This window comes from Affinundibacterium macrobrachii, assembly GCF_014652415.1.
Lineage (GTDB): Bacteria > Pseudomonadota > Gammaproteobacteria > Burkholderiales > Burkholderiaceae_D > Undibacterium > Undibacterium macrobrachii.
On sequence record NZ_BMYT01000008.1, the window covers coordinates 1 to 57,671 of the forward strand.

Annotated in this window: 50 protein-coding genes, 2 tRNA genes and 1 rRNA gene (1 of these 53 running past the window's edge); 42 read left to right on the forward strand and 11 right to left on the reverse strand. The window is 44.9% G+C overall.

Annotated features, from left to right (window positions below; genetic code table 11):
• From IE103_RS17150 to IE103_RS17170, 5 genes are all read left to right on the forward strand, one after another.
• Positions 1-84: ribosomal RNA gene (locus IE103_RS17150) — 23S ribosomal RNA — on the forward strand; the annotation flags it as partial.
• Between the two features lie 561 nt (positions 85-645).
• Complete coding sequence (locus IE103_RS17155; RefSeq protein ID WP_189347518.1) at positions 646-1,920, forward strand: TIGR03862 family flavoprotein; 1,275 nt, start codon at positions 646-648, stop codon at positions 1,918-1,920.
• Positions 1,917-2,114, forward strand: a complete 198-nt coding sequence (locus IE103_RS17160) for a DUF1289 domain-containing protein (protein WP_189347520.1) — start codon at positions 1,917-1,919, stop codon at positions 2,112-2,114. Before IE103_RS17155 ends, IE103_RS17160 begins: the two co-directional genes overlap by 4 nt.
• Before the next feature lie 76 nt (positions 2,115-2,190).
• A complete protein-coding gene (locus IE103_RS17165; protein ID WP_189347522.1) occupies positions 2,191-3,222 on the forward strand; it encodes a carbonic anhydrase in 1,032 nt (343 codons plus the stop codon).
• Positions 3,223-3,264: 42 nt separating this feature from the next.
• A complete protein-coding gene (locus IE103_RS17170) occupies positions 3,265-4,107 on the forward strand; it encodes a Rossmann-like and DUF2520 domain-containing protein (RefSeq protein WP_189347524.1) in 843 nt (280 codons plus the stop codon).
• 20 nt (positions 4,108-4,127) lie between these two features.
• Here the strand turns inward: IE103_RS17170 and IE103_RS17175 are convergent, their stop codons facing one another.
• Positions 4,128-5,597 carry a sensor domain-containing diguanylate cyclase gene (locus tag IE103_RS17175; RefSeq protein WP_189347526.1) on the reverse strand — a complete coding sequence of 490 codons (1,470 nt, stop codon included), beginning with the start codon at positions 5,595-5,597 and terminating at the stop codon, positions 4,128-4,130.
• Positions 5,598-5,905: 308 nt separating this feature from the next.
• Between IE103_RS17175 and IE103_RS17180 the strand changes: the two genes are divergently transcribed.
• The 11 genes from IE103_RS17180 to IE103_RS17230 all read left to right on the forward strand — a co-directional run bounded on the left by IE103_RS17180 (position 5,906) and on the right by IE103_RS17230 (position 16,135).
• Positions 5,906-6,919 carry an AI-2E family transporter gene (locus IE103_RS17180; RefSeq protein ID WP_189347528.1) on the forward strand — a complete coding sequence of 338 codons (1,014 nt, stop codon included), beginning with the start codon at positions 5,906-5,908 and terminating at the stop codon, positions 6,917-6,919.
• A 34-nt stretch (positions 6,920-6,953) separates the two neighbouring features.
• Positions 6,954-7,256 (forward strand): antibiotic biosynthesis monooxygenase family protein, encoded by a 303-nt coding sequence (locus IE103_RS17185; protein ID WP_189347530.1) that lies wholly within the window; start codon positions 6,954-6,956, stop codon positions 7,254-7,256.
• Positions 7,257-7,413: 157 nt separating this feature from the next.
• On the forward strand, positions 7,414-8,712 hold the full coding sequence (gshA, locus tag IE103_RS17190) for a glutamate--cysteine ligase (protein WP_189347532.1): 1,299 nt from the start codon (positions 7,414-7,416) through the stop codon (positions 8,710-8,712).
• A 9-nt stretch (positions 8,713-8,721) separates the two neighbouring features.
• Positions 8,722-9,681 carry a glutathione synthase gene (gene gshB / locus IE103_RS17195; RefSeq protein WP_189347534.1) on the forward strand — a complete coding sequence of 320 codons (960 nt, stop codon included), beginning with the start codon at positions 8,722-8,724 and terminating at the stop codon, positions 9,679-9,681.
• A gap of 35 nt (positions 9,682-9,716) precedes the next feature.
• Positions 9,717-10,124, forward strand: coding sequence for a PTS sugar transporter subunit IIA (locus IE103_RS17200; RefSeq protein WP_189347535.1), 408 nt, complete (start codon positions 9,717-9,719; stop codon positions 10,122-10,124).
• A gap of 54 nt (positions 10,125-10,178) precedes the next feature.
• Complete coding sequence (locus IE103_RS17205; RefSeq protein ID WP_186892557.1) at positions 10,179-10,448, forward strand: HPr family phosphocarrier protein; 270 nt, start codon at positions 10,179-10,181, stop codon at positions 10,446-10,448.
• Positions 10,449-10,512: 64 nt separating this feature from the next.
• Positions 10,513-12,276, forward strand: coding sequence for a phosphoenolpyruvate--protein phosphotransferase (ptsP, locus tag IE103_RS17210; protein WP_189347537.1), 1,764 nt, complete (start codon positions 10,513-10,515; stop codon positions 12,274-12,276).
• A 332-nt stretch (positions 12,277-12,608) separates the two neighbouring features.
• Positions 12,609-14,348 (forward strand): methyl-accepting chemotaxis protein, encoded by a 1,740-nt coding sequence (locus IE103_RS17215; protein ID WP_229827335.1) that lies wholly within the window; start codon positions 12,609-12,611, stop codon positions 14,346-14,348.
• A 100-nt stretch (positions 14,349-14,448) separates the two neighbouring features.
• A complete protein-coding gene (locus IE103_RS17220; RefSeq protein WP_189347539.1) occupies positions 14,449-14,790 on the forward strand; it encodes an energy transducer TonB in 342 nt (113 codons plus the stop codon).
• Positions 14,791-14,838: 48 nt separating this feature from the next.
• Positions 14,839-15,183, forward strand: a complete 345-nt coding sequence (locus IE103_RS17225; RefSeq protein ID WP_189347541.1) for an energy transducer TonB — start codon at positions 14,839-14,841, stop codon at positions 15,181-15,183.
• A gap of 121 nt (positions 15,184-15,304) precedes the next feature.
• Entirely contained in the window at positions 15,305-16,135 is an 831-nt protein-coding gene (locus tag IE103_RS17230) for a branched-chain amino acid aminotransferase (RefSeq protein ID WP_189347542.1), read from the forward strand.
• A gap of 81 nt (positions 16,136-16,216) precedes the next feature.
• Here IE103_RS17230 and IE103_RS17235 read toward each other — a convergent pair whose 3' ends face one another.
• On the reverse strand, positions 16,217-16,759 hold the full coding sequence (locus tag IE103_RS17235; RefSeq protein WP_189347544.1) for a hypothetical protein: 543 nt from the start codon (positions 16,757-16,759) through the stop codon (positions 16,217-16,219).
• 241 nt (positions 16,760-17,000) lie between these two features.
• On the reverse strand, positions 17,001-18,656 hold the full coding sequence (locus tag IE103_RS17240) for an MFS transporter (protein WP_229827336.1): 1,656 nt from the start codon (positions 18,654-18,656) through the stop codon (positions 17,001-17,003).
• Positions 18,657-18,964: 308 nt separating this feature from the next.
• Between IE103_RS17240 and glpD the strand changes: the two genes are divergently transcribed.
• From glpD to IE103_RS17265, 5 genes are all read left to right on the forward strand, one after another.
• Entirely contained in the window at positions 18,965-20,509 is a 1,545-nt protein-coding gene (glpD, locus tag IE103_RS17245; protein WP_189347546.1) for a glycerol-3-phosphate dehydrogenase, read from the forward strand.
• A 182-nt stretch (positions 20,510-20,691) separates the two neighbouring features.
• Positions 20,692-21,477: a DUF1700 domain-containing protein gene (locus tag IE103_RS17250; protein WP_189347547.1), complete on the forward strand. Its 786-nt coding sequence runs from the start codon at positions 20,692-20,694 to the stop codon at positions 21,475-21,477.
• A gap of 117 nt (positions 21,478-21,594) precedes the next feature.
• Complete coding sequence (locus IE103_RS17255) at positions 21,595-21,759, forward strand: hypothetical protein (protein WP_189347549.1); 165 nt, start codon at positions 21,595-21,597, stop codon at positions 21,757-21,759.
• A 321-nt stretch (positions 21,760-22,080) separates the two neighbouring features.
• Entirely contained in the window at positions 22,081-23,187 is a 1,107-nt protein-coding gene (locus IE103_RS17260) for a substrate-binding domain-containing protein (protein WP_189347551.1), read from the forward strand.
• 64 nt (positions 23,188-23,251) lie between these two features.
• Entirely contained in the window at positions 23,252-23,617 is a 366-nt protein-coding gene (locus tag IE103_RS17265; protein WP_189347553.1) for a hypothetical protein, read from the forward strand.
• 84 nt (positions 23,618-23,701) lie between these two features.
• On the opposite strand, the gene IE103_RS17270 is transcribed toward IE103_RS17265, so the two are convergent.
• On the reverse strand, positions 23,702-24,613 hold the full coding sequence (locus IE103_RS17270) for a 1-aminocyclopropane-1-carboxylate deaminase/D-cysteine desulfhydrase (RefSeq protein ID WP_189347555.1): 912 nt from the start codon (positions 24,611-24,613) through the stop codon (positions 23,702-23,704).
• Positions 24,614-24,709: 96 nt separating this feature from the next.
• Between IE103_RS17270 and IE103_RS17275 the strand changes: the two genes are divergently transcribed.
• The 8 genes from IE103_RS17275 to IE103_RS17310 all read left to right on the forward strand — a co-directional run bounded on the left by IE103_RS17275 (position 24,710) and on the right by IE103_RS17310 (position 33,523).
• Complete coding sequence (locus IE103_RS17275) at positions 24,710-25,378, forward strand: GGDEF domain-containing protein (protein WP_189347557.1); 669 nt, start codon at positions 24,710-24,712, stop codon at positions 25,376-25,378.
• A 133-nt stretch (positions 25,379-25,511) separates the two neighbouring features.
• Positions 25,512-27,488 (forward strand): CocE/NonD family hydrolase, encoded by a 1,977-nt coding sequence (locus tag IE103_RS17280; protein ID WP_189347559.1) that lies wholly within the window; start codon positions 25,512-25,514, stop codon positions 27,486-27,488.
• Positions 27,489-27,654: 166 nt separating this feature from the next.
• Positions 27,655-29,346 carry an HD-GYP domain-containing protein gene (locus tag IE103_RS17285; protein ID WP_189347560.1) on the forward strand — a complete coding sequence of 564 codons (1,692 nt, stop codon included), beginning with the start codon at positions 27,655-27,657 and terminating at the stop codon, positions 29,344-29,346.
• Positions 29,347-29,363: 17 nt separating this feature from the next.
• The gene (locus IE103_RS17290; RefSeq protein WP_189347562.1) at positions 29,364-30,659 is read left to right on the forward strand and encodes a bifunctional diguanylate cyclase/phosphodiesterase; all 1,296 of its coding nucleotides are present in this window, start codon (positions 29,364-29,366) and stop codon (positions 30,657-30,659) included.
• A gap of 94 nt (positions 30,660-30,753) precedes the next feature.
• Entirely contained in the window at positions 30,754-31,662 is a 909-nt protein-coding gene (locus tag IE103_RS17295) for a methylglyoxal synthase (RefSeq protein ID WP_189347564.1), read from the forward strand.
• A gap of 118 nt (positions 31,663-31,780) precedes the next feature.
• Positions 31,781-32,266, forward strand: a complete 486-nt coding sequence (locus tag IE103_RS17300) for a phage regulatory CII family protein (RefSeq protein ID WP_189347566.1) — start codon at positions 31,781-31,783, stop codon at positions 32,264-32,266.
• A gap of 91 nt (positions 32,267-32,357) precedes the next feature.
• Positions 32,358-32,957 (forward strand): chromate transporter, encoded by a 600-nt coding sequence (locus IE103_RS17305; protein WP_189347568.1) that lies wholly within the window; start codon positions 32,358-32,360, stop codon positions 32,955-32,957.
• The gene (locus tag IE103_RS17310) at positions 32,954-33,523 is read left to right on the forward strand and encodes a chromate transporter (protein ID WP_189347570.1); all 570 of its coding nucleotides are present in this window, start codon (positions 32,954-32,956) and stop codon (positions 33,521-33,523) included. Before IE103_RS17305 ends, IE103_RS17310 begins: the two co-directional genes overlap by 4 nt.
• Here the strand turns inward: IE103_RS17310 and IE103_RS17315 are convergent, their stop codons facing one another.
• Positions 33,524-34,873, reverse strand: coding sequence for an ATP-binding protein (locus IE103_RS17315; RefSeq protein WP_189347571.1), 1,350 nt, complete (start codon positions 34,871-34,873; stop codon positions 33,524-33,526). It lies immediately after the preceding gene.
• An 8-nt stretch (positions 34,874-34,881) separates the two neighbouring features.
• Positions 34,882-35,604: a response regulator gene (locus tag IE103_RS17320; protein WP_189347573.1), complete on the reverse strand. Its 723-nt coding sequence runs from the start codon at positions 35,602-35,604 to the stop codon at positions 34,882-34,884.
• Between the two features lie 301 nt (positions 35,605-35,905).
• Between IE103_RS17320 and IE103_RS17325 the strand changes: the two genes are divergently transcribed.
• A complete protein-coding gene (locus tag IE103_RS17325; protein ID WP_189347575.1) occupies positions 35,906-36,505 on the forward strand; it encodes a Spy/CpxP family protein refolding chaperone in 600 nt (199 codons plus the stop codon).
• A 131-nt stretch (positions 36,506-36,636) separates the two neighbouring features.
• Positions 36,637-37,698 carry a M29 family metallopeptidase gene (locus tag IE103_RS17330; protein WP_189347577.1) on the forward strand — a complete coding sequence of 354 codons (1,062 nt, stop codon included), beginning with the start codon at positions 36,637-36,639 and terminating at the stop codon, positions 37,696-37,698.
• A 25-nt stretch (positions 37,699-37,723) separates the two neighbouring features.
• Here IE103_RS17330 and IE103_RS17335 read toward each other — a convergent pair whose 3' ends face one another.
• The gene (locus IE103_RS17335) at positions 37,724-37,936 is read right to left on the reverse strand and encodes a SlyX family protein (protein ID WP_189347579.1); all 213 of its coding nucleotides are present in this window, start codon (positions 37,934-37,936) and stop codon (positions 37,724-37,726) included.
• Between the two features lie 153 nt (positions 37,937-38,089).
• Here IE103_RS17335 and IE103_RS17340 point away from each other — a divergent pair, with 153 nt between their 5' ends.
• The 5 genes from IE103_RS17340 (at position 38,090) to IE103_RS17360 (ending at position 41,934) form a co-directional block, all read left to right on the forward strand.
• Positions 38,090-38,503 (forward strand): GtrA family protein, encoded by a 414-nt coding sequence (locus IE103_RS17340; protein ID WP_189347581.1) that lies wholly within the window; start codon positions 38,090-38,092, stop codon positions 38,501-38,503.
• A gap of 137 nt (positions 38,504-38,640) precedes the next feature.
• A complete protein-coding gene (locus tag IE103_RS17345) occupies positions 38,641-39,432 on the forward strand; it encodes a hypothetical protein (RefSeq protein ID WP_189347583.1) in 792 nt (263 codons plus the stop codon).
• Positions 39,433-39,576: 144 nt separating this feature from the next.
• Positions 39,577-41,634, forward strand: coding sequence for a tetratricopeptide repeat-containing diguanylate cyclase (locus tag IE103_RS17350; protein WP_189347585.1), 2,058 nt, complete (start codon positions 39,577-39,579; stop codon positions 41,632-41,634).
• Positions 41,635-41,747: 113 nt separating this feature from the next.
• Positions 41,748-41,823: transfer RNA gene (locus IE103_RS17355), tRNA-Val, on the forward strand.
• A gap of 34 nt (positions 41,824-41,857) precedes the next feature.
• Positions 41,858-41,934: transfer RNA gene (locus tag IE103_RS17360), tRNA-Asp, on the forward strand.
• Positions 41,935-42,120: 186 nt separating this feature from the next.
• Here IE103_RS17360 and IE103_RS17365 read toward each other — a convergent pair.
• Positions 42,121-43,029 carry a recombination-associated protein RdgC gene (locus tag IE103_RS17365; protein WP_189347587.1) on the reverse strand — a complete coding sequence of 303 codons (909 nt, stop codon included), beginning with the start codon at positions 43,027-43,029 and terminating at the stop codon, positions 42,121-42,123.
• Between the two features lie 279 nt (positions 43,030-43,308).
• Here IE103_RS17365 and argS point away from each other — a divergent pair, with 279 nt between their 5' ends.
• The 5 genes from argS (at position 43,309) to IE103_RS17390 (ending at position 48,250) form a co-directional block, all read left to right on the forward strand.
• Positions 43,309-45,021 (forward strand): arginine--tRNA ligase, encoded by a 1,713-nt coding sequence (gene argS / locus IE103_RS17370; RefSeq protein ID WP_189347589.1) that lies wholly within the window; start codon positions 43,309-43,311, stop codon positions 45,019-45,021.
• Between the two features lie 74 nt (positions 45,022-45,095).
• The gene (locus IE103_RS17375) at positions 45,096-45,719 is read left to right on the forward strand and encodes an SPOR domain-containing protein (RefSeq protein WP_189347591.1); all 624 of its coding nucleotides are present in this window, start codon (positions 45,096-45,098) and stop codon (positions 45,717-45,719) included.
• Between the two features lie 40 nt (positions 45,720-45,759).
• Complete coding sequence (locus IE103_RS17380) at positions 45,760-46,449, forward strand: thiol:disulfide interchange protein DsbA/DsbL (RefSeq protein ID WP_189347593.1); 690 nt, start codon at positions 45,760-45,762, stop codon at positions 46,447-46,449.
• A 173-nt stretch (positions 46,450-46,622) separates the two neighbouring features.
• On the forward strand, positions 46,623-47,411 hold the full coding sequence (locus tag IE103_RS17385) for an SDR family oxidoreductase (protein WP_189347594.1): 789 nt from the start codon (positions 46,623-46,625) through the stop codon (positions 47,409-47,411).
• Positions 47,408-48,250 carry a helical backbone metal receptor gene (locus IE103_RS17390; protein WP_373295250.1) on the forward strand — a complete coding sequence of 281 codons (843 nt, stop codon included), beginning with the start codon at positions 47,408-47,410 and terminating at the stop codon, positions 48,248-48,250. Before IE103_RS17385 ends, IE103_RS17390 begins: the two co-directional genes overlap by 4 nt.
• Positions 48,251-48,403: 153 nt before the next feature.
• Here the strand turns inward: IE103_RS17390 and IE103_RS17395 are convergent, their stop codons facing one another.
• On the reverse strand, positions 48,404-51,043 hold the full coding sequence (locus IE103_RS17395; RefSeq protein WP_229827337.1) for a TonB-dependent receptor plug domain-containing protein: 2,640 nt from the start codon (positions 51,041-51,043) through the stop codon (positions 48,404-48,406).
• A 352-nt stretch (positions 51,044-51,395) separates the two neighbouring features.
• On the opposite strand from IE103_RS17395, the gene IE103_RS17400 reads away from it, so the two are divergent.
• Complete coding sequence (locus IE103_RS17400) at positions 51,396-56,513, forward strand: alpha-2-macroglobulin family protein (protein ID WP_189347596.1); 5,118 nt, start codon at positions 51,396-51,398, stop codon at positions 56,511-56,513.
• Between the two features lie 473 nt (positions 56,514-56,986).
• Here the strand turns inward: IE103_RS17400 and IE103_RS17405 are convergent, their stop codons facing one another.
• Together IE103_RS17405 and IE103_RS17410 are read right to left on the reverse strand one after the other, a co-directional pair.
• On the reverse strand, positions 56,987-57,205 hold the full coding sequence (locus IE103_RS17405) for a helix-turn-helix transcriptional regulator (RefSeq protein ID WP_189347598.1): 219 nt from the start codon (positions 57,203-57,205) through the stop codon (positions 56,987-56,989).
• Positions 57,198-57,671, reverse strand: the 3' portion of a protein-coding gene (locus IE103_RS17410; RefSeq protein ID WP_189347600.1) for a hypothetical protein. Its footprint extends 18 nt past the window's final position; only the last 474 of its 492 coding nucleotides appear in the window; the start codon falls outside the window, past its right edge; the stop codon is at positions 57,198-57,200. The genes IE103_RS17405 and IE103_RS17410 overlap by 8 nt, the downstream gene beginning before the upstream one ends.

Sequence of the window (57,671 nt, forward strand, 5' to 3'; positions counted from 1 at the left end):
AGACCAGGACGTTGATAGGCTGGGTGTGGAAGTGCAGTAATGCATTAAGCTAACCAGTACTAATTGCCCGTACGGCTTGTCCCTATAACTTTGGTCAGTTATAGATAACTAGACAAGTATTACACAGTGTGTGCTAAACGTAAGTTTGAGCAATCACAACCGATTATTTGCGACCGTCTTGATCGACGGTAACGCGTGGGCTTAGCCCACCCTACAAGCTTCTTCTTAATTGGATTTGTTGTTCATGAGAACAGCAAATCAACAAGTTATGCCTGATGACTATAGCAAGTTGGTACCACACCTTCCCATCCCGAACAGGACCGTNCTTTACTCACCTCCTTCCGTCTTTACTCTTATCTTTCCTCATTGCTGCGTTTCCTTTTACCCCTACAGCTCAACTGATTCTTCATGACCGTACTCGTATTATCTAGATATTTAATCTTCGCATTCTGATCGCGTTAAAAAAGCCGACTCTAAATAAGAAAGGAAAATACTTTGGTGCTCAGAAATCTTTTACGGTATTTGGGTTCTGTAAATTCTAATTGGCGATACTGATGTACTGAGCTTTTAAGTGTAGGAGTGCGCTTGTAGTTATAATCTCGTTGATTTCCGGAACATCTTTATGATGCGAACAATTGATTGCTTATGCAAATACAAAAAGAACAAATAGTTGCTGTTATTGGAGCAGGTCCTGCGGGTTTGATGGCGGCTGAACAAATTGCAGAGTGTGGATTTGAGGTGCATGTTTATGATGCGATGCCCTCTGCTGGAAGGAAGTTTTTACTGGCAGGTAAAAGCGGAATGAATTTGTCGCACGCTGAGGATTTCGCTCAATTTAAACAGCGCTACCGAGAAAGATCTGAAGTACTGGAAGAATGCTTGCAGAAGTTCGACGCCAATCAAATTCGCGCATGGGTGAAAAATTTGGGTATTGAAACTTTTGTGGGGACGTCTGGACGTATCTTTCCTATCGATATGAAGGCCGCGCCCTTATTGCGAGCGTGGTTACATCGACTAAAAGCAAACGGTGTGCGATTTCATATGCGGCATCGATGGCTAGGTGTCGACATGGAAACGCATCAATTTGAAACACCAAGTGGACTGGTATCTATTGAATTTGATGCGGTTGTTTTCGCACTTGGTGGCGCCAGTTGGAAGCGGTTAGGCTCTGATGGCACATGGATCAAGGAATTTGCGGCACAGAAAATTCGTGTTCAGGATTTTCAGCCAAGTAATTGCGGCTTTGTTGCTAATTGGTCTTCATTCTTTCAAGCGAGGTTTGCCGGAACACCGCTCACCAATGTAAGTTTGAGTTTGGATCTAGGTAATAATCGTAGTCCGTCTAAACTGGGGCAATTTGTAATCACCGAGCGCGGTGTCGAAGGTAGCTTAATCTATGCATATTCTGCAGATATCCGCGAAAAGATACGAAAAGACAATTATGCTGACATTGTGGTTGATCTCTTGCCTGCCAAATCACATGCTAGGGTATTCGAAGAATTAGCCATGCCACGCGGTTCCAGATCGTTCTCAAGTCATTTACGTAGCAAGCTAGGACTGCATCCGGTTCATTGCGCTCTCCTATACGAAATTTTGGATCCAGAGACATTAAAAGATGAGATAAAACTAGCGGCCTGCATTAAAACATTACCAATTCGCCTGCTTGCACCTTTCCCTATCGATGAGGCAATTAGTAGCGCGGGCGGTATCGATTTTTCTGAATTGGATTCGAATTACATGATAACTGCCAAGCCAGGCTGGTTTTGTGCTGGAGAGATGTTGGATTGGGAAGCGCCTACTGGAGGTTATCTATTGAGTGCTTGTTTTGCTACGGGAGTTGCGGCTGGACGTGGGCTTGTCAATTGGTTGCAGCGACAGTCAGCAGACGTTTCGCAACCACGTAATGAAGGAATAAAATGAATAGTAACGAAGCAGAAGTGATGTCTCCTTGTGTAAAACAGTGCAAGATCAGTAGTGATTCAGGTTTGTGCGTTGGATGTTTGCGTACAATTGATGAAATTACGGTGTGGAGCAAAGCCGATCGTGGTCTCAAGTTAGCGATTTTGGAAAAGATTGAAACACGTAAGTTGAATAAATTCACATTGACGTCGTGACTTGCGTGCTCGTAGGTGTCAAGTTTCAAGGAGAAATTGCCGTAAAGCATATAAAACCAAACGGAAATTGACGATTATGCGACTACCTAGCTTGCTTCTCGCGCTACTCATTGTGGCTCAACCAGTGTTTTCGGACACGGTTACGAAACCAATCAAACAAGCTTCTTCAGCTAAAGAGGAAGCCTCCGTACCTCCAAAAGAAGAGCCTAAGTCAATAAAGGATGCACCAGTAAAAGAAAGCAAAGCCGAGGCAGCAGCACGTAAAAAAGAAGCCCAAGCGGCAGATGAACTAGCTTTAAAAATAGCGGAAAGGCTAGCGGCAATTCGTAAAGATAAGGAAGAAGTCGCAAAGCCCGTCGTTCGACCACCGATTCGCCCCTATATTGCTCCGTCAAGAAAAGCTACTAGTGTTGACGACAAGTCGAAGAAAAATGTCAAACATTGGAGTTATGAAGGGGAAGAAGGTCCTTTGGCATGGGGCAAATTAAATCCCGCCAACATTAAATGTGACCTTGGTGAACGACAATCGCCAATCGATATTCGTGATGGCATTAAAGTGGAATTAGACACTTTGAATTTCGATTACAAGCCTAGTCAATTTCAGGTGATCGATACTGGACATACGATTCAAGTGAATCTGAGCGCTGGCAATTATCTGAATGTATCTGGTAAGAACTTTGAACTGAATCAATTGCACTTTCACCGTCCTTCTGAAGAACGTATCAATGGCAAAGGATTCGAAATGGTGGCGCATCTTGTCCATAAAGATAGGGATGCGAAATTGGCAGTGGTTGCCGTGTTATTGGAGTTGGGTGAAGCTCATCCGGTCATTCAAAGCATTTGGAATAACTTACCTCTAGAAAAAAATGAGCTTGTAAAAGCGTTGAAAAATATCGATCTCACGCAGTTACTGCCGAAACGACATGATTACTATACCTATATGGGGTCATTGACTACACCACCTTGTAGCGAGGGAGTTTTGTGGATGGTAATGAAAGAGCCGGTACAAATTTCAGCGGATCAAGCAGCGATTTTTGCGCGTCTTTATCCACATAATGCAAGACCAATTCAGAAAACCAGCGGCCGCATCATTAAAGAGTCGTTATAAAGTGAGACTACTTAGCCTCGCTTTTCTTGATACATTTAGCCCATGCGAAGTTTGAATATCATTGGTGCTGGTCGCGTCGGCATGACGCTTGGGCATTTGTTCGTGCGTTATGAAGTATTTAATATTCTACAAATATTAAACACGCAGAAGGACAGAAGTCTGATGGCATCTGCATTTATTACGCAAGGTGAGGCGATCACAGATCTTCATTTTCTGAAGCCTGCCGATGTCACAATGCTGTGTGTACCCGACGATGCGTTCGGCTCGGTAGTGGATAGCTTGATTGAAGTGAATGCACTGAAGCGAGACAGTATCTTATTTCATTGTAGTGGCGCAAAATCTTCTCAAGATTTAATAACGCAAAATCCTGCTTTACTCGCCTTAAACCTAGAAGTCGCTAGTGTGCACCCGGTACGTAGTTTTGCCGAGCCGCGCATTGCTGCCGAGGTGTTTAAAGATACTATTTGTAGTGTCGAAGGCAGTGATTTGGCGCAGACAGTGCTGACTGCGGCATTTGAGAAAATCGGTGCAAAAATTATTCGAATTACAGCCGAGCACAAATTGCTTTATCACGCAGGATCGGTATTTGCGAGTAACTATCTGGTGACCTTGATGGATACAGCGATCGCTGCATATCGTGCTGCTGGCATCGATGCTGATACTGCATCGCAGATGGCGCATTCTTTAGCACTTGGTTCGCTCAACAACGTCTTCAAAATAGGAACAAGCGCAGCGCTTACTGGGCCGATTAAACGTGGTGACATGCAAACAGTCGTAAAACAGGCTGCTCAAGTGAGTGCTTGGGATCAAAACCAGGGGCAACTGTACCAAGCCTTTATTCAACCAACCTTGAATCTCGCAAAACGCTCTACGCCAAGCGAGTAACAAAGTAACAAACGAAGGCTTTACTCAGAAAAGTAAACGCTGTTGCGACCACTCTCTTTAGCCTGATACAAGGCAACGTCAGCACGTTCGAATACACTATCTTCACTTTCTTGCGGCTTGCATTCAGCAACACCCATGCTAACTGTTAATGAGAGACGTCCTTTGGTTAAATCTGTCGTGCGAGAGAAATCGTTTGCGGCGATGGTACTACGTAAGGTTTCTGCGATAGCCGTGGCTTTCTCTAATGAACAGTTCTTGAGTAACAAAAGAAACTCTTCACCACCCCAACGACAGATCACATCACTTTCACGCAATGAACGTCGCGAAATCGCTGCGATTTCTTTTAATACATGGTCGCCCACCAAATGACCATGTTTATCATTGATCTTTTTAAAATGATCAATGTCCATGATGGCAACGCAAAGTGTTTGGCGAGAACGCTCGCTATCCAAAATCGCTTGTTGAAAGACAAAATCAAATGCCTGACGATTGAGTAATTTGGTTAATGGATCGGTTGCGGCTGATTTTTCAATGCGCATTTGATAGCGACGAACTGAGAACAAAACGATCAATAAGACCGCGATCGTGATCGCAAATCCTATACCAGCATTTACAAGTAACAGTTTCTGTAAGGGTTTTAGTTCAGACTCAAGATTTTGTTCAACTAAAAGATGCCAGCCGAGTTCTGGAATAAATCGCGAGTTGAGATAAATTGATTCATCGTTGAGCGTATATTCAAGATGTAAAGACTCGTTCTTCGTATTTGCTAAGATCTGTTTGGCGATTTGATCTAGACCCGCCATGTTAGAAATATTGACCTTCTTTTGTTTGAAGGTATTCCCTGATAGAACCAAATTGCCTTTTTTATCGACGAAGTAAATCTTACGTTGGAAGCGCGATTGATAAGTGTCGATCAAATGCTTCATCGTATTCAACGTCAAGCCAATGCCAACTGCGCCAATAAATTTTCCTTGATAATCTAAGACGCGATAATTGGTAAAAATCGTCATGCTGTCTTGATTTGCCATGTCAATGACGACATTGGTCTCATAAGGCGTTTTGAGATTTTTAACGCGAAAGAACCATTGATCTCGTACTTCCGTTTCGCTGATGCTTTTGAGTAGGCCTTCGGGATAATAGTAGTTTTTAGTAAGGTCGCTGACAAAAAAACTTGATATTGCGTTGTTCTTTAATTTAACTTCTTTCAAGTATTTAGAAATCTGCGCACTATCTTGTTCGCCATCGATCACCCAATCGCGTACAAAGGTATCGTTCGCCATTTGCGAGGAGACAAATACAGGCCGCAAAATGTCTTTTTGAATTTCTGAATAAATATTGTCACCTGTGATTGGCAACATATTCTCTGACAAACCACGACGCAAAGCATCTTTTGACACCATGTAACTGGTCGCTAACACAGCAACAAAACCAAGTATGAGAATTAATGAAATCCAAATCAGTAGATTGTATTGTTTTAGTGATTTACTCATAAGCCGGTTGCTGCGCGAATGTAGGTTGGTTTGAATTGTTATGCGATGGAAGTGGTATCGAACACCGAGGAATTCAGTGTCAAGATCATACTATAAACCACCCATTTTTTTAGCTGAATTGACGATAGTAGCCGTAATTTGTGGATGTAGGGAAATATTTTTGCGTAAAAAGAAACACGATTTCTTTGGCGCATATGAGGTTTTTAGAAGCGTTTTGCCGTTAGGATGTGAAGACTTAACTTATTGACGATGCTATGAGGTTAATACCTCAGGGTGTTGTGATTGAAGTTAGATAAGAATGGAGAATTATGTATTCAGATAATAAGTTGTCACCGTCAATCATCGCATCCTATTGTTTTGCTGCGTTGGCGCTTTTCTTGGTCTTAAAAGTCGGATTGTTGGTGGCTTTATTTTCTGGGTTATTACTTTACTCATTGGTTCGCTTATTGGTGCCAAGAATAGAACGAAGGTTTAGTAATCAACAGTCGCGCATGATCGCGGTGGTGTTTTTATCCGTTTTGATTATTTTGACGATTAGCTTGGGTATTTGGGGCATCGTCGTATTTTTGCGTAGCGATTCGGGTAACTTACAGTCTTTGCTGCAAAGGCTGGCAGAACTCCTTGAATCATCTAGGCAACAGTTACCGCTGTGGGCTAGCACTTACTTGCCCGAGGATATTGAAGCACTAAAGCGTATCTTGACGACGACATTGCGCGATCATGCTAGCGAAGCAAAACTACTTGGGCAAGAAGCTGGGCATTTGATCGTTCATCTCCTGCTGGGAATGGTGATCGGCAGTATGGTCGCATTACAAGATGTCAGTAGTGTTCATCAATACAAGCCACTTGCTGCTGCCTTACATCAGCGAATTGCTTATCTTGCCGATATGTTTCATCGGGTGGTGTTTGCTCAAGTACGAATTTCGCTAATTAATACGCTATTTACCGGGATATTTTTGGCACTGATCTTGCCTGTAGCGGGAGTTCATTTGCCACTCGTTAAAAGTATGATTGCGATTACTTTTATTGCTGGGCTGATTCCCGTTGTTGGGAATATTATTTCAAATACCGTTATAGTGATTGTTAGTTTGTCACACTCTTTATATGTGGCAGCGATTTCCTTAACTTATATGGTTGTAATTCATAAGTTAGAGTATTTTTTGAATGCACGAATCATTGGTTCTCAAGTGAATGCAAAAGCTTGGGAATTATTGACGGCAATACTGGTGATGGAAGCCTTATTTGGTTTGCCGGGCGTTGTTGCCGCGCCGGTGTTTTATTCTTATGTGAAAAAAGAATTAAGAGAGTGTGGTTTGGTATAAACAGCTTTGCCATGTAAAAAGTGAGAAGAAAGAAATGATTTTAGAATTAGCAGATATTCGTATCCTACCTGGTCAACAAACAGCTTTCGATGCCGCAATTCAGCGGGGTTTGACGCAAGTCATCGCGCATGCGAAAGGATTTCGCGGCTATAAAGTGAATAAAGGCATTGAATCTCCTGAACGATATGTCTTGATGATTTTTTGGGATACTTTAGAAAATCACACGATTGATTTTCGTCAATCCGCCGCGTTTGCTGAATGGCGTAGTATTGTCGGGCCATTTTTTGCTAGTGCGCCAGTCGTTGAGCATTTCGACTTGTTGGCAAAGTCAGCATAAAAGTCAAAATAGGTGAATAATTCGCTTAGTTGTGGCGAGGACTTGAGGTCTTGAGAATTATTGATCCGCCCCAAGCTGCTTAAATCGATTCATCTGCTAATAGATTGTCCGAGGCTCGTACTTCGGCAGTCGTGTTTTTTTGTTTGTAAAGGTCATTATGGTTCCCCATCTCGCCACCGCACTCAACGGTCCCTTACTCGATTTCGAAAAGAAAATTTTAGAAGCGACGCCCTCGATTGAGCGCTGGTTTCGTTTAGAGTGGCAAGAGCATACGCCACCGTTTTATTGTTCGGTTGATATGCGAAATGCCGGTTTTAAGTTGGCGCCTGTTGATACAAATTTATTTCCTGGCGGCTTTAATCATTTAGGTTCTGAAATGTTGCCATTGGCGGTACAGGCATCGATGGCGGCCATTGAAAAGTATTGCCCAGATGCGCGTAATTTATTGTTGATCCCAGAAGATCGTCCATGCAATGTCTCATATTGGCAGAATATTGCGCGTCAAATGCAAATTTATCGTCAAACGGGATTGAATGTCCGTTTGGGCAACTTAGATGAGACTAGTACGCAAACCAAGAATATCGTATTGCCAGACGGCGGTGAGCTGCTACTCGAACCGCTACAGCGTTCTGCGAACGGACGTCGCTTAGGATTAAAAAATTTCGATCCATGCACGATACTTTTGAATAATGATCTGTCGACTCGGATACCAACGATTTTAGAAAATATTCATGAGCAAACTTTGCTACCGCCGTTGCATGCTGGCTGGGCTAAGCGACGCAAGACGAATCATTTTTCCAGTTACGATGAGGTAGTCAAAAAGTTCGCAAAAATGGTCGAGATTGATCCTTGGCTGATCAATCCATTTTTTGCGAAATGTGGCGATGTCGATTTCGAGGCGGGCACGGGTCTAGATGGACTGATGTCAACCGTCGACACTATATTGGCAAAAATTCGTAAGAAGTATAAAGAGTACGGTATCAAAGACAAACCATTTGTGATTGTGAAGGCGGATGCTGGTACCTGCGGTATGGGTATCATGACCGTGCGTGACTCACGAGAAGTTAGAGATCTGAATTCAAAACAGCGCAATAAAATGACGGTTGTGAAGGATGGACGTGAAGTTCATGATTACATCGTCCAAGAGGGCGTGTACACCTTTGAACAAATCGAAGAAAGCGTCGCCGAGCCAGTGGTTTACATGATTGATCGCTACGTGGTTGGTGGTTTTTATCGTGTGCATCAGGATCGTGGCGTTGATGAGAATCTCAATGCACCGGGAATGGAGTTTGTTCCGCTCGCATTTGCACAACAACATGCAGTACCCGATATGCGCGCGAAACCTGGAACAGCGGCACCAAATCGATTCTATATGTATGGCGTGGTTGCGCGCTTAGCCTTGTTAGCAGCTTCGCTAGAATTAGAAAAAACCGATCCGAATCCAGAAATCTATTAAGTGAAGATTATGAAAATTGCTTTTCTCACCGACCCATTATCGCAGTTTAAAATTTACAAAGATTCAACCTACGCAATGATGGTTGAGGCTGCAGGTCGAGGTCATCAAATTTATGCGTTTGGACCAGATGACTTGGCCTTGATATCTGGTTCGGTCGTCGCGTCAGTACAAGAAATTCATTTAACTGGCGATCAGCAAGATTGGTATCAATTAGGTGACGTGATCGATTGCCATTTGGCTGATTTTGATGCGGTGCTACAGCGTAAAGATCCGCCATTTGATATGGAGTACATTTATGCCACTTATCTATTAGATTTGGCTGAGAAACAAGGTGCTTTGGTCTTTAACAAGCCATCTGCCATCCGTGATCATAATGAAAAACTGAGCATCGCACAGTTTTCACAATTCACTGCGCCAACCCTAGTCACGCGCAACGAGCAAAAAATACGTCGGTTTTTCGCGGAACATCAAGACATTATTTTGAAACCACTCGACGGCATGGGGGGCGCGGGTATTTTTAGAATTCGCGCAGATGGTATGAATCTCGGTGCCGTCATAGAAACACTGACGAATAATCAAACCAGAACCATCATGGTGCAACGGTATATTCCAGAAATCGTACATGGTGATAAGCGGATTTTATTAATCGGTGGCACGGTGGTGCCTTATGCTTTGGCAAGAATTCCACAAAATGGTGAGGTGCGAGGTAATTTAGCTGCGGGTGGTGTTGGCCTTGCACAAAAATTGACGGCTCGAGATACAGAAATTGCACAAACCCTCGCGCCTATTCTTTTAAATCGTGGGCTGTTGCTGGTAGGATTAGATGTAATTGGTGATTATTTGACGGAAGTGAATGTAACTAGCCCAACATGTTTCCAAGAAATTACTGAACAAACTGGACTAAAAGTCGCAGCGATTTTTATCGATGCACTCGAAGCGCAGATTGTCGCAAAAAATAAACAACGATAGAAATTCGCGAGTGACGGTATGAGCAGGAATATGGCATGGTAGGTTTACTTTTATTGACGCATGCACCTTTGGGCAGCGCATTTATCGACGCTGCTTCGCATGTATTTCGGAGTAGGCCGGAGCGTCTTGAGGCGGTTGATGTATTAGCAGATCAAAATGTGGACGAAGTTCGTCGCATTGTGCGCGAAGCAATTGTGCGACTCGATGATGGTAGCGGCGTATTGATTATGACCGACATTATTGGCGGGACGCCTTCTAACTGCTGCCCACAGACGGGTGATGCAAATCAAGTGGCCGTGATTGCGGGTATTAGTCTGCCGATGTTGTTGCGAGCAATTACTTATCGCCAGGATCAATTAGATGTGGTGGTTGAAATGGCGCTCGCTGGTGGGCAAAACGGCGCGACCAGAATTGAAAATAGAATTCGTATTGGACAGAGCTGATAGCACTCTGAGTCAAATTTTTTATAGCCTCCCTCGATGTAAAGTGGATAAAAGATGATTCAACAAGAGATTGAAATTATTAATAAACTTGGTTTGCATGCGCGTGCGTCAGCGAAGTTGACACAGCTCGGTGGAAAATTTAAATGCGAGGTTTGGCTCACGCGCAACAATCGTCGCGTCAACGGCAAGTCGATTATGGGCGTCATGATGCTCGCTGCGGGCAAAGGCACTAAAGTATTGTTGGAAACGAATGGCGAAGATGAACAAGCATGTTTCGATGCAATAGCGGCTTTAATCAATGATCGTTTTGGTGAAAACGAATAGTCGCCAAGCTTATCGTTCTTTTTTCGATTTCTAATAGCGCATAAACAGCGCATAGCGAGGCGACGTGGCATCTTTTACTTTGCAAGGTATTCCAGTTTCACGCGGTATCACAATTGGCCGCGCGCATCTTTTGCGTCCCGCCGCAATGGATGTCAAGCACTACCTAGTCGCCCAAGAACAAGTCGAGGCAGAGGTCGAACGTTTGCAGCGGGCGATCGACACGGTGCAATTAGATTTGCAATCGATTTGGTCTGAGTTGCCAACAGATGCACCTACTGAGCTTGGTGCTTTCCTTGATGTGCATGCGCTTATTTTGTCTGACCCTATGGTGTCGGAAGCGCCGCTCGACATTATTCGAACGCGGCATTACAACGCAGAGTGGGCATTGGTCACGCAAGTCGATGTTCTGTCTGCACAGTTTGATGAAATCGAAGACGAATATTTGCGCGAACGAAAAGCGGATATTCAACAAGTCGCTGAACGCGTACTGAAGGTATTGACTGGTAGTGCGGATCAACTTCCTCGAGCAGTTGGGGTGGACGAACAAAATGCCAATATGATCGTGGTGGCAAAAGACATTTCTCCTGCCGACATGATGCAATTTCGCGATGTTGCATTTACTGGTTTTGTCACCGATGAAGGGGGGACCAACTCGCATACAGCAATTGTCTCGCGTAGTTTGGGGATTCCCGCTGTTGTGGGTTTGGGAAATGCTTCACATCTGATTCGACAAGATGATTGGCTGATTATTGATAGTGATGCGGGCGTGGTGATTGTCGCGCCATCTCCATTATTGATCGAGCAGTATCGACAACAGCAAGCAGTGCTTTTGAAAGCACGTAAAAAGCTTGGCAAATTAAAAAAGACCCCTGCGATTAGTTTGGATGGGATAGAAGTTACCTTGTTGGCCAATATCGAGTTGCCTGAAGATGCGCATGCGGCATTAGAAGCTGGCGCCAGTGGCGTTGGACTGTTTCGTTCGGAATTCTTGTTTATGGGACGCACTGGTGTTGAGCAACATTTGCCAAGCGAGGAGGAACAATTCCTCGCTTACAAACAGGCGGTGCAAACGATGAAGGGCAGGCCTGTCACGATTCGTACTTTAGACGTCGGCGCGGATAAACCTTTGGAGCACGGCGAACACAACATCTTAAATCCTGCCTTAGGTTTGCGTGCGATTCGCTATTGTTTAAAAGAGCCACAAATTTTCTTGACGCAATTGCGTGCGATTCTACGGGCCTCGGCATTCGGCACTGTGCATATTTTAATTCCTATGATTGCGCACGCGTTTGAAATCGATCAATCGCTCGCGATGATTGAGCAGGCTAAGGAATCGCTGCGTATCGAACGCATCGCGTTTGATGAAAATGTCCAAGTGGGCGCGATGATAGAGATTCCGGCTGCGGCATTGAGTTTGCCGATGTTTGTGAAGAAACTTGATTTTTTATCGGTAGGAACGAACGATCTCATTCAATATACCTTGGCAATAGATCGTGCCGATCATGAAGTGGCTCACCTTTATAACGATACCCATCCAGCAATTTTGCAATTGTTGTCGATGACGGTTAGCGCTGCGGAGAAAGCGGCAATTCCAGTTGCCATTTGCGGTGGAATGGCGGGCGATATCAAATTAACCCGATTGCTGATTGGTATGGGGTTTCGTGAGCTTTCTATGCCAGCAGCACTACTTCCGGAGATCAAGCAGGAAATTTTGAATACAAATATCGCAGCGCTGGAGCCTGCCGTGAAAAAGATTCTGCGCACTTATGATCCGCAAGTCATTCAAGAGTTATTGACTGAGGTGAGAGAGCTACGATTGTTGCATTGAGTGATGCGAGATGAGATAACTTTCTGGGCTGTGGCAAAACCAGATTGAGCAGGGGAGAGCTTCGGTGTAGAATTGCTTAGCGGAAATTTCAATGCAGCAGAAATTTTTTCTGAATGGTCTAAATCCAGTGGTTTTTTGCCACTAGATGACTTGCCAACAGGCAAAAATGGAGTATATTCTAACCAAGAAGTCGACTTCCTATCGATGGTAGTTTCGAACTTCTCAGTAAGAATGATTCTTACTCGCTTATAAATATAAGACTCAAATGTGCGTTTGTTGATACGTGACGCAAATATTGAAATTTTTAAACTTCCTTACTTGGTTGAATAGACATGAACTTAACTACAATGAAAGTAGGTAAACGCCTCGGGCTCGGCTTTGCGCTAGTTTTGATCCTGCTGATCGCGGTGACGAGCTTGGGTATTTCCAGAATGGCGTTGATTCAAGACCGACTTGAAGACATTGTAAATGTGAGCAATGTGAAAAGCCGTTTGATTATTGACATGCGCGCGATTGTTTATGATCGTCAAGTGTCTTTGCGTAATTTGACTTTGCTGACTGACATTGACGACATGTCAAAGGATCTCAAGCGGATCGATGAGCAGACTAAGTCGTATAACGACAAAGAGTCAAAGTTAGCGGAGATGCTAAAAAATGATAATACGTCTTCTCCAGAAGAGCGTACTTTATTAGCAAAACTCAAAGAGAAAGAAAAGGCGGCTGCACCCTTACCCAATCTGGCACGCGATTTAGGTCTGGCAAATGACCCAGAGAGTGCGACGATTGGTTTGATTAAGAAAATTCGTCCAATTCAAGATGATTGGTTTAAAACTTTAGATGAATTTGTTGACTTAGAAGACAAGAAAAATGCAGCGGTTGCTGAAGAAGCGAAATCTGCATTTAGTAATGCACGTAATGTTTTGCTGATGTTAGGTGGATTGGCTTTGATTTTGGGCATTATTGCAGCCGTATTTATCACTCGAAGCTTGTTGAAACAATTAGGTGGCGAGCCAGATTACGCTGCTGATATCGCGAGTCAAATTGCCGCTGGTGATTTATCTGGCGTGATCGATACTGAAAAAGGCGACTCTGAAAGTTTGATTGCTGAAATGAAAACCATGCGTGATAGCTTGGTGAACATCGTAGGGCAAGTGCGTGTTGGTACCGACACGATCGCAACCGCTTCTCGTGAAATCGCAACTGGTAACTTGGACTTGTCTTCACGCACAGAACAACAAGCTAGCTCATTGGAAAAAACCACAGCGTCAATGAAAGAATTGACAACAACGGTGAAGCAAAACGCGGACAATGCGCGTGAGGCGAATAAATTGGCAGCTTCCGCATCGGATGTCGCGCGTCAAGGTGGTGTCGTGGTGGCAGAAGTGGTCGACACTATGAGTTCTATTAACGAATCTGCGAAAAAGATTGTTGATATTATTAGTGTGATTGATGGTATCGCTTTCCAAACCAATATCTTGGCGTTGAATGCGGCAGTTGAGGCGGCGAGAGCAGGTGAACAGGGGCGGGGTTTTGCGGTGGTCGCTTCAGAAGTTCGTAGCTTGGCGCAACGTAGTGCGGCGGCTGCGAAAGAAATTAAGACCTTGATTGGTGACTCTGTTGAGAAAGTCGAGATCGGTAGCAAATTGGTTGGTCAAGCAGGTGCAACAATTGATGAAGTTGTTTCTAGTGTTCGACATGTAACGGATATCATTGCTGAAATTAGTGCCGCTAGCCAAGAGCAAAGTTCTGGAATTGAAGCAGTCAATTTAGCGATCATCGAGATGGATGGCATGACCCAACAAAATGCCGCTTTGGTTGAAGAGGCAGCAGCGGCAGCGCAAAGTTTGCAAGATCAGGCAAGTGAATTGGCAAAAGTTGTCAGTATTTTCAAGTTGAACGCTGGTGAGCAAAATGCTTTTGCTAATCGTCCGGTCGCGCCTCCGGTAAAACGTGCGGAACCAACCCCAGTCAGTAAGCCAAAAGCAGCAGTGAAGTCTTTGCCTGCGGCAAAGCCTGCACCAAGAAAAGAAGCTGCGCCAAAAGCGAATGACGATGATTGGGAAGAGTTTTAAGTAATCCGTACTTGCGAACTGTGAGAGTGATCGGATAGCGGTTGGTAACAAATCGGGTAATTGAAGATTGATGCGTGTTTTGTTCAGCAAAGGCGGATATATGCGAGTCGTATTTTTAATCTTGAGTTTTTGTTTCACTGGTTTCTTGAGTTTGCAGGCAAACGCGGCAGTTGTACCTCCCGCGATAGATTCTAAATCATGTGATTTGCCAAAGTATCCAAAGGCATCTCTGATCAATGAAGAAACTGGCACTGTAACGATGGCGTTTCTGATCGGTGCGGATGGTAAGATAGTTGAGTCGAAAATTGATACATCGAGCGGCTCAAAAAGTTTAGATAAGGCAGCGTTAAGTGCGTTTACCTTATGTAAATTTAAAGCTGGCTCAAAAGATGGTAAGCTAGAGCAAATGTGGGTCAAAGTAGATTATGTTTGGAAGTTTTGACATGACTCAACGCTGACTTTTAATTAATTAATTTGAATGAGTTTGTCTATGAATGCTAAATTATCCCTGATTGCAATTGGTTTGTTGGCGGCGATTTCTGGCTATAGCCATGCTGCCGATGTCGCACCTGTGATGGATAGTAAGTCATGTGAATCACCGAAATATCCAAAAGCTGCATTGATGAACGAAGAAACTGGTACTGTGACGATGGGTTTTTTGGTTGCGCCAGATGGTAAAGTTGTGGAGTCAAAAGTTGAAAAGTCGAGCGGATCGAAAAGTCTGGATAAAGCAGCTTTGTCTGCCTTGAGCTTATGCAAGTTCAAAGCTGGCACCAAAGATGGTAAAGCGGAACAAATGTGGGCGAAAGTTGATTTTGTTTGGAAACTTGAATAAGTTCGCTTCACCGCCTTAAAAACCCGTCACTTGTTGGCGGGTTTTATTTTATCTAAGCTATGCTTGTTTGGATCAGATGAATGAAGCAAGTGAATTTCAACATTTCGTATGAAGGTCGTTTATGTACTTAACATTTATAAATGGTGCATGGGTAGAAGGTAATGTTGCCGTTATGGGGGCGATGGATCACAGCGTTTGGCTTGGTTCTTCGGTATTCGATGGGGCTCGAGCGGTGCGTGGGCATTTGCCGGATCTCTGTTTGCATCTTGCGAGAGCGATCCGATCTGCAGAGCATTTGGGCTTGAGCTGTCCTTATTCATTGGAGCAACTAGAGGCATTATGCCGCGAAGGGGTTGCCAAATTTCCTGCTGATGCTGAACTATATATTCGACCTTTGATTTTTGGCACAGATGGTTTGTTGATCCCAAGTCAGTCAGGATTTGCGCTAACGCTTTTTGATGCGCCCTTACCAAGTTTTGCAGGATTTTCAGCATGTTTAGCCACGCAGCAGCGCCCTAGTCCTGCGATGGCGCCGACCGATGCGAAGGCCTCGTGCTTGTATCCAAATACAACGCGTGCCCTACGTGATGCAAAATTACGTGGATTTGAGAATGCTGTTGTGTGTGATATCACAGGCAATGTCGCCGAGTTTGCAACTGCGAATTTGTTTTTTGTTAGTGCCGAGGGACGTGTTGTGACACCAGTCGCAAATGGCACTTTTTTATCAGGCATTACCCGTGCGCGCGTGATCGATTTGCTCTCGTCTAACGGAATAGTTGTTGATCAGCGTAGTGTTCGCCCCGAAGAACTGCTAACTGCCAAAGAAATATTTAATACGGGCAATTACGGCAAAGTGATGCCTTGTACTCGCTATGAAGAGCATGAAATGCCAATCGGTGAAGTTGCTACATTAGCGCGTCAATTGTATTTAGATTTTATGGCGACGACTTGAGGTGGTGGGTTTGTTTGGGATAGTAGTCGTTCTGCTATCCCGAATTCTGCTGTATTGTTTCTAAATTTAGTGATACTTACTCTACAGAAGAATCTGATCGAGGCGATTTCCTAACTCCTTGGCAAGCGCTTCTCCTTTTGCCTTTTCAACTGCCTCTAAAAAAGGCTCACGTAACTGCAGAAAATCATCGCGTGTTTCCGCGCGTTCGACTTTTAGCTGCATTCCAAATCCTCTCAGTCCCAAATTACTTTTCACATTTTCATTAAAGAAGTTTCTAATCATTAGTAATTGAGCAGCGCTTTGTTCTGGTGTAAGTGGGATAGCTTGTTTCGGTGGTGCTAAATTGATTGGATTTGCGTTGGTCGGTATTTGATCGCTCGTTGCTGCAGTTGCTGGAGCAGCCGTTGCGTTAGCTGGTCGAGCCGCAATAAAACCCTCAGCCAATAAATTGTCGAGATGGACTTGTGATAAGCCCAGTCCTTGTACGCTCTTTAGTAGTTCTTCAACAGTATGTTTGCCATCAATAATGACGAGTAAAGGCCGAAGTTTTGCACTCAGGTGATAAGTCCTGCTGACGATTTCTTCTCGGCCTTTTTCCGTTTTGTCAAAATAGATTTTGTTCATGATCAGTCCTCTTTTTTAGACAAACTATTGTGTGGAGTCTCTACTGGATTTAGTACATTCTACGCCAATATTGAAAAAGTGAATTTTGATAATTGAGTTTGTTTTTATCTCGATACAATGCAATACAGTTCTGCATTTTTTTATATAAATATTGATACTGCATAAACTTCAAAAAAAGCCCGATCATTTCTGATCGAGCTTTGATTTTCGGCAGATGCTTTATCTGCGCACAAACAATGGGTTAATCGTTTGCGTAGATATCGACATCTTTAGTTTCTTTAACAAACAACATGCCGATAACGAATGTGACAGCCGCAACAATGATTGGGTACCACAGACCGTTATACATATTACCGGTTTGCGCCACGATCGCCACACCAGTTGCTGGCAACAATCCACCGAACCAACCATTACCGATGTGGTATGGCAAGGACATCGAAGTGTAGCGAATGCGTGTTGGGAACATTTCCACCAACATCGCTGCAATTGGACCGTACACCATCGTTACGTAAATCACTAAGATCGACAAGATCAAGATGATCTTGGGCTTGTTGACTCCAGCTGGATCTGCTTTAGCTGGATAGCCTGCAGCACGCAACGCATCTGTTACAGATTTCTTAAATGCAGCGTCTTTTGCTTTCGCATCTGCAGCTTCTAGGCCGTTTGAAGTGTAGGATTGAATTACAGTCGTACCAATTGCGATTGTCGCTGGTCCTTGGCCTTCTACTGTTTCATAGCTTGCTGAGTTTGCTGCCAATACTTGCTTCGCAATGTCGCATGAGCTAGTGAATTTTTTCGTCCCAGTAGGATTAAACTGGAATGAACATTCAGACGGATCTGCAGTCACCACAATTTTGTTAGCTGCTTGCGCTGCTGCCAATGCTGGGTTTGCCGCTTCAGTCAGTGCTTTGAACAGTGGGAAGTAAGTCAAAGCAGCGATTAAGCAACCAGCCATAATGATGGGTTTGCGACCAATTTTATCTGACAAGGCACCAAACACCACGAAGAATGGCGTACCAATAATCAGTGAAGCAGCAATCATCAGATTTGCCGTTGCATTGTCAACTTTGAGCGTATTGGTTAAGAAGAACAAGGCATAGAATTGACCTGTGTACCAGACCACCGCTTGACCAGCTGTCAAACCAACCAACGCCAAGATAACGATTTTCAGGTTGCTCCATTTACCGAATGATTCAGTTAATGGTGCTTTTGAAACCTTACCTTCGGATTTCATTTTTGCAAATGCTGGTGACTCATTCATGGACATACGAATCCAAACCGAGATAATCAGCAATAACGCTGAAACCCAGAATGGAATACGCCAGCCCCAATCAGCAAATTGTTCTTCGCCAACCGCAGTACGAGCACCCAAGATAACCAACAGTGACAAGAACAAACCTAATGTTGCCGTTGTTTGAATCCACGAGGTGAAGAATCCGCGTTTATTCGCTGGGGAGTGTTCCGCAACATAAGTTGCTGCACCACCGTATTCACCACCCAATGCCAAACCTTGCATCATACGTAAAGCAATCAACAAGATCGGAGCGGCGATACCGATCATTTCGTAACCTGGTAAGCAACCGACAATAAACGTGGAGCCACCCATTAACACGATCGTTACCAAGAACGTGTATTTACGACCAATCATGTCACCGAGGCGACCGAACACTAATGCACCAAACGGACGAACGATGAAGCCCGCTGCAAATGCCAGCAAGGAGAAGATCATTTGTGAGTTTGGATCGAGTGCGGTGAAGAATTTCTTACCGATAACGGCAGCTAGCGTGCCATATAGATAAAAGTCATACCATTCAAAAACTGTTCCCAATGATGAAGCGAAAATGACTTTCCGCTCCTCTTTGGTCATACCTTCTGCTGCGACGTTTGGGTTACCCATATTGTGTCTCCTCCTGCGGTAGTTGTAATGTTACTAAGTTGTCGTGCTGTAAATCCTCATATATTTATGTATTCGCCTAATAAACTATCAATTTTGCTGAGAATTGACAATCAATATTTTCCCTTAATTGTGAAAAAACATTACATAATTTGTTGACGTTGTAACTCAACAAATTATGCTTGCTTTTCAACATATAATATATTTGAAATAAACATGTAGGCACTAGTAGAAAATATACCTATGAAATTTGGGGAAAATCCCTCGAACCGACAAGAATTGATGTAAATCAATAAAATAGTGAGCCTGTGATGTTTAAAGAAACCAGCACGCAACAGTGTGACTTACTCGTCATTGGTGGCGGCATCAATGGTGCAGGAATTGCACGCGATGCTGCTGGACGAGGTCTATCCGTCATCTTGTGTGAAAAAGACGATTTGGCAGCGCACACATCATCGGCATCGTCGAAATTGATTCATGGTGGCTTACGTTATTTAGAATTCTATGAATTTTCACTAGTTCGAAAAGCTTTGCAAGAACGTGAAGATTTGATGCGAATTGCTCCGCATCTTATTTCTCCTCTGCAATTTGTCATGCCCTATGTGAATGGATTGCGTCCGTATTGGTTTTTGCGAGCAGGATTGTTTGTTTATGATCATTTGGCACGACGAGATCTATTGCCGAGTACGCGTGGTATCGAATTTTCTCAACACGAGAGTGGTGCCAGTTTAAAGTCACATTTGCAACGCGGTTTTGAATACGCTGATGCGTGGGTCGACGATGCGCGTTTGGTGGTGTTAAATGCAATAGATGCGCAACAGCGCGGAGCAAAAATATTGACGCGTACTGCGTGTGAAAATCTTACCGTGCAAAATGGAAGATGGTTGGCAGAACTTTGCCACACCGATAATTTTTCGCAGCAGTATCGATTCAAAGTAGATGCTGCGTGTATTGTCAACGCGACCGGCGCGTGGGCTTCGCAATTTCAGGTGCGATGTAATGCCAGCAACTCGCCGCCAAAACTAAGATTGATAAAAGGTAGTCACATCGTGGTCAAGCGCTTGTTTAATCACTCGCGCGCTTATATTTTTCAACATCCTGATGGGCGCATCGTTTTTGCTATTCCTTATGAAAACAACTTTACGCTCATTGGTACGACCGATTTTGAATACCACGGTGATTTGGATAATTTGAAAATTTCGGAACAAGAAATTGATTATCTTTGCGATCTAAGTAACCACTATTTCCGCTCGCAAATTTCTGCTGCCGATGTCGTTCATAGTTTTTCTGGCGTTCGTCCTTTGGTTGATGATGGGCATGCAGATGCCAAGTCGATTACCCGCGATTACCGCTTAGAATTTGTCCAATTGCCAGCACCAGCTTTACACGTGTTAGGCGGCAAAATAACCACTTACCGCCGCCTAGCCGAAGAAGCAGTGAATCAGATTCAGCTGGCTTTGCCGCATGCTCCAGTTCAGCAAGCGTGGACCAAGAAAGCCTGCCTGCCAGGTGGGACTATTTTTTCTGAGGAACCCAGCAATCAAAATGTCCAAGAGTTCTCTCGATTTCTGACGCTTTGCTGTGAGCGGTATCCATGGTTACCGACGAAATTGGTTCAGCGTTTAGCACGTGCTTACGGAACCCAGATACATCAGGTTTTAGAGAACTCTCATGATGAAAAGTCGATGGGAGAGCAAGTTCTAGAAGGCTTGTATGCTTGTGAAATTGATTATTTGATTCAGCGTGAGTTTGCGATGACGGCACAAGATATTTTATGGCGCCGAACCAAATTGGGTTTGCACCTAGCTGCCGATGCAGAACAAGTTCTTACCGATTGGATCCAAACCCATCATTGAAGTTTTGCTCGTCTAATCCTTTTGCGGTGTTGGTTTGGATTTGCGTTTATCCCTCAAAATTACCTTTTATCCCTTTTGATTTGCAATGCGTCGCTATTCGATATCGCGCGATTCCGCTTCGATTTACAGTGGCATCATCGTAGAAGCGCAATCGTATAGATTAGTAATAAAGGGAGAACAGGATGAACAAAACGGAATATATGAACACCTTGCGTCAAGAATTGCAGGGTTTGCCAAGTACGGTTGTTACTGAAACCGTGGCGCATTATGAAAAGCAATTTGCAGATGGTCTTGCTAGCGGTAAAACCGAAGCAGAGGTGATTGCGCAGTTGCCAAATCCACGTTTGCTGGCAGCACAGAAACGTGCCAACATGCGATTCCAAAATCTGAAAAATGATTTTAGTTTAGGCAATGTGTTTAGCCTGTTCATCGCCGCGATCGGCTTAGTGATCTTCAATTTCTTTATGCTGATCCCGGCTTTTGTTTATGGCAGTTTTTTGTTTGTTGCTTATCTCAGTTCCTTAGTGATTTATGGCGCAGGTATTGTCACTTTTGCCGCGAGCGTTTCTGGGGTTCCGCAAATGGAATTTAAGCTGCCCACGCACCATCATCGCTTTTATACCAGTGAAAGCCATCGACAATATCAGCACCGCGAAGGAGCAGTGACGATCAATATTAGTGAAACGGGTTTAACCGTAGATAAAGGAATGAATCGCAGCGGTGTGAGCAGGGAATTTGATACGAGTGATTTTTCTCGTCTAGATAAACACGCTAATACCATTACGATTAAAAATAAGATGCAGGTGCAACATACATTTTTGGGAATCGGCTTGCTGTTGCTGGGTACTTTCTTGTTATTGGCTTGTGTATGGATGACGCGGTGGTCGGTGATTGGTTTTGGTCGGTATTTAATGTGGAACGTAAATTTATTACGCTCGACAGTACGATCTGAGCCAGCGCACGCATGAACATTGTGAATCTTGCGCGTTTGCATAGCTGACAAATTGACGCAGAGTGCGTGAGATTAACTCAAATAGGTACAGATTCTTGAGAATCGCGAGTTTAATTTTAATGAGGAGCTGAATATGAAAATATTTTGGAAAGCCGCTAGTGTTTTGCTTATTTTTGGTTTTGCCTTAAGTGCGCTGACGATGCTTGTGATGCGTTCGCATGCAGTATCAGAAGTGGATGCGGCAAAAGCCAAGGTCAATGTGGTGATTGAGCCTGCAAAGCCTACGCCACAAAAATAATCACTACGGTATATCGCCGAAAAATCCCTGATTTGCAGTTCACTGCATCAGGGATTTTTTTTGCGCTGCAATATGAGGGCGCTCTTTTAATCTCAGTTGAAATAGGGATTCGAACACGTCTTTTTCTGCACCAAAAAGATGAATGCTTGGTCATTTAGGAAGAATTGTGCAGAGTTGCCACACACAAACATCGACTTTTCATCGTCTCAATTGCACTTGTGTGCGTTCTAGGCTAATCTCTGAGCGCTTGCGCTTTTTTCATCTATTCAATTTGCCATGAAATTAGCGCTATTGATTGTTTACCCTGATTGATCTGGATTTATGACTACTCTTCACAGTAAAAGCTTAATCGTAATGCTGTTTGTGTCTTGCTTCATGACTGGGGCACAAGCGCAACAAAATTCTATGCAGTTTTTGAGCGCCGCCAATGCCAAAGTCGCGAAGGCATCTGCACTAAAATCAAAATGGGATGGTCCAACTTCTGGACCGCAATTGCAGAAAGATAAGAAAATCGTTTTTATCGCCCATGATATGAGCGATGCTGGAACCTACGGTGTGTTCACCGGGATGCGTGAAGCTGCAAACGGTACAGGGTGGCAAATTTTGCCACTTGATTGTCGTGGACAATGCAATCAAGGAGCTGGCGTCGTCAAGCAAGCATTAGAGATGAAGCCGCATGGAATCGTGTTGGCTGGAGTTGATGCTGCAAGTCAAACGAAGGGCTTAACCGCGGCGGCCGAGGCCAAAGTGCCAGTTGTCGGTTGGCACGCGAGTTTTAAATCTGGTGCGGTACCTGGATTATTCACCAACGTCACGACGGATCCTAAAGATGCAGCACAGATCGCCGCCTTGTTTGGCGCAGCGGAAGCTAGCAATAAGACGGGTATTGTCGTGTTTACCGACACCTCATCACCTTACATGGCAACCAAGTCAGGAGCGATTGTCGAGGCGCTGCGTCAATGTGAGGCTTGCCGTATTTTGAGCACAGAAGATTTGCCATTGGCAGAGTCACGTAAAAAATTCCCTAGTGTGATTGAGGGCTTGGTGAAGCGCCATGGTTCTAAATGGACGCACGTGATCGCAGTTAATGATGTCTACTTTGATATGATGGATAAACCTGAAATTGAGAAGTTGATCGCGGCGAATAATTTGCGTGGCATTTCTGCGGGTGATGGCTCCGCAACTGCGTATAAGCGTATCCGCAAAGGCGATTTGCAAATTGGCAGTGTGCCAGAACCTTTGAATTTACATGGTTGGCAATTAATGGACGAGTTAAATCGTGCGATGTCAAAAGTGGCTCCTAGCGGTTACAATGCTCCCTTGCATTTAGTTACCTTGCAAAATATTACCTACGATGGCGGTAGCAAGGATGTGTTTGATCCTTCTAATGATTTCCGTGCAAAGTATCTCTCTTACTGGGGTAAATGAGCTGAGTCAGCTGTCATACTAAAAGGGCGAATTATTCGCCCTTTTTTATTTGAGAAATTGAATCATGAATAAAGCAGAAGCGATCCAAATTGCCAATGAATCCTTACGGGCAAATGCATTGAATGAGGGAAACACGCAATTTTCTCAGTTGGTTCGTTATGTCAGTGACGAGGGATGGTGGTTGAATATTCCGCTGGCGAATTTTCGTAAAGAAAATCATTTTTTACTGTGTAGTGAAAAAGCCAGAATGATTCGTCATCTGATGTTAAAGCCAAATTGCATTTTGAGTCCCGCAACCAAATTTCGCGTGAAAGATGGCGTCGCGGATGTTTTTATCTCCGCAGCGAATCCTCGCAAGTTGGTTGATGTACTACAAGGCGGTAGCAAATATAGCTTTAATAAACATTTGATCGACGAGCATCGTTTTTAGAATCAATTCGTTGTTTGGTGGAAGGCGATTAAACAAACGTATTCGTATTTTTGATTCGACGTATGCAAGTTGATGTTGATCTCGTTAAGTCGAAGTCAAGTCGAAGCCTCGATTTCCTTGCAAGCCGCCAGTGTGAATCGCAATTACTTTCTCTCCTTCTTTAAAGTGCTTGCTCAGACTCAATTGATGTAAGGCGTAAAACATTTTTCCGGTGTAGACAGGCTCCAAAGGAATATCGGTTTCAGCAGTAAATTGCTTGCAAAAATGAACTAATGTTGGCGACACTTTGGCGAATCCACCGTGGGTGAACTGGTGCAAAATCTCAAAGTTATCGAAGTGAATGTTGTCTGCCGCCAGTAATAATTGTTGAACGTCAGATTTTAAATAGCTGGCATTTTGTACTGCTGCAATTCCAATCACCCGACCGCGGTTGCGCATACCCTTGACGATGCCTGCTAGCGTGGCACCAGTCCCGCACGCAAGTATGATTGTGTCTGGTATCCAATCGAGCTCATCAATTAGTTCAGCGACCCCACGTACTGCTTCGGCGTTACTGCCACCTTCAGGCAGCCAAGAATACTCTGCTGGATCAGCCTCTATCCACTTTTGCCAGTAGTTCGGGTTGTGACGCAATTCGCGATAATCCAACCTGGACAGAAAATGTAGTCGCATCCCTAAGTTCTGACAATCTTGTAAGGTCGCGCTCAAGCCAGTTTGATTATTGGGGACTAGGCCTCGAACTAAACCAGTGGTTTTTAATCCGAGCAGATGTCCGGCATGGGCGAGTGCATGTAAATGATTTGACCATGCGCCGCCCATCGAAATTAAGTTTGCGCGCTGAAGTAAGGCCGCCGATAAAGGATATTTGAGTTTTCGGAATTTGTTACCGGATACTTGCGGGTGCAGCAAATCGTCACGCTTCACCCATAGTTCGATACCTGGAAAAAGTTGACTCTCGATTATCTGTAGCGGTGATGAATACGACAGAAAATGCATAGTGCTTGCTGAACGTCTTTAAAGTGGCTATTGTAAGCCCAATTATTGAGCGCACTTGGCTCAATAGCGCGAATTTGATATTTGATTAATCAATCCATGAGTGCGAATCGCATGCCAAGAAATACCAAACAAACTATTCCTTTTGCTCAGCAACAATTGCTTGAAGCGATAGCACAAATCAAAGAAGGAAGTAGCAGGGAAGATGTGCTGCCAAAGTTAGAAGCGGTAATGACGCAATTGCAAACTTTGGTCACACATGATCATTTGACTGGCGCGCTAAACCGCAACACGCTAATCGAACGGCTCGATGCAGAGTTGCAGCGTTCACAGAGGACCGGACACACTTTTACAGTGGCGATCATTGGTGTGGATCGTTTACCTGAAATTATGGAAAAGCATGGCCAAGATGTGACTAAGCGTATTTTGCAAGTGCTAACACACGAGGCCTTGCAGGTTTTACGCAGCCTCGATTCTTTTGGGCGTATTGGTGCGACCGAGTTTGCGATCGTGATGCCGACTACTTGGCTGGATCAAAGCGTGAAAGCGATGGCGCGCTTAAAACAGAAAATGGGTGAATTTGATTGGGCCGAACTGGCGCCTGAATTAGAGATCAGTTTTTGTACAGGGCTGACCGCCAACTCTCCTGGCGATAGCGCAGAAAAAGTTCTCGCGCGTGCTGATCAAGCTTTGCGTCAAGCTCGACTGCAAGGTGTCAACTCGGTATTCCAGGTCGAAGCCGACTTACCGGATTATAAACCCGACTAAACGCGCGTTTGATCTAGATCATGTCGTCACACTGGTGTGTGCAATGAACTTATTTCGATAAGCGACGGTCAGATAAGACGACATTATTTGTTCTCAGTCTCGACTCACTTTTTCGTTCTTGAAAGGTTGCTTGATGAAACTCCGCACCCCTAGCTTATTGTTCCTTGCTTTGTTTTGTGGCGCTTTAGGCGCGCAAGTGTCGACTACCGCACATGCCACGACTACAAATTCGACTACAAATCTTACCAATCTTGCGGCGCAAGATGAAAAAGAGAGTCCTGCACAGAGGGCAGAATACATTCGTAAAAATTATACAAAATACGAATACCGTATTCCGGCTCGCGATGGCAAATTATTGTTTACTTCAATTTATGTTCCTAACGATGCCAGTGCGAGTAAGCCTTATCCTATCTTGCTAGTCCGCACACCTTACACCGTCGCACCTTACGGCACGGACAAATACAAAACACGCTTAGGCCCAACTTTTGAGTACGAAAAAGAAGGCTTCATTTTTGCCTTCCAAGATGTGCGTGGGAAAAATATGTCGGAAGGTGAATTTGTGAATATGCGTCCGCATATCAGCAAAAAAACAAGTAAAAATGATGTCGATGAAAGTAGTGACACCTACGATACGATTGATTGGTTGGTAAAGAACCTACCTGCGAATAACGGCAAAGTCGGGCAGTGGGGGATTTCTTATCCTGGGTTTTATACATCGGCAGGTGCAATTGATTCACACCCTGCATTGAAGGCGGCATCGCCTCAAGCCCCGATTGCTGATTGGTTCCGTGGCGACGATATGCATAGAAATGGTGCGTTTAATGTGCAACTCGCTTTTAGTTTCTTCAGTGGATTTGGTAAACCTAGGCCAGTGCCAACCGATGTTAATAATGATCGCGGCTTTGATTGGGGCGTGCCCGATGCGTATCAATTCTTTTTGGAATTAGGCTCCCTCGCCAATGCCAATACGAAGTATTTTAAAGGTGGCATTCCGTTTTGGAATGAATTGATGGAGCACCCGAATTACGATAGCTACTGGCAAGCCAAAAATTTATTGCCGCACTTGAAGAATATCAAAGCCGCGGTGATGACAGTGGGTGGTTGGTATGACACCGAAGATTTGTATGGCCCTCTTCAGACTTACAAAGCGATCGAAAAAAATAATCCAGGAATCAACAACACCTTAGTCATTGGACCGTGGGTGCATGGTGGTTGGACGAGCACTACAGGTGAAAAAATTGGCGATGCCAATTTTGGCTTTAAGACTGCATACAGCTATCAACCGATCGAATTCGCTTTCTTCAAACATCATTTGAAAGGCGGTAGCAAGCCAGCCTTGCCAGAAGCATGGATTTTTGAAACGGGAGCGAATCGTTGGCGTAGTTTTGATAGTTGGCCGCCAGCAAATACGCAAACCAAGTCTTTGTACTTCCAAGCGGATGGTAAGCTTAGTTTTAATATGCCGCAGGATACTTCCTTAAGTTTTGATGAGTACATCAGCGACCCAGCGAAACCAGTGCCTTATACGACCGAGATTGGTAATCGTTGGAGTAATCAATACGTCGCTATGGATCAGCGTTTCGCTAGCAGTCGCCCCGATGTCTTGACTTATCAAACCGAGGTGTTGGAGCGTGATGTAACTTTTGCAGGGCCGTTAGAAGCATCTCTGTTTGTCAGCACGACAGGTAGTGATGCGGATTTTGTTGTGAAGTTGATTGATGTTAATCCGAACAAAATGGATAGCGCAGTGGGTGAGCCGAATCGTGGTGCGCAACAGACCTTGGTGCGTGGTGAACCGTTTAGAGCACGTTTCCGTGATAGTTTCGAGCACCCAAAAGCGATGCAGCCAAATGAAGTACATGCGGTTAAATTTGCCATCAATGACGTGATGCACACCTTTAAACGTGGTCACCGCATCATGATTCAAGTGCAATCGTCTTGGTTCCCTTTCATTGATCGCAATCCACAAAAGTATGTGGATAATATTTATCAAGCAAAGGATAGCGATTTCATTAAGGCCAATCACCGTTTGTACCGTGGTGCGGGTAAGTTAAGTCGTTTGCAAGTTCAAGTCTTGCCTGCATTGGATGAAGGTATTCAAGCAAAATAATTCGCTTCTTTCTGTAGGAAAAAACCCGCAATTATCGAGAAATTGCGGGTTTTTTTTCGCCCATCTCACGCCTAGTGAAATAAACTCGTTATGATTAGGTCTATATGCAAAATTATGCAGAATAATTTTGTGTCGAACTTCAATTATTTAAAAAAGTGATGGGCTTGTGAGTACTCAGACGTATCAATTATGTGAAGCATTACGCATACGCATTGATGATCTACGTTTGGGAATGTTTGTTACTGAATTGGATAGGCCATGGGCACAAACCCCGTTCATGCTACAGGGCTTTCTGCTGAGCGATGCTTTGGATCTTCAAACGCTACAAGGTCTAGTTAAAGAGCTGGTCATTGATCCGCGCCGTAGTAATGAGCACGCGCTTGTTCATCTACCTTATGAGCGTTTGTATGAGTTGCGCACTTATGATGAAGTGCAAGCTAATCCGCGTAATGCACTTGGGCATCGGGTAGAGATCGATCAGCAGCAAGGGCAATTGGATCGTGTGGTCGCTTGGCTACATAAAAAATTTATCAAATCCGATTATGTGGCGACGCGTCGGCTACGTCATCACCATAAAAAAACTTTGCATCATCGAAGAGTGCATAGTCATCCTGCGCCCGAGTTAGCGCAAATCGAAGCGGAAACCCATCTGCATGAGACGGCAGCGGATGCATTAATGCGAACCCATACTGGAGCAAGCAAACAATTTGCATCAATGATGCAGGGGATGGAACCACGTGAAGCAAGCCAAGCAGATCTAAACTGGTGGGAACGTTGGTTGCGTTGGAGTCAGTATGGTCGGCATTTGCATCGTTCCTTGTGGACGCGCCCTAAGCATCAAAGAAAAAAAGCGCATCGTCCCGACTATATTCCCGAAGATATTCATCTGGTGCACTACCGCGATCAACGCAGTATGGCAGAGGAGCTAGCGCGCGCGCGCGAAGTGATTGAGAAGGCTGATAGTTTGATTAGCAATCTCCATCAAGATTTAAGAAGCATGCAATCTTTGGAATTAAAAGAAGTTTTACCGACGGTACAAATTTTGACTGACAGCGTGATTTCTAACCCTTCTGCCATGATGTGGTTATTGAAAATGCGTTCTGAAAACGTGAATGTTGTCTCGCACGCGTTGAAAGTCTCTGTCTATATGCTGACCTTGGGAAGGCATATTGGGTTTTCTAAATCGCAGTTGGTGGAGCTCGGATTTATTGGTTTGTTATTGGATATCGGTAAGTTGGAGATACCAGAAGCTTTGCTCAAAAAGCCAAGTAAGTTGTCGCCCGCTGAGGCGTCGATAATACAAACGCATGTCGATGCCAGCATCTCTTTGCTAGAGGCGCAAGAGCCTTTAAGTCCGAATGTCAAAATGGGCATTAACCAGCATCATGAACGTATGGATGGTAGCGGTTATCCACGTGGCTTAGCTGGTGCAGAAATTAGTATTTTTGGCAGAATGGCCGCGATTGCAGATAGCTTTGCGGCGATGACTTCAGCCCGACCCTATGGTGAAATTCGCTCATCATTTGATGCGATGAAAGAATTGTTCAGAATGGCGCAAGGCCAGTTGCATGCGCCCTTGGTGGAAGAATTCGTGCAAGCGATAGGCATATTTCCGGTTGGCAGTTTGATTCAGCTAAGCACTGGCGAAGTGGCGATTGTGTTGGAACATAACAAAATACGTCGACTAGACCCCAAAGTGTTGATCTTGACGCGTGCTGACAAGAGTCTGTTAGAAAAACCATTGATGTTTGATTTGATGCGGCAAGATTTGGTCGGTGACGCTGAGCGCATCAGTATTTTGCGCGGTTTGCCCGATGGCGCTTACGGCATCGTTTGTCATGACTTCTACCGCGCTTGAAGAAAGAATCGCTTGCTATGTTAATCGGCCAAAAACACGCATTGATTGAAAGTCTTGATGAATTTATGTCGACCTTGGAGACAGAAATTCAACAGCTTGATGATTCTCATATGGTTGCGGTATTGGTCTTGTCTTTACAACGTAGCGATCGTTTGCAAGCTTTGCTAAATGCACATTATGCGCAAATTGTGAAAGCACATTTTTGTGAGGCCATATTGCCTAGTTTGCGTGCGAAAGATCGGTTTGTGTTTGCAACCGAAAACGAGTGTTGGTTCATTTTGCCGCATTTGAGTTCCGAGGCCTTGGCAGTGTTAGCCGGACATCGCCTTTTAAATGCCTTGAGCTCACCAATCAATATCGAATCACACACCATTTTTTTTCATCCCAGTCTTGGGATTGCATGTGCGCCGCTTCATGCTAAATCCGCAGTAGAGTTGGTACGCAATGCGGAGTTGGCATTGCGCAATGCGCAGTCCAATAATTTACGCTTCGATTTAGCTCGCGTGACGCACGATCAACGGCATGGCCCCGATGATTTACCGCGCGCGATAAAACAAGTATTAGACGACAACGCTTTAGAAATCCGTTATCAACCCAAAGTTGATTTGCGCTCTAAGAGCATCAAGTCGGTCGAGGCTTTGGTGCGATGGCCATCCGACCATGCGCAACGTGTCGCCACCAATTTATTGATTGATACAGCAGAACAATTTGGTTTGATTGAGCAGTTGACCATCCAAGTTTTTAATAAGGTTTTGCAAGAGGCTGCTGATTGGCAAGTGCAGGGTTTGCAAGTGGTAGTTTGGATTAATTTGTCGGCACGCTTACTGGCAATGGAACAGTTGCCGCGAGTATTGGAGCGTTTGCTACAGGTTTGGAATATGCCTGCAACGTCGGTCGGACTTGAGGTTACAGAGAGCGCGTTTATTCATGATATCGAGCATACGACTGCGCTCTTGTTTGAGTTAAAAAATTTAGGTTTTCGTTTATCGATTGATGATTTTGGTACCGGGTATTCATCACTCGCCTATCTGCGTCGCTTCCCCATTGATGAATTAAAAGTTGATCGTGTTTTTGTGCAGGGAATGTTCAGTTCGCAAGCGGACAAGCAAATCGTTCAAAGTATTATTGGCTTAGCACACAATTTTGGCTTATCGGTAGTCGCCGAAGGTGTTGAGCAAGAATCAACCTTGAATGCGCTGCGTTCAATGGGCTGTGATGAGATTCAAGGATTCTATTTTGCACAGCCAATGCCCGCGCAAGAGTTGATTATTTGGTGTGAAGAATTTAGGCGCCAAGGTGCAGCAAGATTGTAAGTTGTTGAATGTCTGTACAGCACATCATTATTGAGCTTTTTGTTAGAGAGATTCTTAGAAAATTAGTCGTAAAATAAATTAGAGAATGATCACCATGGATACTGCCTTAGTCTCAACTAGACCACGTTTGCGGATAGGCCTAATCGCGAATCGGGCACATCAAGACGCGCCTGATTCGGCATTGGTTCAACTGTTTCAGCGCGCCAAAAAATCGATACAAGCCTTGGATATTGAATGGGTCGTGGTCGGACGGACTTTGGACGCAATCCAAACTCACGGATTAACGACGCTTTGTCAGCAGCATGTGCGATTTCCGTATGGTCGAGAAGGTGGTTTGATGAAGTTGGTCGCACATGTGGTTAACAGCGATCCGCATAATTCGATTGATGCCGTCATCTATCTGATTGATCCGGTCGATCACTCTTCTATTTTTCCAGAAGCATTGGCGCTAAAAAGGCAGTGTGTTATTCATCGAAAGCCATTTTTATCGACGCTTGCTGCTGCATGTGAGTGGTTGGAGTTAGAGGCGCTTGCGCAGGGTGATCGTGATCACGTTGGCGACGGCGTAGGATTGAATTTGTCACAAGAGAGTATCGCGCTAATCGCTCACGATGCGCTTAAACAAAATATGTTGCAGATCGCAGAAAAACATTTTGCTTTGTTGGATCAATTTGCGTATCGCTATGCTACTGGAACAACGGGTTCCCTGCTCAATCAATTGGCGCAAAAAATCAAGGGTGAGCAGGCCGGACGTAATTGGGTGAAACCCTTTTTATCGGGGCCTATGGGCGGCGATGCGCAAATCGCAGAACTAGTTTTAGATAAGCAAATACGACGAATTTTGTTTTTGGAAGATCCACATGTTGCGCGTCAACACGAGGCGGATATTCAGCTACTAGAGCGTGCTGCGCGAACTGTGACCGACTTTGCTTTAGTGATCAGCGATGGTGAGGGCAGTGATCGTTGGTTACGTTTGTTGAATGAACGCCTAAAACTAGTCTAGATTGCAAGACTTGGTTATTTGGATATTCATTCGGTACAATGCAAGATCTGCTCGCCATGGTGCGAGCGATTTTGTTTTTAGATAATTCATACATTACTGTATTTCGAAAGAAAAGATTATGACACGCCGCTATTCGGATATGAATCAACACGACGCTTTGTACAAGGTTGCCCGCGCTTATCCCGGCGGTTTGGATGCCTTGGCTGCGCGTATGCAAATGTCGGTGAATGTGTTGCGAAATAAATTGGCGCCAGGGATAGAAACACATTATCCATCTTTTGAAGAGACGTCCGTCATTATTAGTTTGTGTCATGAAGCTGGTGTTAAGGATGCATTGCTACCTTTGCACGCGATGTTGGCACGTCATGGCATGGCTGGATTTATCGTGCCAGAACCGCAAGAATTTACCGATGATGATTTATCGCAAACCGTTTGTCGCGTGATGAGTCAAGTGGGTAATGCTGCTGAAGCAGTATCGGAAGCGATGATGGATAGAGTGATTACTAGCATGGAAGCGGATTTGATTGAACGAGAGTTTCAGTCTGCCTTGACCGCAATTGGCGAGTGGCGTGCAAGAATTCGTCAGCACCACAAGACTAGCTAATACAGCATTTTTAAACCCCACAATCCATCGCAACATTTTGTCGGTCGTCTAGCGCAATTTCGGTGACTCTGCCCGAGCACCAATGTAAACCATGTCGGAACAGCCATCACATACAGCAGCAAATCAGCCGCGCTCGCGTGCTGACTTATTTTGGTCGTTCACAATGCTTGCGATGCAAGGATTCGGTGGTGTGGTGGCGATTGTGCAACGTGAATTAGTCGATAAAAAACGTTGGATGACCCGTGAGGAGTTCGTCGAGGAGTGGGCCGTAGCGCAGGTGATGCCTGGGCCGAACGTCGTCAACTTAGCAATGATTATCGGCAATCGTTTTTTCGGTCTCGCCGGCGCTTTATGTGCGCTAGCTGGGATGTTGTGTTTTCCTTTGATACTATTGCTACTGGTCGTCATTTTGTATGGCCAAGTGGCACACCATCCGGCAGTTGCCGGAGCCTTGCGCGGCATGAGTGCAGTTGCCGCTGGAATGATCATCGCTAGTGGCTTGCGCTTGTTACCTGTGTTGAAGACCCATCCACTTGGGGTATTTGGCGCTGGCTTGATTGCCTGTCTGAGTTTTATGGCGATTGCGTTTTTGCGTATTCCGTTGTTTTTTGTTCTACTGACGTTCGGTAGTATTTCTATGGGGCTGGTGTATCGCCACTTACAACGTCTCTCAAGGCCGCCTTCGCCATGACACAGTTGACCTACTTAGACTGGCTACAATTCTTCTCGCATTTTTTAATGTTGTCCTTGTTGTCGGTTGGCGGTGCGGTATCGACTTTGCCGGAAATGCATCGCTATCTCGTCACGCAACAGGCATGGATGAGTGAAGCGCAATTCAATGCCTCTGTCGCATTAGCACAAGCGGCACCAGGACCGAATGTATTGTTTGTTGCTTTAATGGGATGGCATGTGGGAGCCAATACCGGCAGTAATTGGATGGCATTATTCGGCGTGCTGATTGCCATGGTAGGAATCATTTTACCAAGTGCCACGTTGACCTTTAGTTTTGCGAATTGGAGTCACAAAAATCGCGATTTGATTTTGGTGCGTAGTTTCAAATTGGGCATGGCGCCGATCGTGATCGGTCTATTGATCGCAACAGGATGGATTATGGCAAGTGTGCCACACGAAGATATTCAGCCATGGGCGGTGTATCTCCTTACTGCCGTAGCAGCAATCGTTGTGTGGCGCACGCAAATTCATCTACTGTGGCTGTTAAGTGCGGGTGCTTTACTCGGATGGTTTGGGTTAGTTTAGTTAAGCCTTGATGGGCAGACTTAAGCGAACTTCTAAACCACCTTCGGGTAAATTGGATAGGCTGATTTTGCCGTTATGTTGTCTAGCAATATTCATGGCAATAGTTAATCCCAGCCCCGTTCCCCCTGTCTCACGCGAACGCGAAGTTTCGATCCGATAAAATGGTTCGAATACACGATTTTGCTGATCTGGCGGAATCCCATTGCCGCTATCTCTGACGCAGATGTGCAACCACTTTTGCCGAGCTTCTGTACTTTGTAATAAGTGGATTTGAGCGCGATGACCATATTTGATTGCATTGTCGATCAAATTATTCAGACAACGACGTAATGCTTGCGGTCTCGCCATGATAGTCACTTTCGACTTGTCAATTAAATTGACCTCATGTCCAGCATCGCTCGCATCAGTGCAAATGCTATCCAACAAAGAATCAATATCTAAGGCTTGCAAGCTCTCATTGCTATCCATGCTGCGTGCCAAGTCGAGACCTTCTTTTACCATCATTTGCATATTCGATAGATCACCAACTAACTTGTCATGTAGCTCATGATCATTGACTTTTTCTAAGCGTAAACGTAGGCGCGTTAGCGGGGTTTGCAAATCATGCGTAATCGCCGCCAGCATTTGTGTTCTTTGCTGGATATGATCACGAATGCGTAGTTGCATGAAATTAAAAGCACTGATCGCCTGACGAATCTCTCTTGCACCAGTTTCGATCAAAGCAGGGCGATTAATGTCTTGCCCCAAATCAGTCGCTGCTTGGGCTAGCTGTTGCAAGGGGCGAATCGTCATGCGAGACACCAATAAGGCGAGGCCAGCGATACATGCCAAAAATAGCGCCAAGTAGTAATAAGTCTCGGCTTGAATCGGTGTTGACGGTGGCTTGGCTGGAAAGATGGTTTGATGTAAGCCTGAGCCATCACTCAAAACAAAAATTAAAGCTTCGCAAGAATCGACCGGTCCACGGTCATCTGGACGAATCAGACAATTTTCTGGTGCAGGTGGCAACGGAATAATTTTAAATGATTTACTCAAACGCTCACTGAGCGCAATCCCGTAAGGTGTACTGGCTTGATATGCTGGTACATTGGTCGGAACAGGAACGACTCTTAAGCCAAAGCGATGAATCGCTTTGAGTAAGCCCTCGCGATTCGCCGCAGGCAAATCATCAATCGCATGAATCAATTGCTCGGCATGTTTAGCACGATCGGCGCGATACGAGCTACGTTCATTACTAATACTATTTTGGCGTTCACCAAAAGCTAACCACCAAGTTAGCGCAGCAGAACAAAGAATGCCCAATAACAGAACAGAAAATATGCGAACCGAAATTGTGTCAAAGCGTTTCATGTGTTGGCTTACAGTTCAGAGTTAACGTTGACAGTAAGAACATAGCCGCCATTACGCACTGTTTTGATAATTTGTGGAGAGCGCGCATCCTCACCCAGTTTTTGTCGTAAGCGACTAATTTGAATATCAATCGAACGATCAAACGGATCTGCATCGCGTCCCTGTGTCATGTTCAACAATTGGTCACGATTGAGCACCGTATTAGGTTGATCCAGGAAGATGTTCAATAATCGATACTCTGAGCCGGATAAGGCAATCACGCGATTGTCAGGACTGATTAAGTGTCGTGCGATTAAATCTAAAGTCCATTCGCCAAACTTTAATTTTTGTGGCTTATTTATATCGCCATGTTCGCCGTTCGCTTGTGTGCGACGTAACACACTACGGATACGGGCTAATAATTCGCGAGGTTCAAATGGTTTGGGCAGATAATCGTCCGCCCCCATTTCTAATCCTAAAATGCGATCGAGTGGTTCGCTACGTGCGGTCAGCATCACAACAGGGATAGCTGATTTTGCGCGCAAATTACGGCATAAGGTTAAGCCATCCTCACCCGGTAAATTGAGATCCAAGACGATCAGATCAACCGTTTGTTTTTCCAAGCACGCCCACATACCCGCGCCATCTCCCGCAGTGAGGGTGGTGTAACCATGCGTTTCTAAGTAATCCGCCAGTAAGCTGCGGATTTCACGATCATCGTCAACGATTAGAAGTGTATTTTGCGTATCCATAGCCATATTATTGATCAAGCTCTCTTGCTGTGCATAGAATTCGATAGAGAGATTTGTATCGACTTGTTATTGCGCGCAAAAATTGAAACAAACTGAAACATGCGGATCGAGAATTGCTAGGTCGGTTACATCGAGAAACACTGTTTGTACACAGTGACATTTACTTCTTACAAATTCAGCGCACTATGTGAATCATGAGCTCGGCGTAGTGAATTGAATCAAACAAATTTTTTAAGCGTCGATGCCATTGAGTAATACCGAAAATTTTAAGTGAAATTTCATTCAAAAAGGATAGATCATCATGAAACTTTTAAAAAATACAATCGCACTTAGTCTCACTGCTGCGACTTTATTGCTTGGTGCTGGAGTCTACGCGCAGCAAAAAAGTGATGTGACGAATGCCGCATCGACTGCGAATGCGCCAAATCGTTCTGCAGAACAAGGCAAGCGCATGCAGCAACGACATCAAGCAATGCAAGCGGGCATGGAAAAACATCGCGCTCGCTTGCATGAGCAATTAAAATTGACGCCACAACAAGAAGGCGCTTGGACCACATTTATGGATGCGACTAAACCACGACAAGCGCCTATGTCGGACGCCGCTAAAGCTGAGCGACAAGCAATGGTGTCGATGAACGCGCCAGAACGTATGGAAAAAATGCTAGGACATGCAAAAGATCGATTGGCGCGCATGCAGCAACATTTGGATGCGTTAAAGACTTTTTATGCAGTATTGACACCAGAACAGCAAAAGATTTTTGATGCTAGTCACCAACGTATGCAGCATCGTATGAAAATGCGTATGCATGAAGGCAAGCAACATCGTATGCAAGGACGAATGCACGAAGCTGGACATATGCCAAGTCACGCAGAATCTATGCCAGCAAAGACGTCGAAATAATCAAACTTGTGTGAAATAGTTGCGTAATCTCGCGGTAGGTAGATGACTATCCGATAAAATGGAGGCTTAGCTGAACTAGCCTCCATTTTTCTTAGCCCTGTTTTGTGTTAGCGCAGAACGGTCGTGATGACATGACTATCCTTAATTTAAATTGCAGTGAGAATCCGATTGTGAATTTGCCAGCATCTGCTGTTGCGGAGGCGGCGGGGCATGTAAAACAAATTGTGCAGACTTGTTTTTCTCATTCATCGCAGCATAAAGCGGTGGTCGTTTATGATTTGCGTAGTGATTTAGCCATCGCGTTGACGGATGCCTATCGACAAGCCTTACCAGAGGCTGAGTTCATCCATTTTGACACGCACAGTGCCGAGCAGGTGATGGCATGTTTAAACGCCCTCGCGGCGGGCGATCTGGTTGTATTAGTACAAACGACAAATTTCCGTATGGATGCTTATCGAGTTCGGGTCGAACTCTTCAAGCGTGATTTGAAAGTGATTGAACATCCGCACTTGGGACGCATGCCAGCAGAGCAAGCATTAATATATATTGATTCCTTGGCTTATGATGCGCAGTATTACCGTGGTGTTGGACGTGGTCTCAAGCAGTTAATTGACCAGGCGCCGTTTGCTGTGATCGATAGCGGTGAGGGCGCAGAGTTGGTGTATGCGAGTCCATTTGAGGATGCCAAACTCAACATCGGTGACTATACCGATATGAAAAACTGGGGCGGACAATTTCCCATAGGTGAGGTATTTACTGAGGCGAAAGATTTAGCTGCCGTCAGCGGTAAAGTCCGTATTTTTGTCTTTGGTGATACCTCATTTTCGGTCAATAAGCCAGAAAGACCGATTACCTTGGTAGTCGAGCGCGGTCAAGTTGTCGAGGTACTTGATTCCACGCCTGAATTTGACGAAGTGATCGCAAAAATCAAACACGATGAACAAGTAGTGTGGGTGCGTGAACTAGGATTCGGTTTAAATCGTAGTTTTAATCGTGAGCGCACGGTGAGTGATATCGGCACCTATGAACGGATGTGTGGGGTTCATTTATCCTTGGGTGCTAAGCATGGTATTTACGGCAAGCCGAACTTTAAGCGCGGCGATGGTAAATACCATGTCGATGTGTTTGCTGTCACAGAGTCTGTTCGTCTAGGTGAGCAGATTGTATTTAAAGACGGTGCGTGGGTGGTGTAGCCTTGTGATTGTTGCGTTGTTCGCGTCAATAATGGGGCGGACGTTCATCGACTGGCATTTGACGTTGGCTGGCAGCGACTGCAACTTCACGCAATCGAGCAGCTAGAGCGTGACAGAGTTTTTCAAGTTCATCGATTTTTTTCTGCTGTTGATAAACCTGAGTATTGAGGGTTTCAACTAAATCATCTTGGCGACTGAGGCGAATTTCTAAGTCTATCAATCTTTCTTCGACGTGCATGCTTTATCCTAATCTGGTGCTGTGATATAAGTGTTCATTCTAGCGCATACCCGCTTATATCTGCTTTAGATCATCGGTATTTCTCGAATTTGAAAGCGACCTTTGCTTTAGCCGAATTAGATATTTCTAACCTTGTTTCAATCTTATCTCTTGATGAAAAAGCTCATTCATAGCCCTGCCTTTCAACAATTTTTACGCTTCGCTTTGGTTGGTTTATCCGGAACTGGGGTGCAGTATTTGAGCATACAAATCGCAGTGGTGACTGAATTTGCGGTGTTGGATAAAGCACCCGCTGTGACTGGCTCGGCCATTGGTTATTTGCTTGGCTCGTTGGTCAATTACATTTTGAATTATTTTTTTACTTTTGATAGTGGTAAGTCGCATGTCGAAGCAGCTAGCAAATACTTTGGTGTGCTTGCTGTGGGCTGGGGCATTAATTTTGGCTTGATGAGCTTGCTGGTTGAGCATTGGCATATCTGGCATTGGTATGCACAGATATTTACTACGGGTTTCGTATTGTGTTGGAACTTTGCTGGTAGCAAGTTGTGGGCATTTAAGGATCGCTAGGGCTTTACTATTGAAGCCGTCACAAATGCAACGAAATGGCAGTATCCAATCCGCAGTAGAATCACTATCAGGTAAAATCGTGATACAGGTTTTTCACCATTCATAGAGATACACAATAGTCATGCGCGGGAGCTTGCGTGTTTAAAAATATTTTTAGTAAGCTGTTCGCGTCATCAAATCCCGCTGTAGCGGAACCGATTCCTGCCGCAGTTGCCGCTGCATCGAGTTCGCCACCATCGGCTGATGTAACTGAACAAAATCAGCAAGCTCAGCAAGATCCTTTATATGCGGTCAAACGTGGAGGAAAAGAGATTTCCTCGAAATTGTTCATGGCAATGTCGACTGAACGAGGCATACATCTCGAGTCTTTATTAAGTGCGCTGGGCGCGCTCGCTGGATACGCCTGTCAAATTAGTGTGCGCGAGATATATGTTCAGCAGCAAGGTCGACCAGTTAAAGAGACTTTTATCGTGGTGCATAGCAAGCAAAATGGCTGCACTTATTATTTTGGCGATTTATTGAATCGTCCTTTGGTTGAAAGTCGTTACTCGGTATGGTCTTTAGCTTCAGGTGCGACACAGAAGCTTGGCTTGCAGCAGCTAATTGATTTGCATGATATTTTTAAACATGTTACCAATACTTTAGGTAGCCCACATTTTGGTATTCCTCGAATCGATACAGAGCATCAAGCGAAGGAAACGCCATGGAATTATGTGAGTTTTTTGTGGCCACAATTATTCCCGCTAGCACAAAGTTTTTGTAAAAATCCGGCAGATTGGCCGATAGTGTTTGGGGTTGCTGTCCAAGAAATTCTGTTTGCTAGTAAGGATTTGATTGCACCAGAACTGGCCTTGCGTATCGTGATGGAAAGTGCGATCCCGATGTCCAAAGTTTACTTACCGGATCAAGCCGGTTTGGTGGCAACTTGAATGTCGACATGAACTGTTGCTTAGGATTTTGGTGTACCTGTACTTTCCGCAAAACAATGTTAAGATAAAGCAATATCAAGTATCTTTAGCTGTCGCCTTCATTCTCTTTTTTGCTGAATAAATTTCTAAATTTAAGGCATCTCTATGGCATACCAGCGCAATCGCATTCTCGTGAAGCTTGTGTTGTTACTCTCGTTGGGCTTAAGTTCTTCAGTCTATGCCGACCTCAAGTCGGATATGGCGCGATTAGAGACGCTTCAATTATTAATCGAAAAAGATAATCAAGCCGCACTTCAGCAGCTCAAAGAGTTTTACGCTCAGTTTAATCAACAAACGGATTATCAAGTTCGTATCGATACATTGAGAGAGCTTTCCTACGCTTACTATGATGCTGGCGATATCCCTGCTAGTGATCAAAGCCGTGCCGAAATTTTGCGTTTGGCCAAACTACAGAATGATCAAGAAACAGTCGCCTTAATGCAGCTTGATGAGGTTTTCAAGTTGCGTGATGCGGGGCAGTTTGATGCCGCAGTTGCCAAATTAGATGATATCGCCAAAGCGATTAAAGGCAGCACCAAACCAGAAAATCTAATGCGCCTTGAGATTTCGTATGGCGCCATTTATCAATCTGCCAGCAAGTTCGAGCAGGCCTTAAGTCATTACTTAGAAGCATTGCGTTTAACTGACCAGCTAAACCAGCGGAAGTCCTTATCGAAAATACGACGCTTATCAGCTTTGGCTAGTTTGTACTTAACCATGCAAAATCCTGAGAAAACTTTGGCAGTGACTAATGAAGCACTTGCATTATCTGGCGAAGTTGACTCCCCACGTTTAATTGCTTCATTAAGGCAAAGTCAAGCGATGGCGCTGGGTGATTTAAAACGTTATCCTGAAGCTTTGGTCGCCTATGAGCGCGCATTGAAGGCGGCGCAGGACGCAAATATTCCAAAGATGGAGGCGCTAATTCTGAGCAATATTGCAGATTTGCATTTGCGCACCCATAGTTTTGTTCAGGCGGAAAATATGGCGCGCAAGGCGCTCAAAAAGGCGGAGTTTATTCAAGATGAAACCTCGATTTTCAACGCTAAAGCAAATATCGGTTTTGCACTTGGTGGACAAGGCAAAATTTCACAAGCGATGGAATACCTCACTCCGGTATTGAAGCAATCAAGAGATCAAGGTGATAAGGCGGATCTTGAGGCGACGGTGGGTGAAATTAGTCGCATGTATGAGCACGCCAAAATGTATAAAGAAGCACTGGAATACACGCGTGAACAGCAAAAGTTGAGCAATGAGTTATTTCGGGCCGATCGATCTAAAACTGTCGCAGCCTTGCAAGAGCAGTTTGATGCCGATCAGCGCAAGAAACAAATTGAACTATTGGCGCGCGAAAATCAGATTAAAGATGCCGATATAAAAAATAGCCGTTTGCAGCAAATTGTGACTTTGTTGGGGGCGATGCTGACTATTATGGGCGGTATTTTCATCTATATGCTGTACCGAAAAGTGAAGCAAACCAACCAGCGCTTAGAAGAAGTGAATCAGCAACTTGAGTTTCATTCGGTGCGAGATCCATTAACCGGACTTTATAATCGTCGCTCCTTCTTGGAAATGATGAAGACGCGATCAGAAGATGTGTCGCCAGAGCGGCGCGAAGAAGATCATGAGGGTCCAGATTGCTTGATTATTATGGACATTGATCATTTCAAGCATATTAATGACACTTGGGGGCATGCCGCTGGTGACGCTGTTTTGATCGAAGTCGCAAAACGTTTGCGTAGTGCAGTGCGTGATACCGACATGACCTTGCGATGGGGCGGAGAAGAATTTCTTATATATGCACCTAAAACCAAACCAGCTTTATTAGCTTCTTTGGTAGAGCGGGTATTAAAAGTAATCGGTTCGACACCCGTTGTGGTGGGGAATAACACCATTCCTGTGACGGTTAGTGCGGGTTATATTTCATTGCCGTTCTCCGGCGTGCCGGAGTCTGCATGTAATTGGGAAAAGGCGATGCAGTTAGCGGATATGGCTTTGTACATGGGCAAAGTGAATGGACGAAATCGTGCCTATGGGCTGTTAAGCCTGTTGGTTCCGTATGAACAAGCCTTGCCCGAACTAGAACGTGATTTCTCTGCTGCGATTAAACAAGGCATGATAGAAATTGCCATAATCACCGGGCCAGTGACGAATTCAAATTGATTTTGATAAAAATGCTGAGACCCACTAGACATATTCTAAAAATGTGCCTATAATCTTGTTTCTGTCGTTGCTGATGACACAGCAAACAACTATTTGAACTAAGCAAGTTATATGGGTGCTTAGCTCAGTTGGTAGAGCGGCGCCCTTACAAGGCGTAGGTCGGGAGTTCGAGCCTCTCAGCACCCACCATCAAATAGTTAAAAAGCAGATTCGTTTCTAAAACGGAGTGGTAGTTCAGTTGGTTAGAATACCGGCCTGTCACGCCGGGGGTCGCGGGTTCGAGCCCCGTCCGCTCCGCCAAGTTGTAGGAAAAAACGCGCTAAGGCGCGTTTTTTTTCGTCTAAAGAAAACTGTCGGATCAAAATTGCTTGATAGTGCTGATTAACGTTTCAGGTAGGATGATAGTGTGTCCGATCGGTAGTGCGTAAAAACTAAAAGCCAGCTTTCGCTGGCTTTTATGTATCAGTCAATTTATCAAGAAGCTGTTTAGGCTGCTAGAGGATCGGCTAATTGGCCGCCTAAAGAGTAGACGATGTCGTCAAGCATCTTGGCGAGTTCAGAAGCCATCAATAAGAAATCAGCATCAAAGCGCTCATTTTCATCTGCTGTGCGCTGGTCTTTATCTTCATTCAAGATATCTAATGGCTTGATGCGTTTCAGCGCCAAGTTTTCAGTTAAAACGAAAGAGATTTTGTCATCCCACGTCATCGCCAACTTGGTACATTGCTTGCCAGCAGCGATGTGGCGTTGCACATCGTCTGGATCGATAGAATGTCTTACATAGCGCACTGTTGCTTTATCTTCGGTGTGAGCGCGCAACTCGGTATCTTGGTCTATGGTGAAACCTTTTGGCGCTTCATTGCCTGCGAGCCAGTCCGTCATCGCTGTTTGTGGTGATACTTTGGTGCGTAAGCTTTCCATAGGAATTTTGTCGCACTTCAATAGCAACTTAATTACTTCGTCCGCCTTGCTCGGACTGGAGCTGTCGATTACTAGCCAGCCATTGACGGGATCAATCCAAACCCAAGTCTGACGCGTGATGGAAAAGGCGCGTGGTAACAGTTCATCTGTCACGCGTTCTTTCAAGTCTTTCATGGCTTTACGACCGGGCGCGAAACCTTGTTGCTCTTCTAATTCCTTCGCGCGCGCTTTAGTGACTTGATTGATGACGGAAGAAGGCAATAATTTCTTCTCAGTTTGCAAAAGCAATAATAATTGTTGATTGACGCTGTGTACTAAGCTGTCATTGTTGCGCGGTGAGGCCCAGCCCTCGCTTTGCATGTCACCAGAGCCAGTATTGGAAAAAGACTGTGATGCTAATTGCATATTTAATTGATCAACATCGACTTTCCATGGCGCTGGAAGGCGGAAAACTTGTAAATTCTTAAACCACATGTGCAGTCCCAAAGAAGAGGAAAAGCGGCTCATTCTACACGTTCGACCGCCTTGTGTAGAAGCTTCTGTGCAGAAAATTCACAGCAAAATTTCAGAAGAGTAGTAGATTGCTATGAATGCTGATTTGCGTGAAATGAAGAAACTGCGGCGTTTTTATTTGGCGTAAGTTGGATTGCCGCAATTTAGCTGGCGTACAAAGGTTATAATGCGGACTAATTTTCTCAAAAATATGGGCGCGTTTTGAGACTCTCGTGCGCCGCAAAAAACTCATCACTTATTATGTTAGCTCAGCAAAAACAAGACATCCTCGAAGCAATCAAAAATACGGTTGCTCCAATTATTGCAGGTACTGAACTTCAGCCAACAATTGCGCTTGAGCGTCCACGCGATCCTTCGCATGGAGACATCGCCTGTAATATCGCGATGCAAATCGCCAAACCTTTAAAGAAAAATCCACGCGAGTTGGCGCAGCAAATTGTCGATGGCTTGTTGGCGCTAAATCATCCTTTGATCGCTAGTGCTGAGTTGGCTGGACCAGGTTTTATTAATTTACGTGTGACAGCCGCCGCGAAACAAGCCGTAGTAAAAACAATTTTGCAGCAACAAGAACAGTTTGGCAAAGGTAGTAAGGGTAGCGGTAAGAAAGTGATCGTTGAATTTGTCTCTGCCAATCCAACCGGTCCGCTACACGTAGGTCATGGACGTCAAGGTGCGCTTGGTGATGCTTTGTCGGCTTTGCTCGAGGCGCAAAGTTACGAAGTTACCCGTGAGTTCTACTATAACGATGCTGGTGTACAGATTGGTAACTTGGCGTTATCGGTACAAGCACGTGCCAAAGGTTTTAAACCAGGTGACGCGGAATGGCCTGAATCTGCTTATAACGGTGAGTATATCGCCGAGATTGCGCAAGATTTCTTGGCGAAGAAAACGGTTTCTGCCAGCGATGGTGCACCTGTGACAGCCAGTGGCGATGTCAATGATATTGATTCTATCCGCCAATTTAGCGTGACTTATCTGCGTAATGAGCAAGATATTGACTTGCTGGCATTTGGCGTTAAGTTTGATAACTACTATCTGGAATCTTCTTTATACACTGACGGTAAAGTTGAAGCTGCGGTTGCTGCTTTGATCGCAGCGGGCAAGACTTACGAACAAGATGGCGCACTATGGCTGCGCACCACAGAATATGGCGATGATAAAGATCGCGTGATGAAGAAATCGGATGGCACTTATACTTATTTCGTCCCAGACGTTGCGTATCACGTAGTGAAATGGCAGCGTGGATTTAGCCAAGCGATTAATGTGCAAGGCAGTGATCATCATGGCACCATAGCGCGCGTTCGCGCTGGCTTGCAGGCAGTGAATCAAGGTATACCACAAGCCTATCCTGATTACGTTCTGCACAAAATGGTGACCGTGATGAAAGATGGCGAGGAGGTGAAAATTTCCAAGCGTGCAGGTTCTTATGTCACTGTGCGAGATTTGATTGAATGGTCGGGCGGTGGTGATGTACAAAAAGGACGCGACGCTGTGCGTTTCTTCTTGATCTCACGTAAGGCAGACACCGAATTTGTATTCGATGTCGATGTGGCTTTAGCGAAATCAGATGAGAATCCTGTGTATTACGTGCATTATGCGCACGCGCGTATTTGTCGGATGTTGGCGCAATACAGTGAAGCAGAAGCCGATTTGGCAGCTTTGAAAGACGTGGATTTGTCGCCATTGACGGCTGCACGCGAGGCTTCTTTATTGCAAAAATTAGCTGAATATCCTGAGATGCTAGAAAAAGCCTTGGAAGAATTGGGCCCGCATCAAGTGGCTTTCTATTTGCGTGATTTAGCGGGTGAATTGCATAGTTATTACAATGCTGAACGTGTGTTAGTCGATGATGAGCCAACCAAATTGGCGCGCTTGGCGTTAATCTTGGCAACGCGTCAGGTATTGCGTAACGGCTTGAGTTTAATTGGCGTATCGGCACCAAACCAAATGTGAGACGTGAAAATTCACGAACACTAGGTTTAATTAGCATCGTTATTCTTCAAAAATAAACGTACAACGAAAATACAATGAAAAGTGCAAATCAATTTGCTCGTCAATCGGGTAATACCTTAACAGGAATCATTATTGGATTAGTGATTGGATTGAGCATCGCGGTGGTCGTTGCTCTAGTGATCAATAAGGCATCGACGCCGTTCACAAACAAAAACGGTAAAAGCGATAAAGCAGATTTGCCCGTTACGCAAATGCAAGATCCAAATAAACCACTCTATGGCAGCAAAGATGCGGTGAGTTTGGCAGCAAAAGAAGTGGCTGCAAGTAAAGCTGCGGAAGCAGCGAAACCAGCCGATGCCTTGGCTGCAGCCGCTAGTGCTGCGACAGCACCAGCGTCAACTGCTGCAACACCAGCCGTACCAGCACCAACCACTGCATCAAAGCCAGAGGCCAGTGACGATAAATACATCTATTTTTTACAGATCGGTGCATTTAAAGAAGTGGCTGACGCTGAAAGTGCGCGTGCCAAATTGGCCTTGGTCGGTGTTGAAGCGGCAGTTTCTGAGAAGGCTGGCGAAAACGGCGTATTACATCGAGTACGCGTCGGTCCTTTTGATAGTTTCGATGCAATGAACAAAATGCGCGCGAAGTTGTCTGAGAATAGTGTAGAGACCGCGATTGTTCGATCTGCTAAGTAAGCTTCCAAGCTATTTTGAATTCAAACCTTAAGAGGAAACCATGCGTTTATTTCGTCAATTACTACTAATTAGTACCGCGTTTTTGTCTTTTTCTGCAGCGGCACAAGAGCCACGCCTTGGTCAAGAATATACGGTTTTAGATCGTCCTCAGCCAACAGATTCAGGTAAGAAAGTAGAAGTGACCGAGTTCTTCGGATATTTCTGCCCGGCTTGTAATGCATTCGAACCCTACCTTGAGGCTTGGATTAAAAAGCAAGGCGATCGCATTGTTGTGAAACGGGTTCACGTGAAATTTAGCGATTTGATGGCATCGCAGCAAAAGTTGTATTTCACCTTGGAAGCAATGGGTAAAGTAGATGAATATCAATTGAAAACCTTTAATGCTTATCATATTGATCGTAATCGTTTGTCTAGCGATGCAGACGTTTTCAGATATGTCGATAAAGTAGGTCTGGATAAAAAGAAATTTACTGACATCTACAATTCCTTCTCCATTCAATCGAAAGTCAATCGTGCCGCACAATTGATGAGTGATTACAAGATTAACGGCGTACCGACAGTCGCGATTGATGGACGCTATATTGTTTCTCCAGCAGATTTGTTTGCAAAGTCAAAAGTGCGTGATGGTTCCCATGCAGGATTGGTGGTCATGGATTGGTTAGTAGACAAAGCCTACAAAGAAAAAAATCCTGCTAGTGCTGCTGCTCCAGCGGTTACGAAAAAGAAGTAATTGAAGAAACAAAAAATCTGTAAAAAGCCAAGCTGTTAATTTGTTCAATATGACAAAAAAATCCGTCGATTTGACGGATTTTTTTTGCCTAGTACAGAGTACTTTTAGTTAGTATTTATTTCTAAGCACAATGATTAATTTCAGATGTTAACTTGACTGAGGGACATCCACTTATGCGAGCAGTTTTTATCACCGGTGCATCTTCGGGTTTGGGGCTAGCACTTGCGCAAGAATATGCGGCAAAGGGCGCGCGTCTTGGCTTGGTTGGGCGACGTTATGAGGCTTTGCAAGCTTTGCGTGATAGTTTGCCAAATGCGGATTTACACCAAGTTTACGCCTTAGACGTGAATGATCATACAGCCCTGCACGCAGCCGCAGCCGATTTTATACAGCAGTCCGGTCAGGTCGATGTGGTGATCGCCAGTGCCGGAATATCCGTGGGAACATTGACTGAACTTAGCGAAGATCTCGCGGTTTTTCGAAGAGTGATGGATACCAATGTCTTAGCTACCGTCGCTACTTTTGCACCATTTATCGAGCATATGAAATCAAGCGCCAATGCGCACAATTGCCGTTTAGTTGGGATTGCAAGTGTGGCGGGCATTCGGGGTTTGCCGGGCGCGAGTGCTTATAGTGCGTCGAAGGCCGCGGTCATCAGTTACTGTGAATCTTTGCGGGTTGAATTGCGTTCGAGTGGTGTCAAAGTCGTGACGATTGCACCTGGGTATATTGATACCCCGATGACGCAAATAAATACCTATGCAATGCCATTTTTGATGCCTGCAGCGGATTTTGCAAAACGCGCTGTGTCAGCGATTCAAGCTGGTGATAGTTATCGTGTAATTCCTTGGCAGATGGGCGTGGTGGCAAAGTTGTTGCGTAGCTTGCCGAATTTTTTATATGACGTATTGTTTGCCAATGCCCCAAGAAAATCACGTTCTAAGTCAAAGTTGAGCGAATGAGTAAATCTCCGATACCAGCACATACGTCGATGTTAATTGATGCGATTGGGACCGTGCATAGTCCAGTGAGCGAACTCGAACAGCCTCGTATTGCCTGTTTGGTGCCGTCAATCACAGAACTATTGTGTGAGCTCGGTTTAGCAAAATTTATGGTGGCAAGAACAGGATTTTGTATCCATCCTAAAGAGCTAGTGTGCGATATTCCTAAAGTTGGTGGCACTAAGGATGTCAATGTGGAAAAGCTGCGCAAGTTGGCGCCAACGCATTTGATAGTGAATATTGATGAGAACGAGAAACCGACTGTCGATCTCTTAGCGCAGTTTATTCCGCATGTCGTGGTGACGCATCCAGTTTGTCCGCAAGATAATTTGGCGATGTATCGTTTGCTGGGAACGATCTTTCATGTATCGCAACGTGCAGAACAATTATGCGCAGCGTTTGAGGTAAATTTGTCGCGGCTTCAGCCCGATCCACAAGGTAAGCGAGTCTTGTATTGCATTTGGAAAGATCCGTGGATGACAGTAAGCCGCGATACTTATATCGCACAAATGCTTGCTTTGCGAGGTTGGCAGCAATGGCAATCGGTCCCAAGTGGAACAGATAAGTCGGAGTTGAAGCGCTATCCAACTTTCGAATGGAGTGATGAGCTCTTAGATACCATCGACATCGTATTACTGTCCACCGAACCGTATAGTTTTACGCAAACGCATGCCACAGAGTTGCAACAGCAAATTCGGAAACCAGTGATCTTAGTCGATGGTGAAATGTTGTCTTGGTATGGTAGTCGGGCGGTTGCTGGGTTATCGTATTTAGCGCAGCTTAAACTATCAATTGTTTAAATGCGGAGTGGCGTTGATGCGTTCAACAATATGCAGGGGTAAAGTAGATAAATTCGCAGAGATAGAAAATAAAAAGACCACGAAATGGTGTTCGTGGTCTTTTTATTTTTGACTGGCACTTAGAAGGTGCCAGTCAGCTTCGGCATACGAGAATTAGAAGCGGTAGTTCAAAGACAGATTGTAAATACGACCCAACTGACTGAAGTGAGAGCCATCATACGTTACCATTGAATAGCGTTGGTTAAATGTGATGTTATCAGACTGGATTTGGGCTGGTGTGCGACCAGAATAGTCGACTGTTTTGCTATCAAGAATTGCTTGGCCTTTGGCTTTATCGCCAGCAGCTTCCAATTTCCATGATGGCGTTACGTTAAACATATTGTTAATCGCAAATGCCAAAGTCATGTTTTTGTTGATTTGATAGTTAACAGAAAAGTCGGTCAATGTTTTGGTTTTGAAAACAACCGCTAAGTTCTGATCTAAGTCTGCATTGCGGAACTTGGTCGGGCCAAAAACCGTATTGTTGACTGAGAAATTGAAATCGCTGATGTCATAGTCAAACCCAATGATCGATTTGTACTTCGGACGTGAAGTGAACATCAAGGCTTCTTGCGTGATATCTAACACCGATTGACCAGCTTTCGCAATCGCTGCAGGATTATTCACCTCGCCATCACGCTCATTTTTCAATGAGTAGTTGCCGGACCAATTGAAGTGCAATTTGCCATCACCCAACTTCATATTGCGATGATTGAACACGTAGTCGATACCAGACGTTTTGCTGTCTAAAGCATTGGCGAAGAAGCTCAATGAAACGATGTTCGCTGCTTTCAGGATTTTATCGAGCTCAGCTGTTGGGACGCCACTTGGTTTAATTTCCTTGCCTAGAATGATGCGATCTTTGAGCGAGATATTGTAGTAATCCAAAGTCATACTCGTATCTTTGCTTGGCTTGTAGCCTATGCCCAAAGTGATACTAGTAGATTTCTCTGCTTTGAGTTTTGGAACGCCCAATGCTGCAGCTTCTGCGGATACGTTGCTAGCCAATCCTGAAACCTGAATTGAACCACCTGAGAAAGAATACTGCGCCTTCTGAGTATAAATTTGGTGCAAGGATGGTGCACGGAAGCCAGAAGATAAAGAACCACGCAAGGTGATTTCATCATTGACTTTGTACTTGGCACTGAGCTTGCCAATGGTTGCATTCCCAAAGTCGCTGTAATGTTCAAAGCGAGCTGTTGCATCTAACACCAATGCATCTGTAACATCAAACATCGTTCCACCATATACGCCATAGTTTGAACGAGTTGATGTAAATGAGTTTGTCGGAGTATTACCTGCATAGGAATCCGCACCTGAATACAACCAAGACGCAGGCTCACCTGCAACGAGAGTGTATTGCTCCGCACGGATCTCGGTACCGAAATAGGCACTTACACCTTTGGCGATGTCTTTGGAAAAGTCTGCATTGAAGACAGTGTGATTAAACTTGGATCCACCTGCATCGAAACGCGTTTGACCATGTGGTGGCAGCGGCGTGATCTTTTTCGCGACTGCATCAAGATAAGCATCTTCCATGCCGCGATTGACTGAATTCGTCACCGTGTAGGTTTGCTCGTTACCGCCAAAAGTCAAACTCACGTCTGACGACCAATTAGCCAAGTCAAACTTGACCCCAACTGTGGCGTTGTAGTCTTTGAGTGCACCTAAGAATCCAGGAACATACCCTTCATATGGAGCACCGCTTGGACGCAACAATCCATAATCGGTAGGGCGCCAGTATGGGGTACGGTAGTTCGCATAGCTATCAATTTTTTTATCGATATAAGCAGCGTTTGCATACATGGATGCACCACCGGCAAAATCGTAACGTGTATTGATCAAAAATTTGGCTGCGCGTGTATCTGGTGAACCATTGATATTACCTGCGTCTGGCTTCTTCGCTAAGAAAGCATTCGCTGCCGCTAAATCAGCCGTAAATGTATCAGGTCCATTACCGAACGTCGCAGCTTCGCCACGTGCACTAACAATGCCAGAGCGAGATGCTAGGTCATTTTTAGAGAAGTCAACGGTCATGTTCACAAAACCACTATCACCTAAGGCTAAACCGTGATTGATGCTGATTGCTTGCATTTTGCCGTCGCCTTCATGGGTGACGCCAGTGCGACCAGTAATCGATGTGCCCTCTGGGTTGTCTTTCAGAATAATGTTGACTACACCAGAAATCGCATCGGAACCATATTGTGCTGATGCACCATCGCGCAGCACTTCGATACGTTTAATCGCATCTTGCGGAATCGCAGAAATATCCGCGCCACTTTCACCGCGCCCTGGTGAGGTTTGTGTGTACACCAAGGAGCTAGCATTTTTGCGTTTGCCGTTAATCAAAATCAATGAGCGACTTGGTCCCATGTTACGGATCTCATACGGATCTAACAGAGAGGTTGCATCGTTGACTGGGGTTTGTACTGTATTGAAGGAGGGGACACGGAAGGCGAGGGCTTTGTCGAGAGAGGCTTGTGCGGTTTTGGTTAATTCTGTTGCGGCTAGCACATCGACTGGTACTGGGGTGTCAATTACGGTTCGGTTGGAGCCTCGTGTACCGGTAGAGGTCACCACAACTTGTTGCACTTCTTGGGTTGCGGCCGCCTTCTCATCTGCTTTGGCGGGGGTAGCAGTTTGTGCTGTTGCTATTCCTCCTGTTGCTAGTAATAAGATTGCCGCCTGTACTGCGTTCTTCACAAAAATTTCTTTATTCGGCGAACGGCCGAAATTGGTAGTTTTATTTTTCAATTCTTGCTCCCATTTGTTTGTAGATGTGAATCAATGCCAATCGAGTGGCGATGAGTTTTTGTGTAACTGGTATGCCTTGCTTACATTCAAAAAATAGGCCAATTCATACTACCTGAGCGAATTGGTACGTGCAATATGATCAAATACCCTGTTGTTTTTTGGGGTTTTTATTGAGAAATTAGATTTGCATTTTGTTTTTTATTGATGTAATTGCATGATCTTTTTGCGCGCAAATATATTAATCAGCATAGTGGTTATGGATTGCATAAATACCTGTTTAGATGGTGGTATTTGAGTGTTTTCTTTTCTATGAAATGTTATATTCGCATCATCAAAAAACAGGAATCTCAATATGACTCAGTTTTCAAAGAAAAGTATCGGCATCGCCTTGGTGAGCGTTGCCCTCGTTGCCGCTGGTGCTGGCGTTTGGTGGACAAAGAAACATAAAACCAGCTTGCCAGTCAGTGGGGATGCAGTTGTAGTGAATCCTGATGCGCCTTTTAATATGGGTTCATGCCTTGCTCGTCTACATGACGACAAGCCTGCATTAGCCGTCATGTTTTCACAAGCGGTGAATCCGGATCAAGCAATCGATAAACTGATTGAAGTGACTGATCTTGGAAGCAGCAAAACAGACTCGCAAAAGAGCACAGCTAACGGCAACACTGCCGCTTCCAACTCGGCAGCATCAAAGCCAAGCGACTTAGTCAAAGGCGGTTGGATCGTCTCTGACAATCCGCATGTGCTGTTATTTCCATTCGTCAAAGCGGGTCATAAATATCGGGTCAATCTAAGTGGTATGCTCGCTGCCAGTTCTGGAAAAAAATTAGAAACACCGGTGACTTGTGAGGTCATTAGTGATGAGATGGCGCCCTCCTATTTTTTCGCGAGCAAAGGCACGGTGTTGCCAGCGGGTCTAAATGGTGGTCTGCCTGTTGTTACCGTCAATATTCCTGAAGTCGATGTGGAATTTTTGCGAGTCTCACCGGAGAAACTTCCTAAATTTATTGACATGGTCGTCGGCAAAAATCGAAGCAATCAAGGTTCTGAAGAAGACGAAGTTGAGAGCGAAGATGGTGAAGGTGATTACTACGATTACTACGGTAATCGAAACAAACTTAAAGGACTGACCTCTGGCTGGCAATTAAATGCCTTACAGGGCATTGCAGATAGTGTTTATCAAAATCGCTTTGTTACCAATGAGATTCCAAATAGTCGCAAAGTCAGCTTTTTACCAGTAGAAAAAATAAACGAACTTAAAGAGCCTGGAATCTATGTCGCAGTGATGCGTCGCCCAGGTCATTATGACTACGATTACCAAGTCACTTACTTCTATGTGAGCGACATAGGTTTGCATGTACGTCGCCAGTTAAAACAAACCGATGTCTTCACCACTTCATTGAAAGATGGAACTGCACAAGGTGGTATCGAACTCGAAGCATTGGGTAACGATGGTAAAGTTTTATTGCGTGGAAAAACCGATGGCGATGGTCATGGAATTTTGCCGGGCTTACCGAATGGCGCAAAATTATTGTTAGCGAAACGTGGCAAAGAAACTTCAATTATCGCCTTGCAAGAGCCGGGATTAGATTTGGCAGAATTTGATATCGGTGGTCACTTGCCGCGTGATGCGAAATTATTCGCTTGGTCAGGTCGTGATTTATATCGACCTGGAGAGAAATTTGTTGCTTCTTTGATGGCACGTTCAGCCGAAGGCATTGCCTTGCCTGCAGCACCCATCAAAGTTGATTTGAAAAAGCCTAGCGGTGACGTGGTGAGTTCGAGTATTTGGCAACCCAATACGAAGACACCCGGCTACTTTCAAAATACCATCGACCTGCCACCTGATGCGGCAACCGGGCGTTGGAGCTTAGAGTTCCGAGCCGATCCTTCTGCCAAGCGACCTGATTCCATTTATAGCTTTCAAGTCGAGGAGTTTTTGCCAGAGCGCATGAAACTGAATTTGAAATCAGAGAGTGCTCCCTTGGCGAATACCAATAGTTTCAGTGTCGAAATCCAAGGCGATTATTTATATGGTGCTCCTGCAGCTGGCAATCGTCTATTGGGTAGTGTTGCGCAGGAACGTTACAAAAATCCTGTTGCGAAAGAATGGCCAGGTTTCATATTTGGTGATTTTGCAGATGACACCAATAAGAGTCGTTCTGAGTTAGAAGAAAACACCTTAGACGATAATGGCAAAACAGAAGTAGAAGTTGCTTTCGCAGCGAATGCAAAATCACCATTGAAAGTACGCGCAGCGTTCAGCTTATTAGAATCTGGCGGACGCCCTGTAGTGCGTTCGATTGAGCGCGTTTGGTGGCCAGCGCAGCACATGATAGGGATACGTCCATTATTTGAAAAAGATGTCGCGCGCGAAGGCAGCATGGCTGAGTTTGAAATTATTCGGGTCAATACCGCGGGTAAATTTTCTGTACTCAAACAAGCGCCATTCAAATTGGTTCGTGAGGAGCGTGAATACTATTGGCGTTATGAAGCAGGTCGTGGTTGGTATTCTGGTTATACAGAAGGTGAGGAAACCATTTACGCCGGCGCTTTAGAATTGAAGAATCGTGCCAAGTTAACTGTGCCTGTGAAATGGGGACGTTATCGTTTAGAAGTCACTGATCCAGAAACCAATTTGGTTGCTCGTTATTTCTTCTACGCGGGTTGGAATGCGCAAGATAGTGAGAGCGTCGGCAACCGTCCTGATCGCGTGCGTTTGCAGTTAGAGGGTGCGCCAGCCAAACCAGGCAATGATGTCAAACTCAAGATTGTTCCGCCACATGATGGCGAAGCTTTGGTGTTAGTCGAAGCCGATAAAGTTTTATGGAGCAAACGTGTTTCAGTGAGCACGGATGGTACGACCGTGAATATTCCTATCGATAAGACATGGAATCGTTCCGACATGTATATTTCGACGGTGGTATTTCGTCCTGGAAGTCAGGGCGATAAAGTTACTCCTGCGCGCGCTGTTGGCTTAACTTGGTTGCCATTAGCTCGTGAGGTCAGGAAATTAAAAGTGAGTCTCACAACGCCAGCACAAGTCGAGCCAGAAAAACGCATGACTGCCAAAGTAAAAGTCGAGAATGCGGCAGGTAAAAAAGCCATGGTAACGGTGTCTGCAGTCGATGTCGGTATTCTCAATATCACCAGTTTTAAAACACCTGATCCGTTTGACTTCTTCTTCGGCAAACATCGTTTTAGCGCCGAGTTGACTGACATTTACGGCAAGCTGATAGAGCGTATGGATGGTACTCCCGGCAAAATTAAATGGGGCGGTGATGCAGGTAAACGCGATACCAAGAGCATGCCGAAAAAGGTCAAACTGGTCGATATTTTTTCAGGTCCAGTTCAACTCAATGAAAAAGGTGAAGCAGATGTGCCATTGAATATTCCCGACTTCAACGGCAGCTTGCGTGTGATGGTGGTAGCATCGACCGATGACGCCTATGGCAGTACCGATAAAGAAGTCGTGGTCAGCGCGCCTATCGTCGCTGAGATCGCAACACCACGTTTCATTGGTCCTGGCGATACTTCAACCTTTGCACTTGATGTTACTAACATGATGCAAAGTGAGCAAAGCATTCAAATTAAACTCTCTGCCGATAAATTATTAAAGATTGCGGATGGTGAACGTAATATCAAACTGGTGCCGAAACAAAGAACGATTCTGCGTTTTAATGTCGAGCCAACTGAACCATTTGGTTTATCGCGCATTAGTCTTGATCTGAAAACTGCGGGCGCCAAACCAGTTGTGATTCATCGTGAATTTGCACTGCAAATTCAACCGCCTGTGCCGCGTGAACAAGATGCACGTCGCTTCCGTATAGAACCCGGTGCAATACATAAACTAGATGCGAATATGGTGGAACGTTTCTATCGTGGTTCAGCGACTTTGAGTGTCGCTATGTCGAATCGTCCACCATTAAATGTTCGTAGTATCGTCAAGGGTTTGCTGGATTATCCTTATGGCTGCTTGGAGCAGACCACCAGCGCAGCGTATCCGCATGTTTATATTGATGAGGATAGTGCAAAGGCAGTTGGCCTAGCACCGCATACCCGTGAGCAACGTGCGAAGTTTATTGAAGGTGCCATTAGTCGCATCGCTGGTATGCAAGGTGCAGAAGGTGGATTCCGTCTATGGAACGGTAACGACGGTGCTTATGAAATGTGGTTGACACCTTATGTCACAAGTTTCTTGGCAGATGCGCGCGAAGCAGGCTTTAATGTGCCGGAAGAAATGACGAAGCGCGCACAAAAATGGATGACCGATAAATTGAACGGTGCCGCCAATCAGTTCTCTCCATTGCCTGCTGCGGTCAAACCCAATGCCAACGGTCAATATGATTGGCGTGACTATGATTTGATCCGCAATAGTCATCAACGCTTCGCTGAATTAGCGCACATCGGCTATATGTTAGCGCGTGATCAAAAAGCATCCTTAGCATCTTTACGTTTGCTGCACGATAGTTATCGTGTTCGCGCCAAATCACCACTCGCCTTAGTCCATCTTGGATTGGCACTGCAATTGATGGGCGACCAGAAACGTGCTGATGTTGCTTTCAATGATGCGATGACTAAGCCTTATGGCATTCGCACGGATTGGGACTGGGATTATCTTGGTGATTACGGAACTGCGGTGCGTGACCAAGCAATGTCCTATGCGCTGATGTTGCGTCACAAAGTGGTTCATCCTCAGCGTGAAATGATGTTGACGAACTTGGCAGAGCGTTTAGGGAAGCCACGCACTTATTTTTCTACGCAGGAACGTATCGCTTTGTTCTTGGCAGCGCGCGCCGCCGGTGGAACCGTCACCGATCCTTGGGAAGTTGTATTGAAAACTGCGGAAGGTAGTAGCACGATAAGCTCCAAAAATAGTGAGAGTCGTGGTTTTGATCCAGCCTTGGCGATCAAAGGTATTAGTCTAGAAAATAAAGGATCAAATCCAATCTGGATCGAGCTAGAAGCAAGTGGTTATCCATTGAAATTGCCGATTCCTAGCACCGAGAAAATTAACCTAGAACGGAAATGGTTCACTGTTGCTGGCAAACCATGGACTGGCGGCAATCTCAAAGTTGGCGATATGTTGATTGTTCGTGTCACCGCCAAATCCAAACAAATAGTCGAAGATGCCTTGGTGATCGATCATATCCCTGCTGGCTTAGAGGTCGAGAATCTCAATATTTCACAAGGCCCGCAAGCAGGAGAATTTAGTATCGATGGTGTTAATTTGGCCGCAGCAATGGCAGATGAACGTATCAAGCATAAGGAATATCGTGATGATCGATTCGTCGCAGCAGTTAGATTAAGCGGCAGCCCGATTAACCTGTTCTACATGTTGCGCGTAGTGACCCCCGGCCGCTTCCATGTACCAGGAACCTATGCAGAAGATATGTATCGACCAGATATTCGTGCTTACGGCCCATCACCTGAGGCGGTGAATGTGATCGATCCGCGTGGCGGAAAGTGATGCTTTGATTAGCGCGGTTTAAGGTCACGCAATTTCATCGAAATTGCGTGACCTAGCAATTGTTTTCTATTGAAAAAGCACAATCTCGAATGGTCTGACTATCAGGTTTACGATTTTAGCTTTAGCCTCTAAAGCTGCTTTACAACTAAGCAGCCAGCGGTTTTCCTGCGTAGTACGCTACGGCGCAGTATCTTGTTTTCGATTTAGAAGACAAGAATATGTCTTTGATTGACTCAGCGACAGAAAATGTACCAAAGAGCGCCAAAGTGTTTGCCAAGTAAGGTAACGCCTAAGTCGGCACAACGTGCTCTGCATCACCAGATGCTTCCTATACTTTGCCGATTGGCGTTTTTATCGACGCGAATGAATGTGATGGCCTCTATCACAAAAGTAGTATTGAAAAAATATCGCGCAATGAATAGTACAGATGCTGCTAAGGCATCGATAGTAAAAACTCACATAAAGCGACCCAGCTAATCCACCACCTCTTTGTTCAAGGTAAAAATATCCTCAACCGCGACACCAAAGTGTTTTGCCAGTTTGAGCGCAATAATCACTGAAGGTACGAAGCGCATCGTCTCCACCGTACTAATGGTTTTGCGTGAGACACCGATGGCTTCGGCTAATTCTTGTTGCGAAATTTTTTGTTTAGCTCTTAGCTTTGCGATATGATTGTCTAGCGCTTCACTCATCACGCTTCCAGTACGAAGACAAGATTGGTAGCGCATAGGCGCAAGACATGCAGCCTAGAACTATGCGCGAAAAATCACTGATGCTTATCGTGACTAAGACAGCAAAGTAACGATCTTTATCTGTTAAGAAAATGGCGGAAAACAAACAAAACACGCCTATGCTATACGAAGAAACTTTCGCTTTATTTTCCAGGCTAGCGACATATTCATCTTCAAATTGAAACCTAAGAAAAGAACGTTTACGCATCTCTATGCCGCTGTGTATAGATGAGAGAAGTGTAAATATCATGAAGCCAAATAGGGTAATGCCAAAAACTACGATCACACCAATCAAAGGGATATTACTTTGAAATTCTTTGAAAATATTATATCTATCCGTGACTACGTCGAAGATCAGATATAAGCCGACAGTCAGCGCCCCGAGACCGGACGAGCGTAAAAAATTTTCCTCGGCTTCTGCTTGGGT

Excerpts from the sequence above, each read along its gene's own strand:
- IE103_RS17310 (WP_189347570.1), top strand. The coding sequence starts at position 32,954 with ATGACACAGTTGACCTACTTAGACTGGCTACAATTCTTCTCGCATTTT.
- IE103_RS17270 (WP_189347555.1), bottom strand. The coding sequence starts at position 24,613 with ATGCATTTTCTGTCGTATTCATCACCGCTACAGATAATCGAGAGTCAA.
- IE103_RS17255 (WP_189347549.1), top strand. The coding sequence starts at position 21,595 with ATGAAAATATTTTGGAAAGCCGCTAGTGTTTTGCTTATTTTTGGTTTT.
- IE103_RS17300 (WP_189347566.1), top strand. The coding sequence starts at position 31,781 with ATGACACGCCGCTATTCGGATATGAATCAACACGACGCTTTGTACAAG.
- IE103_RS17320 (WP_189347573.1), bottom strand. The coding sequence starts at position 35,604 with ATGGATACGCAAAATACACTTCTAATCGTTGACGATGATCGTGAAATC.
- IE103_RS17170 (WP_189347524.1), top strand. The coding sequence starts at position 3,265 with ATGCGAAGTTTGAATATCATTGGTGCTGGTCGCGTCGGCATGACGCTT.
- IE103_RS17265 (WP_189347553.1), top strand. The coding sequence starts at position 23,252 with ATGAATAAAGCAGAAGCGATCCAAATTGCCAATGAATCCTTACGGGCA.
- argS (WP_189347589.1), top strand. The coding sequence starts at position 43,309 with ATGTTAGCTCAGCAAAAACAAGACATCCTCGAAGCAATCAAAAATACG.
- IE103_RS17160 (WP_189347520.1), top strand. The coding sequence starts at position 1,917 with ATGAATAGTAACGAAGCAGAAGTGATGTCTCCTTGTGTAAAACAGTGC.
- IE103_RS17315 (WP_189347571.1), bottom strand. The coding sequence starts at position 34,873 with ATGAAACGCTTTGACACAATTTCGGTTCGCATATTTTCTGTTCTGTTA.
- gshA (WP_189347532.1), top strand. The coding sequence starts at position 7,414 with ATGGTTCCCCATCTCGCCACCGCACTCAACGGTCCCTTACTCGATTTC.
- IE103_RS17385 (WP_189347594.1), top strand. The coding sequence starts at position 46,623 with ATGCGAGCAGTTTTTATCACCGGTGCATCTTCGGGTTTGGGGCTAGCA.
- IE103_RS17205 (WP_186892557.1), top strand. The coding sequence starts at position 10,179 with ATGATTCAACAAGAGATTGAAATTATTAATAAACTTGGTTTGCATGCG.
- IE103_RS17230 (WP_189347542.1), top strand. The coding sequence starts at position 15,305 with ATGTACTTAACATTTATAAATGGTGCATGGGTAGAAGGTAATGTTGCC.
- gshB (WP_189347534.1), top strand. The coding sequence starts at position 8,722 with ATGAAAATTGCTTTTCTCACCGACCCATTATCGCAGTTTAAAATTTAC.
- IE103_RS17365 (WP_189347587.1), bottom strand. The coding sequence starts at position 43,029 with ATGTGGTTTAAGAATTTACAAGTTTTCCGCCTTCCAGCGCCATGGAAA.
- glpD (WP_189347546.1), top strand. The coding sequence starts at position 18,965 with ATGTTTAAAGAAACCAGCACGCAACAGTGTGACTTACTCGTCATTGGT.
- IE103_RS17380 (WP_189347593.1), top strand. The coding sequence starts at position 45,760 with ATGCGTTTATTTCGTCAATTACTACTAATTAGTACCGCGTTTTTGTCT.
- IE103_RS17175 (WP_189347526.1), bottom strand. The coding sequence starts at position 5,597 with ATGAGTAAATCACTAAAACAATACAATCTACTGATTTGGATTTCATTA.
- IE103_RS17180 (WP_189347528.1), top strand. The coding sequence starts at position 5,906 with ATGTATTCAGATAATAAGTTGTCACCGTCAATCATCGCATCCTATTGT.
- IE103_RS17155 (WP_189347518.1), top strand. The coding sequence starts at position 646 with ATGCAAATACAAAAAGAACAAATAGTTGCTGTTATTGGAGCAGGTCCT.
- IE103_RS17290 (WP_189347562.1), top strand. The coding sequence starts at position 29,364 with ATGTTAATCGGCCAAAAACACGCATTGATTGAAAGTCTTGATGAATTT.
- IE103_RS17280 (WP_189347559.1), top strand. The coding sequence starts at position 25,512 with ATGAAACTCCGCACCCCTAGCTTATTGTTCCTTGCTTTGTTTTGTGGC.
- IE103_RS17325 (WP_189347575.1), top strand. The coding sequence starts at position 35,906 with ATGAAACTTTTAAAAAATACAATCGCACTTAGTCTCACTGCTGCGACT.
- IE103_RS17250 (WP_189347547.1), top strand. The coding sequence starts at position 20,692 with ATGAACAAAACGGAATATATGAACACCTTGCGTCAAGAATTGCAGGGT.
- IE103_RS17375 (WP_189347591.1), top strand. The coding sequence starts at position 45,096 with ATGAAAAGTGCAAATCAATTTGCTCGTCAATCGGGTAATACCTTAACA.
- IE103_RS17220 (WP_189347539.1), top strand. The coding sequence starts at position 14,449 with ATGCGAGTCGTATTTTTAATCTTGAGTTTTTGTTTCACTGGTTTCTTG.
- IE103_RS17350 (WP_189347585.1), top strand. The coding sequence starts at position 39,577 with ATGGCATACCAGCGCAATCGCATTCTCGTGAAGCTTGTGTTGTTACTC.
- IE103_RS17400 (WP_189347596.1), top strand. The coding sequence starts at position 51,396 with ATGACTCAGTTTTCAAAGAAAAGTATCGGCATCGCCTTGGTGAGCGTT.
- IE103_RS17305 (WP_189347568.1), top strand. The coding sequence starts at position 32,358 with ATGTCGGAACAGCCATCACATACAGCAGCAAATCAGCCGCGCTCGCGT.
- IE103_RS17275 (WP_189347557.1), top strand. The coding sequence starts at position 24,710 with ATGAGTGCGAATCGCATGCCAAGAAATACCAAACAAACTATTCCTTTT.
- IE103_RS17295 (WP_189347564.1), top strand. The coding sequence starts at position 30,754 with ATGGATACTGCCTTAGTCTCAACTAGACCACGTTTGCGGATAGGCCTA.
- IE103_RS17405 (WP_189347598.1), bottom strand. The coding sequence starts at position 57,205 with ATGAGTGAAGCGCTAGACAATCATATCGCAAAGCTAAGAGCTAAACAA.
- IE103_RS17260 (WP_189347551.1), top strand. The coding sequence starts at position 22,081 with ATGACTACTCTTCACAGTAAAAGCTTAATCGTAATGCTGTTTGTGTCT.
- IE103_RS17335 (WP_189347579.1), bottom strand. The coding sequence starts at position 37,936 with ATGCACGTCGAAGAAAGATTGATAGACTTAGAAATTCGCCTCAGTCGC.
- IE103_RS17165 (WP_189347522.1), top strand. The coding sequence starts at position 2,191 with ATGCGACTACCTAGCTTGCTTCTCGCGCTACTCATTGTGGCTCAACCA.
- IE103_RS17225 (WP_189347541.1), top strand. The coding sequence starts at position 14,839 with ATGAATGCTAAATTATCCCTGATTGCAATTGGTTTGTTGGCGGCGATT.
- IE103_RS17330 (WP_189347577.1), top strand. The coding sequence starts at position 36,637 with ATGACTATCCTTAATTTAAATTGCAGTGAGAATCCGATTGTGAATTTG.
- IE103_RS17235 (WP_189347544.1), bottom strand. The coding sequence starts at position 16,759 with ATGAACAAAATCTATTTTGACAAAACGGAAAAAGGCCGAGAAGAAATC.
- IE103_RS17185 (WP_189347530.1), top strand. The coding sequence starts at position 6,954 with ATGATTTTAGAATTAGCAGATATTCGTATCCTACCTGGTCAACAAACA.
- IE103_RS17390 (WP_373295250.1), top strand. The coding sequence starts at position 47,408 with ATGAGTAAATCTCCGATACCAGCACATACGTCGATGTTAATTGATGCG.
- IE103_RS17215 (WP_229827335.1), top strand. The coding sequence starts at position 12,609 with ATGAACTTAACTACAATGAAAGTAGGTAAACGCCTCGGGCTCGGCTTT.
- IE103_RS17200 (WP_189347535.1), top strand. The coding sequence starts at position 9,717 with ATGGTAGGTTTACTTTTATTGACGCATGCACCTTTGGGCAGCGCATTT.
- IE103_RS17340 (WP_189347581.1), top strand. The coding sequence starts at position 38,090 with ATGAAAAAGCTCATTCATAGCCCTGCCTTTCAACAATTTTTACGCTTC.
- IE103_RS17240 (WP_229827336.1), bottom strand. The coding sequence starts at position 18,656 with ATGGGTAACCCAAACGTCGCAGCAGAAGGTATGACCAAAGAGGAGCGG.